The organism is Burkholderia sp. PAMC 26561 (assembly GCF_001557535.2).
Classification (GTDB): domain Bacteria; phylum Pseudomonadota; class Gammaproteobacteria; order Burkholderiales; family Burkholderiaceae; genus Caballeronia.
On the sequence record NZ_CP014306.1, the window covers coordinates 170,420 to 227,532 of the forward strand.

A 57,113-nucleotide genomic window follows, 5' to 3' on the forward strand; every position below is an offset into this window, starting at 1 on the left:
CCGGTGTGCACGCCCATCGGGTCCAGGTTTTCGATCGAGCAGACAATGATGCAGTTGTCCTTGGTATCGCGGACGACTTCCATCTCGAACTCTTTCCAGCCGAGCAGCGACTCTTCGATCAACAATTCGCGCGTGGGCGACAGGTCCAGTCCGCGACGGCAAATCTCCTCGAACTCTTCCTTGTTGTAGGCAATGCCGCCGCCCGATCCGCCCAGTGTGAACGAAGGACGGATCACCGTAGGGTAGCCGCCGCTGCCCGTCTGCGCAGCGATCTCCGCCTGCACCTGCAGCGCCTCTTCCATGGAATGCGCAATGCCCGACTTGGCCGAACCCAGGCCAATCTTCGTCATCGCTTCCTTGAACTTCTGCCGGTCTTCGGCTTTGTCGATGGCTTCCGGCGACGCGCCGATCAACTCGACCTTGTACTTTTCCAGCACGCCGTGATGGAACAGATCCAGCGCGCAATTCAGCGCGGTTTGTCCGCCCATGGTCGGGAGGATGGCGTCGGGGCGTTCTTTATCGATGATGCGCTCGACCACTTCCCACGTGATCGGCTCGATATACGTCACGTCGGCCGTATTCGGGTCGGTCATGATCGTCGCGGGATTGCTGTTGACGAGAATGACCTTGTAGCCTTCCTCGCGCAGCGCCTTGCACGCCTGCGCGCCCGAATAATCGAACTCGCACGCCTGGCCGATGATGATCGGTCCCGCGCCGATGATGAGGATGCTCTTGATGTCTGTCCGCTTCGGCATAACTGCTCTCAATGATTGTGTTGCGTGTTTTGTTTTGTCGCTGCGTCAACCCAACTGCGTCGATTCAAATGCGTCAATCAAGCCGCGACTTTCTGCGCTTCCATCAGGCCGACAAAGCGGTCGAACAAGTACGCAATATCGTTCGGTCCCGGCGATGCCTCCGGATGTCCCTGGAAGCAGAACGCGGGTTTGTCGGTGAGCGCGAAGCCCTGCAGCGTGCCGTCGAACAGCGACGTGTGCGTGACTTTTGCGTTGGCGGGGAGCGTGGATGCATCGACTGCAAAACCGTGGTTCTGCGACGTGATCACCACGCGGCCGTTTTCGAGGTCCTTCACCGGATGATTCGCGCCGTGATGGCCCGTCTTCATCTTCATGGTCCTGGCGCCTACGGCAAGACCCATGATCTGATGACCCAGGCAAATGCCGAACGTAGGAATGCCGCGCTCGATGAATTCACGGGTTGCGCGAATCGCGTAGTCGCACGGCTCCGGATCGCCGGGGCCGTTCGAGAGGAAGATGCCGTCGGGGTTCAGCGCGAGCGCGTCGGCGGCGGTGGCTTCAGCCGGCAGCACGGTGACGTGGCAACCACGCTCCGCGAGCATGCGCAGGATGTTGTACTTCACGCCGTAGTCGAACGCGACCACTCGGTATTGCGGCGCTTTCTGCTCGCCGTAACCGCTTTCCAGTTTCCATTCGGATTGCGTCCACTCGTACTTCTCTTTCGTGGAGACGACTTTTGCGAGATCCATGCCCGACAAACCCGGAAACGAGCGCGCGAGTTCGAGCGCCTTGACTTCGTCGTCACCAGCAAGAATGCAACCGTTCTGCGCGCCCTTGTCACGCAAGATGCGCGTGAGCTTGCGAGTATCGATATTGGAAATCGCGACGACGTTTTCGGCTTTCAGATAATCGGCAAGCGATTGTTCGGAACGAAAATTCGATGCGAGCACCGGCAGATCGCGGATGATCAAACCGGCGGCATGGACTTTGGTGGATTCGACATCTTCAGCGTTCACGCCGACATTGCCGATATGCGGGTACGTCAGCGTGACGATTTGCTGGGCGTAGCTCGGATCAGTCAGGATTTCCTGATAGCCGGTGATAGCGGTGTTGAACACCACTTCGCCGATCGTGTGACCGGACGCGCCGATCGAGTGACCACGAAAGACCGTGCCGTCGGCGAGTGCGAGGATTGCGGGAGAGAATGACGGCAACACGGGAGGCTCCTTGGGAACACCCTGTTGCCGACCTGTCATCCGACCGTGGGATCGCGCGCGGCCTTGTACGTGGCGCGTGCAGACCCGCATCGCGTTTCAAGGCGTTGGCGCATCACTCGCCTTTTTTTGCCGATGCACCTTCAGTCTGAAGAAGGGCGGATCGTGCGTCAGGCGGGTTGCGCGCATCGGGCCTTGAGCGCGGCGGATGAACGATGAGTGGGAGGTAGGCGCTAGGGTGTAGGTTGATTTGCTCAAACCTTCGAATTATAGCCCGAAATAGCCCTTTCCTCCAAATTTGAGACGTGCCGCACGCAAGACGCGTTCCAGGCTTGGAGCTGCAAACCACACCCGGCGGCCTTCTCCGACTCAGGAGACCACGCCCCCGCGCTTTTCAAGAACGCTGCTTGGCAGCACGTACCAGATCGCGCTTGCGATCTGCATCGCGATCAACCCGCCCCATGCGCTCAAGTGCGCGGCGACCGGATAGTGACCCGCTTGCACAGGCCAGTGCGAGAGCATCGCGCCAATGCCCACTTGCAGGCCGAAGATCAGGATGAACAGGACCAGCGTCAGCGTGCTGTGCGCGCGGCCGATCATGTGTGTCGGGAAATATTCAGCCATCACGGCGTAGCTCAGGATGCCCGTGCCGCCGAAAATGCCATAACACGCAATCAGCAACGCGGGAGGGATTGGCGCGCGCATGAACATCAGTACCTGGACAAGTACGAACAGTCCCATGCCGAAGCCGCAAAACGCGTAAACCGTGATGCCGCGCCTTGCCAGACTCCGCGCCGCCGCGCCGAAACTGACGCAGCCGATCATCATCGCAATACCGAGCACCGATACCAGCACAGCCGCATGGTGGGCGCTGAGGCCCATGACATCGAGCAGATAAGGCCGGATCCAGAGCGACTGCATGGCGTAGAAAACGCCCTGCGTCACCACCGAAAACGATGCGATCTTCCAGAACGCGCCGCTGCGCAAGATATGCCACGTGCCCTTGAACTGGGTGAGCATGTCCGCTTTTCGATGCCCGTCATCACGGTGTTCAGGTGCAAACAGGAAGATCGCTGCGGCCACGGCGAGCGTCATCACGACGAGGCCAAAGCAGATGTGACGCCAGTCGGTCACGCCCAGCGTCCATGCGAGCGGCGAGCCGACCACCACGCCGCCAAGACCGCCGACTGCCATGACAAAGCCGTTGACCATCGGCAATTGCGCAACGGGAAGTATCTGGGCGAGCGCCTTGAACGCCGCGCTCATGCACACGGACACGCCCACGCCGATCAACAGGCGCCCAAGCATCATCCCGCCGATACCCCGCGCCGCGCCAAACACACCGATCCCGAGAGCCGCGAACAGCAGCATGCCGGCGGTGACACGGCGCGGCCCAAACCGGTCGAGCAACATGCCCACGGGAATCTGCGCGGCCGCGAAGCCGAGAAAATACAGCGATGTCAGCAAGCCGAGATCGGCGCCCGACAGCCCCAGATCGTGCGTGATATACGGCGCGAAGCCCAGGTTCACGCCGCGGAACACGTACGAGACGAAGTAACCGGCCGAGAACAGGAAAAACACGCGAAGACGAACGGATGACGTCATGTGCAGCGCAGGGCTTTTTTGGAATTGAAGCGGAAGTTTAACTTGCCGGCCCAAATGGAAACGCCGTCACCTTGGTGACGGCGTGGATTCTTGACCGCGTGGACAACGAATTATTTCTTCTTTTTCTCGACGGTCTTCGTACTTTTCGATACTGCCACTGCCGGCCTGCCTTTCGCAGGCGCGCTGGCTTTCTCGGCGACACGCGTTACCTTGACCGGCGCCGCGCTTGCCTTGCCGTTGCGCGCGCTGACGCCCTTCGACTGCGGCGCGTGCGTGCCGATCTTCGACACACCGCCCCTCGTCCGGCTTGTCGCGCTCACCGTTTCCACGCGAACCGGACCGGGCTCAGCCGGCACCGCACGGCCGACCGGCACATGCAGCACGATCAACTGGCCCGGCAGGACCGTATCGCGATGCGTCCGGTTCCAGCCCTTCAGTTGACCGACCGACACGTTGTATCGATCAGCGAACGTGGACATGGACTGCGCGCGGCGAACGCGAATCAGCATCTTGCGGGTATCGGGGACGTCGGGTTCGACGGCGAGCATCGCGCTTTCGGCGACGTCGGCGCTGATGTCCTCGTCGTCGTCATCGCCGCGCGGCACCACGATGGTCGATCCCGCCTTCAGCCGCATGCCAGCCGGAATGCGGTTCACGGACATCAGCGTATCGGGGTCCACACCGATCTTTTGCGCGATCATTGCAGGCGTCGCGCGTTCGCTCACCGTATAAGTGGTCCACGACGACAACGCGCCTGAATACGTCTTCAGGTTTTTCTGGAAGGTGTTGGCGTTATCGAACGGAAGCAGGATTTGCGGGTTGGTCGCGCCCAGGATCACCGGCTTCGCAAACGACGGATTCAGCGAACGGAACTCTTCCACGGTCATGCCGGCGAGCCGGGCGGCCATGGTCACATCGATATCGCGCGCCGTGGTCACGGTCACGAAATACGGATGGTTCGGGATATCAGGCAACGTGAGCCCGTACATCTGCGGATTCGCGATGATGTTCTTCACGGCCTGCAGCTTCGGCACGTAGTTCCGCGTCTCGTTCGGCATGCGCAGGCTTTGATAGTCCGTCGGCAAGCCGAGCGCTTCGTTCTTCGCAATCGCGCGCTGGACACTGCCCTCGCCCCAGTTGTACGCGGCGAGCGCCAGATGCCAGTCGCCGAACATGTCGTGGAGCCGTGACAAATAGTCGAGCGCTGCACTGGTGGATGCCAGCACGTCGCGCCGTTCATCCTGAAACATGTTCTGCTTCAGGTTGTAGTCGCGGCCGGTGCCCGGCACGAACTGCCACATGCCGGCGGCTTTTGCCACGGAAAGCGCCTGCGGGTTATAAGCCGATTCGATGAACGGCAGCAACGCGAGCTCGGTCGGCATGTGCCGCTGCTCGAGTTCCTCGACGATGTGATACAGATATTTCTGTGACCGCCCGGTCATGCGCTCGACGTAATCGGGGCGCTGCGCGTACCAGTTCACCTGCATGTCGACCAGGTCGCTTTGCAGATCGGGAATCTGGAAACCACGGCGGATACGGCCCCACAAGTCACCGTCAGGTCCGGAAAGCGAATCGACGGACGTCTTGTCGACGTTGATCGTTTCCTTGGCGGCAGAGGTCTTGCGGATGGTGTCAGCTACGGCTTGCTGCTTCTCGGCGGAAGGGAGTGAAGATAGGGAGTTGGTCGCTGTCGGCCCCTGGCTGGCACATGCAGCCAAAGTCAGGACGAGTAGCGCACTAAAAATCAATCGCATGAACGTCTCGGATTCCAAAAAATGTGCTTGGAAATTTGGACCCGATAGTACGGAACCGCACGCATCACGTCAATATAAATGCAAAAAACGCAGCAAAATCCGGGACCTGCAAAGCATTTCAACGTTTCAGATGAAGATAACCGCAGCGGATTGCGGGTTAGCGAAATTTGTCTTTCCAGCCGCGCATGAGCGTGAAGGCATCGAGGCGGTCGCGCACCGGACGCTCGAACTGGGCGGCGAGCGCGGCCTGGACGTCTTCATTGTCGACACGCAGGAACGGATTGGCCTTGCGTTCGTGCGAAAGCGTGGTGGGAATGGTCGGCTCATTGCGCGTGCGCAGGCTGTGCGCGTCCTTGTCCCACGCCACAAGTGCCGCATTGTCAGGGTCCGCCGCGCGTGCAAAACGGATGTTCGACAGCGTATATTCGTGCGCGCAGTGAACGAGCGTTGCGTCTGGAAGTGCGGCAAGGGCGTCGAGGGAAGCCAGCATCTGCTGCGGCGTGCCCTCGAAAAGGCGGCCGCAACCGCTTGCAAAAAGTGTGTCGCCGCAAAAGAGATGCGGCGTGTCTTGCGGGTCTGCCGCCTGGAAATAAGCGATGTGGCCGGCGGTGTGGCCGGGCACGTCGATAACCGAGCATTCCAGCGCCGGACTCGCGATACTTACAATATCGCCCTGCTTCACGCGCCGCGTCAGATGGTCGATCGCCTCGCTGGCCGGGCCGATCACGGGGATTTCACCATCGGCCGATCGGCTAACGAGCAATTTTGCGACGCCGCCGACGTGGTCGTGATGATGGTGCGTGAGTAAAATAGCAGTCAGCCGCCAACCGCGTTTCGTCAGATAGGCTTCAACAGGCGCGGCTTCGCCCGGATCGACAACGACGGCATCTTGTCCGTCGGAAATCACCCAGATGTAGTTGTCTTCAAACGCCGGAACCGGCACGTACTCAAGCGTTTTCATAAGGCGACTCACCCGAACATGTCAGAGCGAACGATTATAGACTGGCCCGCCTGGACCGTTTCTGCGCCCGGCCGCTACGTGCTCGACTGGGAGCAGGCGCAGCTCGACCGCGTGGTATCGGATATTTTCGGCTATCACGCCCTGCAACTGGGCCTGCCCGGGCTCGACGCGCTGCGGGAGAATCGCATGCCGTATCGCGGCCTCGTGCTCGATACCGCCAGCGCCGCGAGCGCGCCTTTCACACTGCCGCCCGCCATTTCCGCCGATGCACGGCCGGGCGTGACCGCGCTGCCATCGGCGAGCCGCGGTTTGCACGCGCCCTCGGGCCGCAGCGCCGTATGGTGCGACCTGCTGGACTTGCCGTTCGAGGCGCAGAGCGTGGATCTGCTCGTGATGCCGCATACGCTTGAATTCACGAGTGATCCGCACAGGCTGTTGCGCGAGGCCGAACGCGTGCTGATGCCCGAGGGCCAGTTGATCATTCTCGGCTTCAATTCGCTCAGTTTGTGGGGCGCGCGGCAATCGCTCGGCAAGGTCGCCGGCAGGCCGTTCGTGCCGTCGGCGCATGAAATGATCGCGTTCACGCGGATCAAGGACTGGATCAAGTTGCTTGGATTCGATCTTGAACGCGGGCGCTTCGGCTGCTATCGTCCGCCGCTGCTGACTGATCAGTGGCTTGCGCGCTATCAGTTCATGGAAGCCGCAGGAGACCGCTGGTGGCCCATATTTGGCGCGGCCTACATGATCACCGCCATCAAGCGCGTGCGCGGCATGCGCCTGATCGGGCCTCGCAAGCTGAAAAAACCCGCCCTCGCACCGGGCCTGGCCCCGGTCGCCACGCCGCACACACGCAACGAGCATTGATGACCTTGAATTCCACAGACAAAGTAATCGATATCTACACGGACGGTGCCTGCAAGGGCAATCCCGGCCCGGGCGGCTGGGGCGCGCTGTTGCGCTTCGGCGACCAGGAAAAGGAGTTGTTCGGCGGCGAGACGCCGACGACCAACAACCGCATGGAGCTGATGGGCGTGATTTCCGCGCTCGAGGCACTGAAGCGTCCGTGCCGGGTCGTGATCCACACCGATTCGCAATATGTGCAGAAAGGCATCAGCGAATGGATCCATGGCTGGAAAAAGAAGAACTGGATGACGGCAGCGAAAACGCCCGTCAAGAACGCGGATCTCTGGAAACGGCTCGATGCACTCGTGGTCCAGCACCAGATCGAATGGCGCTGGGTGAAAGGCCACGCCGGCCATCCGGAAAATGAACGTGCCGATGCGCTCGCAAATCGCGGCGTGACTTCACTCGCCGAAGGCTAACTTTCTATCTCCATGCGCCAACTCGTACTCGACACCGAAACAACCGGCCTCAACGCCCGCACGGGCGACCGTATTATTGAAATTGGCTGCGTCGAGCTTGTGAATCGACGGCTGACCGGTAACAACCTGCACTTCTACGTGAATCCGGGGCGCGACAGCGATCCGGGCGCGCTCGCGGTGCACGGCCTCACTACGGAATTTCTCAGCGATAAACCCAAGTTCGCGGACATCGCGCATGAGCTGCGCGACTTCGTGGCAGGCGCCGAGCTGATCATCCATAACGCACCGTTCGACGTTGGTTTCATGGACGTCGAGTTCGCCCTTCTCGGCATGCCTTGCGTGAAGGAAGTCTGCGGCGGCGTGATCGACACACTGGTGAACGCGAAGCAGATGTTCCCCGGCAAGCGCAATTCGCTCGATGCATTGTGCGACCGGTTTGGCATCAGCAACGCGCACCGGACGCTGCATGGCGCCCTGCTCGACTCGGAGTTGCTCGCGGAAGTTTATCTGGCGATGACGCGCGGTCAGGAAAGCCTCGTCATCGACATGCTTGGCGAAATGCCGACGTCCGGGCCGGGTCATGCGCCGCGTATCGCGCTGGATGATCTGCAGTTGCCGGTGCTGCTCGCATCGGAGGAAGAACTGAGTGCGCATCTCGCCGCACTCGATGACCTGGACAAAGCAGTCAAAGGGACCAGCGTTTGGAGAATCGAAACGGTTGTTGGTGTCGAGGTTTCGGCGGCGCCTTGAAACGGGACCCGAATTATTGAAGCGCCGGAAGATTCTCTTTACGAAACGGCGAAGCTCTGACATAATCCAAAGCTCTTCGGGTGGTTAGCTCAGCGGTAGAGCACTGCCTTCACACGGCAGGGGTCACAGGTTCAATCCCTGTACCACCCACCAGGATTTCGCGGTTGAATTTGCATCGCGTAGAAAAGGCCCTCAGGCGAAAGCTTGAGGGCCTTTTTTTATTCGCGCACCTGCTTTGCATCGCTCACGCCGCATCACGCTGATGCCATCCCCACAATCAGACTTCGATGCCGGCCCGCCATTCATTGACCGATCTCAAAGTGCGGCTCGGAATTGTCCCATCGCGTTTCAGATTGCGCCGATATCCACCCTACCTTATTAAATTTACACTCGCTGATTCAATTTGATTTCGAAAATTAACGCGGCTCGCGTCGCAGATAAAGCATTTTTTTAAAAACGCCAGATTGAATCAGGTTAATAAAACAATTGTTCATCAAACTGGACAAACTAACTCGATGAGGTTTCAAGTGGACTCCAACGACTCAGTCAACAAATTCATGGGCGGCCTGTTCTTTGGTGCTCTCGTAACCACCGTCATAGCGTTGGCAATAGGATTTCTCGTCGATTCGTTTTCAATTCTCGCCCGATTACACTCGCTGCATCAAATCCTTGTTTCGGCAGTCATCGCCGCACTTACGCTGATAACACGTCCCGTGTTATTAAAAACCGTCTGGAGCAGCCGACGCGACCCGTTTCTCCTCGACCAAGACGTCACCGCGATTATTCAAGGAAGAGCCTTGGGAATTGTTTTCGGAATTATTATGGCAATCCTTATCCAAAACTATGTTATTGGCTGAAAATCACATATTCAAATCGAGTTGAATACTGACTGGTTCCTTGCCGACTTGAAGATGTCCGCTCCCCGGAGCATGTAAGAGGCCATTATCGAGTGCAAGTTGCTGTTGCAAGGCCGTAGCGATCTGCGTCAGCACCTCGTCCCAGTCGCCCTTCTGCCGCTGGTTGAACAGACGCACGGTGGGATACCACGGGCTGTCATCCCGATTACGCAACCAGCGCCAGCAACCGGCAAAACGGTTAAGCAGCCATACCGGCTTGCCCATCGCTGCGGCCAGATGCGCCACTGACGTATCGACGGCAATCACCAAGTCGAGATTCTCGATCAAGGCAGCGGTGTCCGCAAAGTCTGTGATGTCATCCATCCAGTCGATCAGCCTCGCCTTGCTGGCGACGTCTGCGCGCTTCGAAGGGTTATCGGATTTTTGCAGGCTGACCCAGCGGATGCCGGGCATTGCGAGCAGCGGCGCGAATTGGGCAGGTGCCAAGCTGCGCCATTTATCTTCGATCATGCCCGAATGGCCGCCTGCCCAGACCACACCGACGCGCGGCAATCCGGGCTCAGGTAACGCAGCGAGCCTGGCACTCCATGAAGCCGCGCGTGCGGGATCGGCAAAGAGATAAGGTATGTCGGCCGGGATGTTGTCGAGACAGGTGCCGAACGCCATCGGCAATGACATCATGGGGCTGTATAAGTCCCAGTGGTCGAGGTCGGGAAGCCCATAGTCAAGCATGACAAGGCCCGGCCAGCGCGGACAGAGCGACTCTTCAAACACGCGGCGCAAGGCGGGAGGGCAAATGAAGCCGACCTGCGAAAAGCGCTCCAGCGCCAAAGGCAGGTAGCGGACAAACTGCAGACTATCGCCGTTACCTTGCTCCGGAACGACCAGCAGACGTACTCCGCGTTCGGGGGAATGTTCTGCGTGAAAGCCCAGCTCCGGACGTTCACCCCGCCATTGCGGGAGTGAAACTCGCGGGCGTGCGTCTGTCGACAGGCTTCCATCCGCCTGGACGAAATTAGCCCAGCGATCTTCGTAATGGCGCCACCCTTCGTCGTAACGTCCGGTTGCCAACAGGACCGTTGCAAGATGACCGCGCGCACTGAGAAAATCCGGTGCCAGCTCGATGGCCCGCCGGAAAAGCCGCTCGGCGTCCTCCAAGGCGTCCAGATCCGCTGAAACAAGGGCAAGGTTGGCGAGCACCTGCACGTTGTCCGGTTCGAGCGCGAGCAGCTTGCGATAGCTGATGGCCGCGTCGTCGACAAACCCTTGCAGGAACAGTGCTCCCGCTTCGCAGAAGCGCATCTCGATCGAGTCGGGCTGGAGAGCGAGACCTTGCTTGGCTGTTTGCAGCGCACTGGCGTAAGCCCTCGAGTCGAGTTGAATGTCGCACAGCGTGGTGTAGAAATCCGGATGAGGATTGATTTCCAACGCGCGCTCGATCCACCTTTGCGCTGCTTCTAACTGGTCGGAATCGCGCGCCAGCAGCCCGCGCAAATAAAGGGCGCCGGCACGCCCTGAATCCTGCTCGAGGATTCTATCGACGGCAGCTTGCGCCTTGGCGATATCACCGCTTCGGCGCGCTTCGGCGGCCTGGTCATACAATGTTTCAATCTCGTCCAGTGGCATGCGCGAGAGGACGGGGGTGTTGCAAGAAGTGGTATGCATTCTCGGATAAGTCGGCTGCGCGCGCCTGCTGGACAACCGCAGCGTACGGCGGGTTTTTTTGATACGGTGTCCTGATTGTCAGAGGTGGTTCGCTCGGTTCTGGCAGACGCCGAGAATTCCAGATGATTTCACCACAGCAGTCACGCTGCCGACCTCAGCGCGGTCATATTTCGACGCATGGCTACCATGGGCTGAATCTTCCAGGCCAAGAGTCAGGGATTTTCGATCGAAAGGTCGATGTAGTCGGCGATCGAGCCAAGGATGACAGCCGGACTAAACACAGCCTGCAAGTGTATCGGCTTCTTCAGGCAATAAAACGCCAAAACACGTGACTTTGTGTCGCAAAGAATCTGCCGAATCGGGATAAAACTCATCGTCCGCGCGATAGCTGAGCTTCAGGCACATCGGATATGGCGCGTACGCAACCTACCCCGCCCAAATCCCTCGCGCCATTCCCGTTGCCGCGATCACCATCACGATGATCAAGCCACCTTCGGCGTCGCTTATCGCGGCGAACCTGCGTGCCTTCACGAGATCGATTGGCGTGCCACGGCCGACGGCCAAGCGCCATTTGATCAATGCGATCATTGGCGAGATTTCAATCAGAAGGATCAGTACGAGCGCCGTCATCTTCAGGTGGAAAAGCGGCTCGTGCAAATAATAAGCACTGCCTTTTTCGAAACCGCCGAACGCGCGCGCGGCGCCCGTCACCAGCAGGATGAGCGCAGTGATGCCCCAGATGTTATCGGCGCGGAAAACCTGTTTGAGGCGCGTGGAATTGGCGCCGGTTGAACTAGCGGGATCGAGCTGGCGTAACGCTCTTGCCCGGCCGAAGACCGCCGCGAGCGCGAATCCAAACGCCAGCAAATGAATGGCTGCGAGACACCAGCGAGCGAGCATGCGGTCCCCTCCGAGTAGGTACGGCCAGAGAGCTCACGTCAAGCTCGCTAGCCGAGGCTTTGACCCAACTGACCCAGCAACGCTTCGAGCGCCCGCGCCGCTTTCCGGTCACCTTCGCTGCCGAGCGGCGTGCGGAACACGGTCTTGCGATTATGTCCGGCTGCTGCGGGCGAATTCCACAGCAATTCCATCTTGGCGCGGGCTCTGCGTCCAAACAAACCGCGCTTGGCCGGAGCCGCGGCGGCCACGGTCTCGGATGTCCTGAAACTCTCGGGCCACTTCACCGATAACTCCCGCGCATCGTACTGGCCGAGCTTGCGACTTTCCGCCCAGACCACGGCGGTGCGGGTGGTGTTATCGATGGAAATAGCGTACCGGCCAATTGCAAAGCGCCGCGCCGCGAAGTTCGAACGCCAGAGCGCGCGCGGGCGGCAAATCCACAGCACCACGGCATAAAGCGCGGGCGCGACGAGCAGCCAGCCGTTGGTCTCCGCGAGGGCGTGGACAGCGTTCTTCCAGCCGGCAGTCCACGTAAAAAAGCCGACCGACCAGACCGCAAATACGAAACTCAGCAGCGCAAGAAAACGCAATGCCTGCCGCAACCATTGCGGCAACGGATGCAGCGGCCGTTCAGCACGCGCGCGTGCGCCCGGGAGAAAAAGCAACAGAAATAACAACACGAGGTTGATGCACGCCCAGGGCGATGAAGTCATCGCGCGCATGGATGAGAAATAACCCATCTGCGACATGGAGAACATCCAGCGCGCAACGAGAACGAGCCCGATCGCCCGCAGCGCGAACACGGTGCCGGCGCCGGCGATAGTCACGGCGGGTGCCCCCCTCGCGCTACTCTGCTTCGTTCTCACCAAAACTTCGCTCCTGTTCACGACTGTCCTCGTCCGCACGTTTCATTTGTTCTGCCAGCGCGCGATTTGATCCTTGCTGGAACTCCACGTTCAACTATCCAGATCCGCCAATTGCGTCTCTTTTTGGCGAATTCAGCACATTATATGGAGAATGTCGAAGCCACCATGAGGCTTGCCCCTCCAAGCCGCCGATAACCCTTCCCAGCTTGGCCTTGCAGTGTGTCAAAACAACAACGCCCCGTGCGCCTGACGGCGCACGGGGCGTTGTTGGGTGACGCGTAAAAGCGCGTTTTAGCTGGCGTTGACTTCGCGCAGTACCGTGCGGCGCTTCGAGCGCAACAGCTCTTCGTACGTCTGGACGTAACGCGCGGCCATCACTTTCGAGGAGAAACGCGTTTCAAACGCCTGACGCACCTTGGCGCGCGGCAGCGTATGGAGACGCTTCACGGCGGCGATCGCGCTGAGTTCGTCTTCCACCACAAAACCCGATACGCCGTTTTCGATCACTTCCGGCACCGACCCGCGATTGAACGCAATCACCGGCGTCCCGCACGCCATCGCTTCGATCATCACCAAGCCAAACGGCTCCGGCCAATCGATCGGGAACAGCAGCGCGTGGGCGTTGCCGAGAAATTCGGTCTTTTGCTGCTCGTTGATTTCACCGATGTATTCGACGTGCGGCAGCGCGAAAAGCGGCTTGATCTGCTCTTCGTAATAAGCACGGTCGGCGTTATCGATTTTTGCAGCGATCTTGATCTTCATGCCCGCTGCGCCGGCAATCCGAATCGCCCGGTCAACGCGCTTTTCCGGCGAGATACGGCCGAGGAACGCAAGATAGCCCGGCTCCACGTTGGGGACCGGCGTCAGCAGGTTTTCCGGCAGCCCGTGATACACCGTCGAGAGCCAGTTGGCTTGCGGCAACGGCTGGCGCTGGTTGTCCGAGATCGAGACGACCGGCGCTTCATTGAACGTACTGAAGATCGGCTGCAGTTCCGGCAAGTCGAGACGGCCGTGCATGGTCGTCAGGAAAGGCACCGGCTGGCGCGAGAACAGCGAGAACGGGTAATAGTCGATGTGAAAATGCAGCACATCGAATTCATCAGCACGGCGGCGCACTTCTTCCAGCAGCAGCATGTGCGGCGCCATCGTGTCGCGGATGGTCGGGTCGAGGCGCAGCGCCTGCGGCCAGAACGCTTCGAGCTTTGCCGACGTTTGCGAATCACCGCTCGCGAACAGCGTGACGTCGTGACCGGCTTCAACGAGGGCTTCGGTCAGATAGGACACCACGCGCTCCGTGCCGCCATAAAACTTCGGGGGGACGGCTTCGTGGAGAGGCGCGATTTGAGCGATTCGCATGTCGAAAACTCCTAATAATGTCAGGCAAATTGATGCGCTTGGCATCGGTCATGTTGATCAAGCGAATCGCCCACCCGGGCTCGGCGCGGTGCTGGTTCTCCAGCGGAATGGCCGAAAGCACGAGAAAAAATCGCGATGCTTCGCTGTTGCTTGGGTGTTTCGGGCTTGAGCCCTCCCGCCCTGTTGCTGCGAACGTCTGTTTCGGAGGATGACCCAAAAAAGCAAGATCAGGTCCATCTCGTAAATCTGGCGCACCTAGCGATAAACGCACGACCTGCGGGGCCGTTGACCGGAACCTACAACTACCTGTCAAAAAATCCTAGGGCAAACCCGCACGAAGTATCGCGGTTTTTGCACAGCTTTCAAGTCGACATTTCAACTTATTTAGGTTGTTACAGCGTCGATACACTTTGCAAACCCTTGTTTTCCAAGGCTGTTCTACATTGTACGAACACGCCGCAGTACCCTTTGGAGCGAGACCCAAAAGCAGACCGTTGCGGTGCGATCAAACCCGTGACGCCGACGCGGCCGGCCATGAACTCCTTCAATGGATTCTCAAAGCGTTTTCGCCCACAGCGGGTCCGCAACGTGCTCCAACCCTCCGCAGGAAGTTGCAGGAAGTAACTGGCTGAAGCAGCAGTCATTCGCCCGATGTATGGCAAACGGCAGCAAGTCATTTGCGCGGCGATCCAGGGTGTGGGGCCGCCTATCGGCAGGCATAGAAATCCGTCAAGGCGGACCGCTTTCGCTGAAATTGCTTCAGTTCTGATGGATAAGTGCCACGGAAAGGACTACGCGAGGGGATTTGGCTCGTTACACTGGCTACAATTCAATAATCGTCGCGGCCCGGCGTTTGTCTGGATTGCTGCATTGGACGCCCGGAGGACTGCCCGACGCGCCTTGCTTGTGACCACGGCAAGGCACCGCGCTCAACCGCTCTACTCGACCTAAAACGACCAATTGGACCAACTCACCGTTTCTCAGCGTAACGTACACAACGCCAAGCTAGCGAGCTATGCGCATCGCCCGCTCGCGTTCCTGTTTCGTTACATCCGCCGGCACCCTGTCGCTCACACCATCGTACTGGTCAGCGTGCTGGCCGCTGTCGGCTGCGCGCTCGCCTCGCAGTACGCGATCAAGCATCTGATCGATGTGCTCGGCCAGGGCCGCGGTCATCCCGGCCCGCTCTGGGCGGCCTTCATGATCCTGGTCGGCCTGATCGCCGCCGACAACCTTCTGTGGCGGGTCGGCGGCTGGGTCGGCGCGCACGCATTCGTCATTGTCACGGGCGACTTGAGGCGCGATCTGTTCTCCTACCTGAGCGGTCACTCCCCCACCTATTTCTCCGAGAAACAGCCCGGCATGCTCGCGAGCCGTATCACGGCGACATCGAACGCGATCTATACCGCCGAAAACACCATGGCGTGGAACGTGTTGCCGCCTTGCATTGCGGTGATCGGCGCCATTTTCATGATCATCGCCGTGAATCCGTTGATGGCCGGCGGCCTGATGCTCGCGTCCGCCATTCTCGCGTTCGTGCTGTATCGGCTGGCCGGGCGCGGCTCGGCCCGGCATCACACATTTGCATCGAAAGCGGCGTCGGTCGACGGCGAACTCGTGGATGTCATCGGCAACATGGCGCTCGTGCGTGCGTTCGGCATGACGTTTCGCGAACAAAAGCGCTTCGGTTCGACGGTCAAGGCCGAAATGGTCGCGCGCCAGCAAAGCTTGCTGTACCTGGAGAAGTTGCGCCTTTTCCACGCGGTCGTAACGGCGATCCTGTCCGCCGGACTGCTTGGCTGGGCATTGTGGCTGTGGTCGAAAGGCCAGGCGACGTCCGGTGACATCGTGCTGGTCAGCTCGCTCGGCTTCACCATTCTTCACGGCACGCGAGACCTGGCCGTGGCGCTGGTGGACGTGACGCAGCACGTCGCGCGCCTTTCCGAAGCAGTTCAAACGCTGCTCGAGCCGCACGGCATGCCCGACCGGTCGGACGCGGCTGAACTCGTGCCGCAAGGCGGACGTGTCGACTTTGAGGAAGTGACGTTCGCATATCCGCGCCGCCGTCCTATCCTCGATAAATTCAATCTTCACATTGAACCGGGTCAGCGCGTCGGGCTAATCGGCAAGTCGGGTGCGGGTAAATCGACGGTGCTCGCCCTGCTGCAGCGCTTCTACGAAGCGCAAGGCGGCGCGATCAAGGTCGACGGACAAGATATCTCACTGATCACCCAGGACAGTCTGCGCATGTCGATTGCGCTCGTACCGCAGGATATTTCGCTGTTCCACCGCACCGTGTATGAAAACCTGGCATATGGGCGGCCCGATGCAACGCGCGAGGAAGTGCTTGCGGCTGCTCGTGAAGCGCGCTGCACCGATTTCATCGAAGCGATGCCTGAAGGGTTCGATACCATCGTTGGCGATCGTGGCGTGAAGTTGTCGGGCGGCCAGCGCCAACGGATCGCCATCGCGCGCGCGATCCTGAAGAACGCACCCATTCTTCTGCTCGATGAAGCCACGTCCGCGCTCGACAGCTCATCGGAAGAAGCGATTCAGCAGGCGCTCGACCGGCTGATGGTCGGCCGCACGGTGATCGCGATTGCGCACCGTTTGTCGACGCTGCAGGGCTTCGACCGGATTATCGTGATGAGCGCGGGCAAGGTGATCGATGACGGTTCGCCGCAGCAATTGCGGGATCGTCCGGGTTTGTATCGGGAATTGTTGTCCAAGCAGCATGGGAAGTTGCCGCCGACCACCATGCCGTCGCAGCAGATCGCGGCGAAGGCCGAACAGACGTAATCAGCCGTTCAGCCAGTTGAAAAGCCGCTTCGGTGCCAATACCGAAGCGGCTTTTTTGCACCTCAAGCCTGCAGGTCGCGCATGAAGTTGTCGCGCCAGACGGAGACGTTGTTCTCGCGGAGCTGCGTGAACATCTCGGCGTGACGGGCCCTGCGTTCGGCCAGCGGCATGGCGAGCGCTGCGGCCAATGCGTCGGCCATGCCGGCGATATCGAGCGGATTCACAATGAGCGCGCCGTTCAATTCCTGCGCCGCGCCGGCAAACTGCGACAACACCAGCACGCCGGGATCGTCCGGGTCCTGCGCCGCCACGTATTCCTTCGCCACCAGATTCATGCCGTCGCGTAAAGGCGTGACGAACCCGACGTGCGACGCATGAAACAGCGCAGCGAGTACAGGCCGCTCATATTGCCGATGGATATACCGGATCGGCGTCCAGTCCAGTTCGGCGTACCGGCCGTTGATGCGCCCCGATTCCGCTTCGAGCTGCAGGCGGATGTCCTTGTACGTGTCCATGTCGGCACGTGTAGGCGGTGCGATCTGTACGAACGACACGTTGTTGCGCTGCGCAGGCTCGCGTTCCAGCAATTTCTCGAACGCACGAAACCGCTCGACGAGACCCTTCGAATAATCCAGCCGGTCCACGCTCATGATCAGCTTGCGGTCACGCAGCGTGGTCTTCACCGTCTGCACTTCGCGCCCGCTTTCGCCGTCCTTGGCGAGCGAGGCGATCTCATCGGGATATACGCCGATCGGGTAAGCACCCGCCCGCAGCGTCTTGCCGAACGCGCTCACCGCGTTCGGCTCGCCCGCGATGCGCGTGACCGTGCCGTTCGCCTCCGTTTCGATGTAATCGCAAAACGCGCGCAGATCCGGCGCGGTCTGGAAACCGAGAAGGTCGTAGGAACACAATGCTTCCGCCAGGACACGATGACGCGGCACGCTCAGCAACACCTGCGCCGCCGGAAACGGGATGTGCAAGAAGAACCCGATGCGGTTTGTCACGCCCTCGTCGCGCAATGCCTGCGCAAACGGAATCAGGTGATAGTCGTGGACCCAGATGACGTCGTCGGGTCTCAGCAGCGGCGCGAGTTGCTTCGCAAGCCACCGGTTCACGCGGCAATAGCCGTCGAATTCATCGCGATCGAACTGGATCAGATCCGGCCGGTAATGAAACGCCGGCCACAGCGTCGCGTTCGAAAACCCGCGGTAGTACTGGTCGTAATCGCGCTGCGCCAGTCCGATGGTCGCAAACGTCACGCGCCCGCGCTCCTCCAGCTTGATGCCTTCGGGTGGTTCAGCCACCACGTCGCCGCTCCAGCCGAACCACATGCCGCCGGTTTCCTTCAACGCGTCGTAGACGCCGACGGCAAGCCCCCCCGCCGCCGGTCCGCCTTCCGAGATCGGCGCAACGCGGTTCGAAACAATGATCAGGCGACTCACGAGCGCAAGCCCTGAATACCGGCTATGTTTTGCAGCCAATCAATCAAAGCACTGACCGAATCGACGCGCGCATGCGCGAGCGTATCGCCGGCGCCGACCTTGATCGACAGACCGTCGCGCTCGTTCACGACCGCAAAGCCCTTCTCGTCCGTCAGGTCGTCGCCGATAAACACCGGCCGGCGTCCCGTGAACGGCGGTTCATCGAGGAAAGCGCGCACCGCGCGGCCTTTATCGACGTCCTTCGGCTTGATCTCGTAGACCATCTTGCCGGGCTGCAATACGTAAGCGTCGGCGTATTGCGCGACAAGTTGTTCCGTCGCCTCGCGCGCCGCCGGGCCGCGCTCCGGCGCGTTGCGATAATGCAGCGCGAGCGCCGCGCCCTTGATCTCCAGCAGCATGCCGGGATTCGCCTTCATCACGCCTTCGAGCACGTGTTCCATGCGCATCAGGCGTTCGTCGTTGAAACCCACGCGATGCACATCCGCATTCGAGTCCCGGCGCTCCGCGCCATGAAGACCGGCGACGGGGATGTCAGGCATCTTCAAAAACGAGTCGATGCTGTCGATACCACGCCCCGACACGATCGCCACCGCGCCGTTGGTCGCGCGGCGCAGCGCGGTCAGGATCGGCGCCACTGCTGGCGACACGACGACGCCGTCAGGCGTGGAAGCCAGTTCGACGAGCGTGCCGTCGAAATCGAAGAAAAAAGCAGTCTCGGCGAGTGGAAGTTTTTCAGGAAGGTTTTGCATCGATATCTGCCTTTTTAGCCGGGAACGGCCGGGAAAGTGTGCGCATGTCAAAGCGCTTGTCGGCCTGTTCGGTACGCCCAAAACGGGAACGCCCTTGGGAGAAAGCGGCATGGATGCACTGCATAACGAACGAACACCCGATACCGTGCACTCGAATCTTGCAAATTGCTTCGATAAACCCGCGCGCCACGATCCCATGATGTGCGGCAAATCGCCACGAAAGCGTGCGTGGAATCACAGTCTCGCGGCGAAGGCCTCTATTCTGAGATAAAGTCGGCCCCGCATGGCGTCACGAAACATCTTGTGACGAATCAAACGCGGGTTGTCCTGCGTTGTTCGTACATCGGCCGTACGTGGCTGATCTGCCGCCTTGATGTTCCACTTTGTCCGAGTCGCAAAATGCTTTCCTGGTTCCGGTTTCATCGCGCAGGCCGCGTATCCGCCCTGCTTGCCGCGCTGGTTTTCAGCGCATCCCTCACCGCGTGCTCGCATCACGACGCGGCGCCCTGGAAGCTCGCCGATGTCACCGGCCATCTCCCCGACCTTGACTTCAATCTCACCGACGATACGGGCAAACCCGCCACCGGGCAGTCGTTCGCTGGGAAAACGACGCTGGTTTATTTCGGCTACACGCACTGCCCGGACGTTTGTCCGGAGACCATGGCGCGGCTGATGCAGGTCCTGCAGCAACTCGGCCCCGACGCCAGGAACACGCGTATTGCGTTCATCACCGTCGATCCGGCCCGTGATACCGCCGCCGCGCTGCACGAGTACGTGCGTGCGTTCGACGCGGAACATGCGATCGGCCTGACGGGCACGGATGGGGCAATCGAAGGGCTTGCGAAGCGGTATCGCGTGGCTTACCAGATGGAGAAGCGCGATCCGTCGGGCGCATACGACGTGACGCACAGCTCGGCTGTCTATATCTTCGATACCCACGGCCACGCGCGCCTGCTCGCGACCGAGACCGATCCCATCGAAAACATCACGGCCGATGTACGGCGCGTGATCGATTCGACATCCTAGCGTCTTGACATTACACGACGCATCCAGATATGCGGGATGTCGTCGTCGAGATGGATATCCGAGATGGGCTCGAAGCCGAAGCTTCCGTAGAAGCGCTGCAGATGAGCTTGCGCGTGCAGACGGGTTGCGTGCCCGGGCCATTGCGCTTCGATATGCGTAAGCGTGCGTTCGAGCATCGCCTGACCGAGTCCGATACCGCGAAACGGCGCCCGCGTGAGGACACGGCCGATGCGCACGTCGGCATTCGCCGCGACGCCGGGTTCATCCGGCGGCAGAACGCGCAGATAACCGGCCAGTTCAGGGTTGGCCTTCTGGCTATGGACAAGCAGATGCCATGCATCGGGATCCTGACCGTCCATATCCGCATACAAGCACTGCTGCTCGATCACGAACACCTCGCTGCGGGCAGCGAGCATGGTGTAGACATCGCGTGCGCCAAGCTCACTGAATGCAGCCCACTGCCATTTGAATTCCGGATTGAGGTCGGTCATGGATACACCTGAATAAGTTTCGATGCCGAATGAGCCATGTATAGCAAATGCCAAAAGAAAAAGCCCCGACCAAGTCAGGGCTTTTTTCTTTTGAATCCTGGAGGCGCGAGCCGGAGTCGAACCGGCCTAAACGGCTTTGCAGGCCGCTGCATAACCGCTTTGCTATCGCGCCAGAAGCGGGAGCTACATGAAACGTACCGTGCCTGGCAAACCCATCCGAGCAGTACATTGATCCGGGCCACCAAACAAAAAGGGAAGCTTTGCTTCCCCTTTTAATGGAGCGGGAGACGAGGCTCGAACTCGCGACCTCAACCTTGGCAAGGTTGCGCTCTACCAGCTGAGCTACTCCCGCATCTTGCCTTGCAATCTACTGCCAGTCGTCGACTTACCATTGCCGACGACCTCTGAATCTGGAGCGGGAGACGAGGCTCGAACTCGCGACCTCAACCTTGGCAAGGTTGCGCTCTACCAGCTGAGCTACTCCCGCATCTTGCCGACTTCTTCTGCCAAATTACTGCTTTTGTACTTCATCAGACGCTGCGTTGCGATGTCTTGTTTCGCGTGCATCCGACAGAAACGAGATTATGGAGAACCCCAACTTTGGTGTCAAGAGCTTTGTATGCGCCCCATCACTTTTAACTGCAATCAACCATCTCGTACACAGGTTAAAGCATGCCGCCGCGCTCGCGTATTTGCGGCCAGGCGAGCTTCATGTAATAGAGCATCGACCATACGGTGAGGAATGCAGCAACATAGATCAGCCAGAGACCCCACATGCGTGTATCGATAACGATAGGCGTACCCGATATCTTCAGCGGCCCATAGAAGAGCAGCATGGGGATCGCGACCATCTGGCAAACGGTCTTGAACTTGCCCAGCGAATTCACGGCAACGCTCTTCGACGCCCCGATCTGCGCCATCCATTCACGCAACGCGGAAATGGTGATCTCACGCCCCACGATCACCAGCGCAATCACCGCGTTCAGCCGCATCAGTTGCACGAGGATCAGCAGCGCGGCCGTGACCATGAGCTTGTCGGCGACGGGGTCGAGAAACGCGCCGAACGCCGATGTCTGGTTGAGCTTGCGCGCCAGATAGCCGTCGAACCAGTCGGTCAGCGCGGCGAGCACGAAGATCACCATGCCGACCAGGTTGCGATGGTCCGGGCTCATCATCACGTCCGGCAAATAGAAGACGCCCACGACGAGCGGAATCAGCACGATTCGCAGCCACGTCAGGAAGATCGGGAAATTGAACGGCATGGGCGTGACTCTTATTGAGAGGTGCCATTGTGCCGCGTCGACTTATATGTCACAAGCCGACGGGCCGGACGGCCGGACGTTGCGCTCAATGCAACTGCCGGTAGATCTGCTCGGCCAGCGCCTGCGAGATCCCTTCCACACTCGCAAGATCCTCCACGCTCGCCGCCTGCACGCCGCGCAATCCGCCAAAGCGCGACAGCAACCGCTGACGCCGTTTTGCGCCAATGCCCTCGAGCTCCTCGAGCCGCGACGTCTGCCGCGTCTTCGCGCGTTTCGCGCGCATGCCGGTGATCGCAAAGCGGTGCGCCTCATCGCGGATCTGTGCGACCAGCATCAGCGCAGCGCTTTCCTTGCCGAGCTCGAGCGGCGTGCGGGTATCGGCGAAAATCAGCGTTTCGAGGCCCACCTTACGCCCTTCTCCTTTCGCGACGCCAACCAGCATGCCGTGGTCGAGCCCCAGTTCGGCGAACACTTGCCGCGCGATCTCGACCTGTCCCTTGCCGCCATCGATCAACACGATGTTCGGCAAACGCCCGCCCGAAGGCGTGGGTTCGGCAACGTCCGGCTCATCCGATTGCGGTGCTTCAGACGGGTCCGGGACCACCGGCTCTTCAGCCGCCCGCGCCGCGGCTTGCGCGACCATCTTCTCGTAGCGGCGGGTCAGGACCTGGCGCATCGCGGCGTAATCGTCGCCGGGCGTGATGCCGGTGATGTTGTAGCGCCGGTATTCCGCCGTCTGCATCTTGTGATGGTGATAGACCACGCACGATGCCTGCGTCGCTTCGCCCATCGTGTGGCTGATATCGAAACATTCGATGCGCAATTGCGCGAGGTCATCCATTTCCAGACTCAACGTGTCCGCGAGCGATCGCGTGCGGGCCTGTTGCGAGCCCTGCTCGGAGAGCAGACGCGCGAGGGCGAGCTTCGCGTTGGACTCGGCCATGGACAACCACACGCGCTTTTGTCCCTGCGGCTGGCGCAACAGCGTGACCTTGTGGCCAGCCTGTTCGATCAGCAGATCGACGAGTTCGCGATTCGCCGGCGCGTGACTGACAACCAGCACCGGCGGAACACGATTGCCGATGTAATGCTGCGCGATAAACGCCTCCAGCACCTCAGCCTCGAGCGCGCCCTGACGCTGCGACTCGGTGGCAAGTTCGGATTCTTCGACCGCGCCGGTTTCGGCGATCTCCTCCTGCATTTCGCCGGTCGTGGCATGCGCCTCGAAGTCCTGCTCGATCGACGCAAGCGTGCCCGCCGGCAACGCGATTTCACTGGCGTTTGCTTCGACTTGCTCGATGACGATATCGCCGATGTCTTCCGCAGTGCAGTCATCGGCCAGTTCCTCTGGCATTGCATCTTCAATCGCCAGCGCGGCTTCGACATGCGTCGGGAAGTACGCTTTGTCGCCGAGATGCCGGCCGCCGCGCACCATCGCGAGGTTCACGCAGACCTTGCCGCCGAGCGCGACGACCGCAAGGATATCGACGTCGTTGTCGCCGCCCACTTCGATAGCCTGCTGATGCAGCACGGTGGACAGGGAACTCATCTGGTTGCGCACGGCGGCGGCCTGCTCGAACTTGAGGTCGGCCGCGAACGCATGCATCTTCTGCTCGAGTTCCTTCATCACTTCGCCCTGCCGTCCGAGCAGGAAACGCGATGCATTCGACACATCGCGCGCGTAATCTTCTTCATCGATCAAACCGACGCACGGTCCCGTGCATCGTCCAATCTGATGCAGCAGGCACGGCCGCGTGCGGTTGGTGAAGACGGAATCCTCGCACGTGCGCAACTGGAACACGCGCTGCAAAATCTGGATACTCTCGCGTACGGCCCACGCGCTCGGGAACGGACCGAAATACTGGTTCTTCTTGTCGACGCTGCCGCGGTAATACGCCATGCGCGGAAACTTGTGGCCAGTCAGCTTGAGATACGGATAAGACTTGTCGTCGCGAAACAGGATGTTGTATCGCGGCGTGAGCGCCTTGATCAGATTATTCTCAAGCAACAGCGCTTCGGCTTCGGATCGCGTGACGGTCGTTTCTATCTTGCGAATGCGCGTGACCATCATCGCGATGCGCGGCGAAAGCAGCGTCTTCGTAAAATAGCTCGATACGCGCTTTTTCAGGTCGCGCGCTTTCCCGACGTACAGCACGTTGCCGTTCTCGTCGTAGTAGCGGTACACGCCCGGCAGGTGCGGCAACTGGGCCAGGTTCTTTTTAGGGTCGAAAACGTCGGGTTCGGTCATGCAGGGTGTCGTGCGGAGTTCGCGTTGAGGTCATATTGAAGCCGCCTGGCGGCTTTGAAGCCGGAGCGCGCGAATCGTCATCTTCAAAAATGCCAGTTTAGTGCAAACCACACTCGGGCTCTCGTTCACCATCGATCAAGCGGTTCGTCGCCGCTTCAGCACTTATGCCTGCTTCAATGGAAAATTCCCCGGCGGTGGCCGGTCATGCAGATGCCGAAATCGCGTGCGATATTTTTTGCGAAGTCATCGACAACTTCGGCGACATCGGCGTCTGCTGGCGCCTCGCGCGCCAGCTCAAGGCGGAGCACGGCTGGCAAGTGCGCCTTTTCGTCGATGAACTCAAGGCTTTCCACGCGCTCTGCCCCGCCGTCGATGCGACGCTCGCGCGCCAGGAGGCCGGGGGCGTCGTGATCGAGCACTGGCACGCGCCGACACACGCCGGCGACACGCTGCAGATCGCCGATGTCGTGATCGAAGCGTTCGGCTGCGAGCTGCCCGCCATCTACGTCACCGCGATGGCGCGCCGCGATCGCAAACCCGTGTGGTTCAACCTGGAATATCTGAGCGCCGAGGACTGGGTCGCGGATTTCCACCTGCGGCCGTCGCCGCATCCGCGCCATGCGATCAACAAGACCTTCTTCTTCCCGGGCCTCGGTGCGGGCACGGGCGGCGTCCTGAAGGAACGGACGTTAGACGCGCAACGCGAAGCGTTCCAGCGCGACGCGTGGTGGCAGGAACGGGTCGGCATCGCAGCGCCTTCGTCCGAGACAACGGTGATCTCCCTGTTCGCGTACGAGAATCCGGCCATCGATACATTGCTCGAACAATGGCGCGATTCACCCACGCCCATTGCATTGCTGGTGCCCGAAGGACGCATTTCAGGCGCTATTGCACGCTTTTTTGGGCTATCGGGGTTTGCGGCGGGATCGAAGGCTGAAAGCGGTTCGTTGAAGGCCTACGCGCTGGGTTTTGTGGAACAGCCGCTTTTCGACGCCTTGCTCTGGGCCGCCGATATCAATTTCGTGCGCGGCGAAGATTCGTTCGTTCGAGCGCAATGGGCGCAAAAACCGTTCGTGTGGCAAATCTATCCGCAAGCAGACGACGCCCATCTGCCCAAGCTCGATGCCGCCCTCGCCCACTACGCAAACAACTTGCCGGAGCCCGCGCGGGCTGCGCTGGAGCGGTTCTGGCATGCCTGGAACGGCGTAGGCGCGCCGGATTGGTCCGGTTTCTGGCGGTATCGAAAGCATCTGGAGCAGCGCGCGGCCGATTGGGCCGTGGAACTTGCGAGTATTGGCGATCTGGCTGGAAATCTGGCGGATTTCGCAAAATCTCAGTTAAAATAAGCGGTTATCCAACGGCTTGCAGTCCGGAACAGACGCAACGAGACCCAACGCGTACGTTTTCGGGCGGATTCCACGGTGGACGGGTGAAGCATTCAAGCAAGCACCCAGGCGAGCACCCAGGCGCGCGGCATGGCGTGGGACGGAACAGGCAGGGTAGCTGCAACACATCCAATTTCGAGTCAGCCGCCATCACCGCAGCGAACAGGCTCACATTTTCGTACAGGACAGTTTTTTAATTATGAAGACCGCACAAGAACTCCGCGTCGGCAACGTCGTGATGATCGGCAGCGATGCCATGGTCGTGTTGAAGGCCGAATACAACAAATCCGGCCGCAATTCCGCGGTCGTGAAGATGAAGTTCCGCAACCTGCTGGCAAGCGGCAACATGGAATCGGTGTACAAGGCGGACGACAAATTCGACGTCGTCCAGCTCGACCGCAAGGAAGTGACGTACTCGTACTTCGCCGACCCTATGTACGTGTTCATGGACGCTGACTACAACCAGTTCGAAGTCGAAGCCGACATGATGGGCGACGCCCTTAACTACCTTGCAGACGGCATGCCGTGCGAAGTGGTGTTCTACAACGAGAAAGCCATCTCGGTAGAACTGCCGACCTCGCTGGTCCGCGAGATCATCTACACGGAACCGGCCGTCAAGGGCGATACGTCGTCGGGCAAGGTCCTGAAGACGGCCAAGCTCGCAACGGGCTTCGAACTGCAAGTGCCGCTCTTCTGCAACATCGGCGACAAGATCGAAATCGATACCCGCACGAACGAATACCGCAGCCGCGCTTAAAGCCAGCGTCGCTTCGGAAGTCACGAAAAGCGCCCTTCGGGGCGCTTTTTCTTTTTGCTGAACATTATTGCCAATTCAGGCAAACTTTACCGGTTCATACTTCGAAATTACGTTTGAAACGTGTCATTCGGTGCAAGGCGCGCAGCTAACTACCTGATTCGTCTACTTCAAGCCGATGGCACGAAACCTGCTCCAGTAGTCGTGACTGCGCAATGAACGCGCGGAATCTTTCAACTTTCATCACAAGAAAAAATGACGACTACAAAAACCGCTTTCGCACGCCTCGTAATTGCCGCTGTTTGTGCCGTTCCCGCAATCGCCATCACTGCCGGTTGTTCGTCGACGCCCACACATGAGTCGGCTGGCGAATACACCACAGACTCTGCCATCACTACCAAAGTGAAGACGGCCTTGCTGGAAGACCCGGGCCTGAAGTCCTTGTCAGTGAGCGTCAAGACGTATCGGAGCGAAGTGCTGTTGTCGGGCTTCGTGGATTCTCCGAGCCAGATTCAAAAGGCGGTTTCGGTTGCTCGTGGCGTGGAAGGCGTGCAGTCCGTCAAGAACGACTTGCACGTGAAGCCGCAGTAAGCGCTTTCAGGTTCGGCTTGCTCCAAGTTGTTCGACCGCAAGCAAGCCGTGCCAGCGCAGAGATCAGTATTGAGCAAGCGCAGGACGAAGACCCGGCGATGAACAGCGATAACTGGAACGCAATGATGAGCTGACATGATGTCAGCCACAAGGCGGGCCGGCGTCTTCATTGCCCGGTACCGACGCGTTCGCCGCCGAGCGTCGCCAGATGGCGGCCGGCCCGGAACGCCATTCAGACCCACTTATTACGCCGTGTCCGCCATGCCACACGCTTTGATTGTCGAAGACGATCCGAACAGCCTTTCTGGCCTGTCCGCCATTCTCGCGGCCGACGGCTTTTCCGTCGATACCGCAACCACCCTCGCCGAGGCGCGGTCCGCCCTGACGCGCTTCATTCCGGACGTCGTGCTCGTCGACCTGAACTTGCCGGATGGCAGCGGTCTCGACCTGCTGCACAACCTTCCTGCGCAGCCGCCAGGCGGCGCCCTGCCGGTTATCGTGATGACCGGGAACGCGACTGTGGAAAGCGCGATTGAAGGCCTGCGGCAGGGCATCTGGGATTACCTGCTGAAGCCGGTGAACATTCCGCGCCTGCGCAGTTTGCTCGCACGCATTCCACGCCCGTACGAACTGACCGAGGAAGTCGGCGCGTTGCGCAGCACGCTGCGCGAACTCGGCCATTTCGGCAGCATGCTGGGACGCAGCGCCGCGATCCAGCATGTCTACGACCTGATCGAACATACCGCGCCGACTGAAGCCGCCGTACTGATCTGCGGGGAAGCCGGCACGGGCAAGAAGGTCGCCGCACGTACCCTGCATGAGATGAGCCGGCGCCGCAAAGGTCCATTTGTTTCGTTCGATTGCGCGGCAGCCACGGACAGCAACGCACGTTCGATGGAAAGCCTGATGTTCGGTCACGAGCGCGGCGCATTCGCCGGCGCGGAGAACCGCGAGCCGGGCTTGCTCGAACAGGCCGGTGGCGGCACGTTGTTCCTCGATCAGATCGATGCATTGCCGATCGCCCAGCAAGAAGCCCTGCTGCGCGCACTCGACTCGCAGACGTTCATGCGCGTGGGCGGCAGCAACAAGATCGTGACGGATTTCCGGCTGCTGGCATCGACCAGAGTGCCGCCCAAAGACGCCGTCGCCGAGGGCAAATTGCGCGAGGATCTGTTCCAGCGCCTGAATGCATCGTCGATTGCGTTGCCACCGCTGCGCGATCGCGGCGATGACATTGCGCTCCTCGCCGAGCATTTCGTCTATGAGCTGAATCGCGAAAATCATGTGAGCGGCATCACGAGCGGCGCGCCCAAACGTGTGAGCCCGGATTTCATCCGCGAGTGCCTTGCAGCCGAATGGCCGGGCAACGTGCGTGAGTTGCGCGACCGGGTTCGTCGTGCGTACCACGCGTCCGGCGACGTGATCGAAACCCTTCGCGCCGATGAACATACGAGCGCAGGCGGACGTGGGCTGAACGGCACCAGCGTCCAGGTGACGGTCGGCACGGCACTCGCCGACGTGGAAGACATGCTGATTCGCGCGACGCTCGAAGCGGTTGGCGGCACGCGGCATCGGGCGGCGACGCTGCTTGGCATCAGCCCGAAGACGCTCTACAACAAGCTGCAGCGCATGAAGCTGGAGTAAATGCGTTTGAGTTTGAAAAAAAGCCGGAGGTTTCTTTCGAAGAAACTTCCGGCTTTTTGCATTCAGCCCAGCGCGCTCTTGATCAGCGCCAGCGCCTGCTGATATTCCACCTGCGACATCAGCTTGTTCCAGCGCCACGCGTGCCCTCTGGGACGCATGCGCTTCAACCGCGTCAGCGACGCCTTCGTCTGCTGGAACGTCAGCCTGTCGAGGACCTTCTCCGCCTCTTCCGGCTGGTTGCAGATCAGCACCATGTCACAGCCGGCGGTCAGCGCCGCGGCCGCGGCTTCGGTCAGCGTGCCGCCGGCGCGGGCGGCTTCCATCGAAAGATCGTCGCTGAAGATCGCGCCATTGAAACCCAGCTTGCCCCGCAAGATGTCCTGCAGCCAGACGCGCGAGAAGCCGGCAGGTTTTTCATCGACTTGCGGGTAGATCACGTGCGCCGGAATCACCGACGCCAGCGACATCCCCAGCCAGTCGTACGGCTTGGTATCGGCGGCGAGGATGTCTTCGAGCGAGCGGTCGTCCACCGGCATGGCGACATGCGAATCCGCCGATGCAAACCCGTGTCCCGGAAAATGCTTGCCGCAATTGGCCATGCCCGCGAGCGCCAAGCCGTGGTTCAGGCTCTTCGCAAGCAGGGTCACCACGCGCGGGTCGCTGTGCAACGCGCGATCGCCGATCACCTTCGAATGCCCGTAGTCGAGATCGAGTACGGGCGTGAAACTCATGTCGATACCGCACGCCCGCAACTCCGCCGCGAGCACGTAGCCAAAGGCCGTCGCGGTCTTGGTAGCGAGCAATACGTCGCGATCCCACAACGCGCCGAGCTTGCCCGGCGCGGGCAGGACCGTGAAGCCATCGGTACGGAAACGCTGCACGCGGCCACCTTCGTGATCCACGGCGATCAGGATATCGTCACGCACCGCGCGAATCGCGTCGGTCAGTGCAACGAGCTGCGCCCGATCCTGGAAATGCCGCGTGAAGAGGATGATGCCGCCGGTCATCGGATGGTCGATACGGCGAATGTCGGCGTCGGAGAGCGTGGTGCCGGCCACGTCGAGCATGACCGGACCGGGAGTGCGTTTTAACGAGTTCAAATTGGATGCGGAAAAGTCAGGGGTTAGTAGTCTTGCACATTCGTTTCTGCGATCACGAACGACACCGCGTAGTCGCGTTCATCGGTGATGGTGACTTGCGCCGTGATGCCACGGGCCTCGAGCCACTCGGCGAGTTCGCCCGATGCCACCACCTTCGGCTTGCCGCTCGGCTCGTTGAGCGTCTGGACCGCGCGCCAGGTCATGGGCCAGTGCATGCCGAGGCCGATCGCCTTCGAAAACGCTTCCTTCGCCGAGAAACGCGTTGCGAGGAACGCCAGGCCGCGTACTTCGGAGCGCGCCTTGCGTGCGTGATAGACGCGCAGTTCGTCCGCGCCGAGCACCTTCTCGGCGAAGCGCCCTTTCGTGCGCTCCATCACGCCGGCAATGCGGCTTACCTGAACCAGGTCCGTACCGATTCCGTAGATCGCCATGGTTTATAGCGACGATGTGGCGGCAAGACGCGACGCCACCATGATCGCCTTCATCTCGCGCACGGCGTTGTCCCAGCCGGCGAAGATCGCGTGCGCGACGATCGCATGCCCGATGTTCAGCTCCACGATGCCTTCAAGCGCTGCGATCGGCTGCACGTTCGTGTAGTGCAGACCGTGTCCCGCGTTCACCTTCAGGCCGAGCGAATTGCCGAAATCGACGCTTCGCGCCACGCGCTCGAATTCCTTTTGCTGCGTGGCCTCGTCGTGTGCTTCGGCGTAGCAGCCCGTATGCAGTTCGATAACCGGCGCGCCCGCTTCATGCGCGGCGCGAATCTGGGTTTCATCGGCATCGATGAAAAGCGAAACCCGCGCGCCCGCCTGCTTCAACTGCTCGCACGCGGCTTTGACGGCGTTGAACTGGCCGGCGACGTCAAGGCCGCCTTCGGTCGTCAGTTCCTGGCGCTTTTCCGGCACAAGACACACGTCATGCGGACGCACGCCGCACGCGATGTCGAGCATTTCCTGCGTCACCGCGCATTCAAGGTTCATCCGCGTTTTGAGCAGAGGACGCAGCGCGTGCACGTCGGCATCGAGAATGTGACGGCGATCTTCCCGCAAATGCAGCGTGATGGCGTCGGCGCCGGCTTCTTCAGCTTGCAGCGCGGCGCGGATCGGGTCGGGGTACTGCGTGCCACGCGCGTTGCGCAGCGTTGCGACGTGATCGATGTTGACGCCCAGATCGATCACATTCGCGGGCGACGAAAGAAAGAAGCTCATAGATTTTGCAGGTCGATCAGGATTTGACGGGTGGCGAGCGGCGTGCCGCCAAGATACACGTTCAGCAGAAAGCGCATCAGCGTTTTGCTCTGCGCGGCCGTCTGCGGGCGGCTGTATTCGTCCTTCTCCATGTCGAGAAGGGTTTGCCCCGCGATCACGGGCCATTGCGACGGGACATCGTCCGATGCTTCACGCACGCCGCGTTCGGGATCGAACACGTACTTCTGCCCGGCGACAACCGGCTGGCGCGTGATGGTCTTGTTCAGCGCCATTGCGTAACCGGTCTCGCGCAGCAACACGCGCTCGAACGATCGCAACGCGTACAGCGCCGGCTCGCCGTGCGCGAGACGCGACAACGTCAGCACGTAATGATTGAACAGCGCGGGATGCGCGTCTTCGCGTGCGCAGAACTTGACGAGCAATTCGTTGACGTAGAAACCGCACAGCAACGCGTCGCCGGCGAGCGGCAACATGCCGCCGACCCATTCTGCCTGCGTCAGGGTGCGTACTTCGCCCTTCCCCGTCCACGACAAACCCAGTGGCTGGAATGTCTGCAGTACGCCGCGCAGCGCCGAATGCGGCCGTTTTGCGCCCTTGGCGACGAGCGCAACGCGGCCGTGATCGCGGGAAAATACATCGAGGATCAGGCTTGTTTCACGATACGGATAGCTGTGCAGTACGAACGACGGCTGCTCCGCGATACGGAAATCCGAACGCGGCGCAGCGCGAGGCGGCCTGGGTTCTTTCGGTGCAGCGGATTTGGCGGAAGCTTTGGTCGAAGCGGCGCGCGTCCCGCGCTTTTTCGGCGCGGGCGTCGGCGGCTCGTCGACACTGAAGTTATCGTCGGCGAGCGGATCGGAGTCGGCGTTGGAAGACTGGGTCATCCACGCGTCATTCGTACCCATAGGCGCGCAATCCCGCTTCGTTATCGGCCCAGCCGCTCTTCACCTTGATGAAGGTTTCAAGGTACACGGGGCCATCGAAAAGCTTTTCCATGTCGAGACGAGCTTCAGTGCTGATCTGCTTCAGCTTCGCCCCTTTGTGACCGATGATCATCGCCTTGTGGGTATCGCGTTCAACCAGGATGGTCGCGAAAATCCGGCGCAGGCGGCCTTCGGTCTCCCATTTGTCGATCATCACCGTGCTCGTGTACGGCAACTCGTCGCCAGTCCAGCGGAACACTTTCTCGCGCAGGATTTCAGCGGCGAGAAAACGCTCGCTGCGGTCCGTCAGGTCGTCTTCGCCGTAGATGGGCGTTCCTTCCGGGAGATACGGCTTCACCACCGCCATCAGACGCGTGATGTCGTCGGGATGCTTCGCGGTCATCGGCACGATTTCCTTGAAGTCGTGCAAAGCGCTCATCTTCTGCATGAACGGGAACAGCGTCTCCTTGTCGTTCACGTGATCCAGCTTGTTTGCGATCAAAAGGCACGGCGTGTCGTTCGGGATCAGGTCGAGCACTTTTTGGTCGTCCGGCCCGAAACGGCCAGCTTCGATCACGAACAGGATGGCATCGACCGCTGTCAGCGTGGAAGTTACAGCACGGTTCAGCGAGCGGTTCAGTGCGCCGCTGTGCTTGGTCTGGAAGCCGGGGGTATCGACAAAGATGTACTGTGCGTCGTCCAACGTACGAATGCCGGTGATCCGATGCCGCGTGGTCTGCGCCTTGCGCGATGTGATGCTGACTTTCTGCCCGACGAGCGCGTTCATCAAGGTCGACTTGCCGACGTTCGGCCGGCCGACGATCGCGACCATGCCGCAGCGGAAATCAGAGGGAGTGGGAGCGTTCATAGATGTTTGCAGCTACAGATTCGTTGGGACGCGTGGCGTCGGGCGTTGCGTTTGTTCAGTGGCGCGGCCGCTTCGGCGGCGGCGCTCAGCGCTCAGCACTTGCTTGAGGAATAGCCTTGATGCACGTTAGCGCACTTTAATGACCGGCATCGGCCGAGCGTGCGACGGTTTCGTCGACGCTCGCGTCCGCGTGCGCCTCGACGCTTTCCTCGGCTTTCGCCGGCGCTTCGTCGCGCGACCGTGCAGGGGACGCGGATTTGTCGATGACCACGGATTCCGCGACCGGCTTGCTTGCCGCCTTGACGATGCCCTTCTCCACCGGGTTATGCACAGCGTTATCCACCGGTTTATCAGCGCTCTCGCTGCGCGCCGTAGACGCCTCGGGTGCGCCCTTCTCCGCGCGTTCCGCCCGATGAATCGTCGAACGCTCGACCTTCTCCGCCGATGGTTCCACGTGCGATGCACGAATCACCGCCAGCGGCGCCGTCGCCGGACGTTCGGGATCGTTATGGGCATTGCCGTTGGCCGCGCTCGCCCGCGCGCGTTCACGCCGATCGGGAGCACGCAGATCCAGTGCAGCCTGAACGCCCGTTACGCCGGGGACGATTTCCTGTTCCGCGAGTTTGGCAGCACGGGAACCCTTGCGCTTGGGCTTGGCGGTCAGCACGGGCGTGGCCGACGCCAGTTCGTCCAGCGCCTTTTTCGCCGCAGCCTGTTCGGCCGCACGGCGGCTCGCGCCGGAACCCGACACCTTCACGTCGAGCTTCGGCACCGTGCATTCCACCTCGAACTGCTGGTTGTGCGCGGCCCCGTGCGTTGCGACAACGGTATAAGTCGGCAACGCGATCTTGTGCCCCTGCAGATACTCTTGCAGCAGCGTCTTCGCGTCCTTGCCGATGGTGCGTGGATCGATGTGATCGAGAATTGGCGTGTAGAGGCGCTTGATGACTTCCAGCGCCGCGTCGAAACCGCCGTCGAGGAAGACAGCGCCGAAAATGGCTTCCAGTGTGTCAGCCAAGATGGACGGCCGACGAAACCCGCCACTGCGCAGCTCCCCTTCGCCCAGGCGCAAGGCTTCCGAGACGTTCAGCGCCTGCGCAATCTCATAAAGCGACTGCTGCTTGACCAGGTTGGCGCGGACGCGAGAAAGATCGCCTTCGTCGAGTTTTGCGAATCGTTGGAACAAAAGCGCAGCCACCACGCAATTTAGAACGGAATCTCCGAGAAATTCGAGTCGTTCATTGTGCGTGGCACTGTGACTGCGATGGGTCATCGCCTGGCGCAGCAATTCCGCATTGCGAAATTCGTACTGAAGCCGGCTTTCCAACGGGGTTGAGGGCATGGGCAGAGTATAACGCGGGCGCCGGGACCGGCGATTCCAGCTGGAAAACGGCAAACCGAAAATAAAATCCAATACGACACTTGCACGTTAGCCGCTTTTCTTCGTGCTGTTTCTAGGCGGCCCGTGCAACGTGTCCATGCGAGGTGCTTATTAACGACTACGCCGCGTTATCCCGCGGCGTAATGTCGAACCATTTATACAAGCATGGCGTGTTTCAATGGAATGAACCAATGCGCTTCAAACTGCTGAAGTTCATCCAGATAAAGAATGCTCGACCAACGATATTTGCATCAGGTACAAAACCCCAATAACGGCTGTCCGCGCTGTTGTCGCGATTGTCGCCCATCATGAAGTAGCTGCCCGGGGGCACCTTGCAGATCACACCTTGCGCGTTGTAATTGCAGTTGTCGCGATTCGGGAAATCATCGGCGCCAATCACAAACGGCGGTACTTGTGCATTGTTCAGAATGGCGTTCTTGCGGCCGTCGAGATCTTCTTCGAACTGCTTTGCATAACCAATGCGTTCGTCATCGAAGAAATCGGGCAACGACGTTTCAGGAACCGGCTTGCCATTGATGGTGAGCTTCTTGTCCTGATACGCAACCGTGTCGCCGGGAAGTCCGATTGCGCGCTTGATGTAATCGACGGATTCGTCTTTTGGATAACGGAACACGACCACGTCGCCGCGTTTAAGCGGCGTGCCGCTTGTCAGCTTCGTATTGCTGATAGGCAGGCGCAAACCGTATTCGAATTTATTGACCAGAATGAAGTCACCGACCAGCAGCGTCGGCACCATCGATCCGGACGGAATCTTGAAGGGCTCGACAACGAACGAACGCACGACAAAAACCACGAGGATGACCGGAAAGAAGCTTGCCGAATATTCCAGATACCAGGGCTGGCGGAGCTTTTCATCGCGCAGACGAGCACGTGTTTGCGGTGCGTGCTCGTCGGCGAAGCGCGGTTCCAGACGTGCCTGCTGCTGGTCGAACTCCGCTACCGCTGCATCTGCCGCGCGCCGCCGTTGCGGCTCGAATACCAGTTTATCGAACACCCACGCGATACCCGTCAGGACGACGAGCACCAAAAGAATCAACGCAAAATTCATCAATCGTTTCCGGTTGTTTTATTAATCTTCGACGCGAAGAATCGCGAGGAAAGCTTCTTGCGGAATCTCGACCGAACCGACCTGCTTCATGCGCTTCTTGCCGGCCTTCTGCTTTTCCAGGAGCTTTTTCTTTCGGGAGATATCGCCGCCGTAGCACTTTGCCAGAACGTTCTTACGCAATGCTTTAATGTTCTCGCGCGCAATGATGTTCGCGCCGATAGTCGCCTGGATCGCCACGTCGTACATCTGCCGCGGAATCAGTTCGCGCATCTTCGACGCCACTTCGCGCCCGCGATGCTGGCTCTGCGACCGGTGCGTGATGACTGACAGCGCATCGACTTTATCGCCGTTGATCAGCATGTCGACCTTCACCACGTCAGACGCACGATATTCCTTGAACTCGTAGTCCATGGACGCATAACCGCGCGACGTGGACTTCAGCCGATCGAAGAAATCGAGCACGATTTCCGCCATGGGGATTTCGTACGTGAGCTGGACCTGACGGCCGTGATACTGCATGTTGATCTGCTGGCCGCGCTTGCCCGTGCACAGCGTGATCACCGCGCCCACATACTCCTGCGGCATGTACAGGTTCACGGTCACGATCGGCTCGCGCACTTCTTCAATGTACGAAGGCTCCGGCATCTTGGCCGGATTCTCGACCTGGATCAGTTCGCCGTCGCGCTTCACGACTTCGTACACCACGGTCGGCGCCGTGGTGATGAGGTCCATGTCGAACTCGCGCTCAAGGCGTTCCTGCACGATCTCCATGTGCAGAAGACCGAGAAAGCCGCATCGGAAACCAAAACCGAGCGCCTGCGACACTTCCGGCTCGTATTGCAGCGACGCGTCGTTGAGCTTCAGCTTTTCCAGCGATTCACGCAATGCGTCGTACTGATTCGCTTCGACCGGATACAAACCGGCGAACACTTGCGGCTTCACTTCCTTGAAGCCGGGCAACGGCGTTTCGGCCGGACGGGCGACGGTGGTGACCGTATCGCCGACCTTCGCAGCCTGCAGCTCCTTGATGCCCGCGATAATGAAGCCCACCTGCCCCGCCGACAGCGACGCCAGGTTCGTGGCCTTCGGCGCGAACACGCCGAGGTGCTCGACCGGATACACCGCGCCGGACGCCATCATCTTGACCTTGTCTTTCGGGCGCAGCGTGCCGTTCTTGATGCGCACGAGCATGACCACGCCCACGTAGTTATCGAACCACGAGTCGATGATCAGCGCCTGCAGCGGCGCGTCCGGATCGCCCTTCGGCGGCGGCACCTTCGCGATCAGCGCTTCGAGTACGTCGGTGACGCCCAGGCCCGTCTTGGCGCTGCAATGCGTCGCATCGGTTGCATCGATACCGATCACGTCTTCGATTTCCGCAATCGCGTTCTCGGGGTCGGCGGCCGGCAAGTCGATCTTGTTCAGCACCGGCACGACTTCCACGCCGAGTTCGATCGCCATGTAGCAGTTGGCGACCGTCTGCGCTTCCACGCCCTGGCTCGCGTCCACGACCAGCAGCGCGCCTTCGCACGCGGAAAGCGAACGGCTGACTTCATAAGAAAAGTCGACGTGTCCGGGGGTGTCGATGAGATTCAGGTTGTAGACCTGACCGTCGCGCGCCTTGTAGCTCAGGGCCGCGGTTTGCGCCTTGATCGTGATGCCGCGCTCACGCTCGAGATCCATGGAATCGAGCACCTGCGCGTCCATTTCGCGGTCGGACAAGCCGCCGCAAAGCTGGATGATGCGGTCGGCCAGCGTCGATTTGCCGTGGTCGATGTGCGCAATGATCGAGAAGTTACGAATATGATTCATTCAGTGCCGATCAAGCAAAAAGGCGCGCCCAGACAAACGCGGAGCACGCCTTGAAAATGGGGTAAAAAACCTTTCGATTTTAGCCGAAAAGGAGGGGGGACGGGAATTTACGTTCACACGCGGGCGTTTGCAGCCCCGCTCAGGCGATTCTGGCGAGCGCCTGTCTCACGCGGGATTCGTCCAGCCGGTAGTGGCACAACTGGACGCCATCGAACAGCAAAACGGGCACGAGTTCGTCATACAGCGCTTCGAGCGCTGGATCGGTATCGATATCGATCCATTCGACCGGCACGCCGAACTCCGCCGCGATCGGCTCGAGTCCGGCGCGCAAATCCTCGCAGAGATGGCACCAAGCGCGCCCGTAGAGCTTGAGCGCGGGCATTGCAGCCTACTTCTGCGACCGCGGACGCAGCGGCACGAATTGCGTGTTGTCGCCACGGCGCACGAGAACCGCGACCATCTTGCTCGGATCGACGTTCTGCGCGACGGCATCGAACTGCTTGGCGCTCGTGATATCCGTGTCGCCGATACGCAGGATGATGTCGCCCTTCTGGAACCCTGCACGCGATGCCGGCCCTTCGACCGCTTCCACCTGCACGCCATTGGGGATTTTCAGCGACTTCTTCTGGTCGGCCGGGATGTCGCTCACCGCGATACCCAGCGCGTTGCTCGGCGAACGCTCCTTCGGCGGGGTCGGCTTCTTGGGTTCGGCCTTGGTGACCTTGTCCGGCTGCATTTCCGCGATGGTGATCGGCAGGTCACGCGACTGACCCTTGCGCCAGACGGTGATGGTCGCCTTCGTGCCAGGCTTCGTGTCTCCAACCATACGCGGCAGATCGGTCGCCGTGGAGACGTCGTGGCCGTTGTATTTCAGGATGATGTCGCCCGGCTGGATGCCGGCTTTATCGGCGGGACCGCCCGGTTCCACGCTGCTCACCAGCGCCCCTTGCGCTTTCGGCAATCCGAGCGAATCGGCCACTTCCTTGGTCACTTCGCCAATCGCCACCGCGATACGGCCACGCACCACCTTGCCGCCCGTCTTCAGTTGATCGGCGACGCGCATGGCTTCGTCGATAGGAATTGCGAACGAAATCCCCATGAAACCGCCGGTGCGGCTGTAGATCTGCGAATTGATGCCAATGACTTCACCAGCCATGTTGATCAGCGGTCCGCCCGAATTGCCCGGATTCACCGCGACGTCCGTCTGGATGAACGGCAGGTAGTCGCCAGTATCGCGCCCCTTGGCGCTGACGATACCCGCGGTCACCGTGTTGTCGAGACCGAAAGGCGAACCGATTGCGAGCACCCATTCGCCCACGCGCACCTTGTTCGAGTCGCCCATGGTGATGGCCGGCAAGCTCGTTGCCTGGATCTTGACCACTGCGACGTCCGTGCGTTCGTCGACGCCAACCAGCCTCGCCTTGAACTCGCGTTTGTCGGTGAGCGTGACGTAGATGGTGTCAGCGTCATCGACCACGTGAGCGTTGGTCATCACGTAACCATCGGCCGACATGATGAAGCCCGAGCCTACACCGCTGCTCTGCTCGGAATTGTCCTGGCTGTCGGGGCTGTCTTGCGGCGCGCTGCGGTTTCCGCGGCCACTGCCGCCGCCGCTGTCACCACCCTGATCGCCACCGCCACCGCCACCACCGCCGTTCCCGCCGTGAGGTGAACCTTGCGAACCGGGTGTTCCGGGCATCGGGATGCCGAAGAAACGCCGGAAGAACTCCGACATGTCCCCGTTATCCATGCCCGGTGGCAAGCCGCGAAGGTCGCTGCTGCTGCTCACGCGCGTGGTCGTGCGGATATTCACCACTGACGGCCCCACCCTGTCCACGAGCGTGGTGAAGTCAGGCAGATTCACGATTGGCACTGCGCCAGTCGATGCAACCGGCGCGACTGCCGGCGCCGAGGCGCCCGATGCAGCCGTTGCCGCGGAGGTCGCAAGCGGCAGGCATGCAGCAAGCGCCGCGGCCGTGAGGAAGGTGCGCAGCGAGAGGTTGCTCATATCTTGGTGGGCCGAGGAATTACTTGGAAGGCTTGTATTCTATGGCAGAAGCAAATTGCTGCAACGTGGCCTGGGGCACTTCACCTAACAAGGTAATCCAGAAATCCCCTTGCCGCTTGACTAGTACGTGTGTCGCGCCACTATTGCCGGCGCCTTCCTTACGGGAATTCTTTTCCACCGGCTCGACAAAAACCGAGATTGCCGCGAGGCCGTCGGAGAAAACGGCTTGATCGACGGGAATGGGCGCTTGGCCCTCCTCACGCGACGCCATAGGCCGGCGCAACTCGCGGATCTCACGGAAACCGGGGACATTAGGCGCGATTTTCCAGCCTTGCGCCTGCATGTCGACCGGCTGAACCGGCGGCCGCACGACCGTCCATCCGTTGATGTTCTTGATCCCGCTCGCAATTGCCGCACGATCGACTGTGCCGCCTATTGTCACTTGCGAAAATGAAAGCTGCTCGAGCACCTGGCCGTCGGGGCCGAGCGTCTGGGCACGCAGCAAGAGACCGGTCTTCGTATCGGACCAAAGCTTGTAGGCAAAGCGCCAGGCGTCTTTCGGATCGAGCTCGATGACCTGGGAGTCGATACCCGCGACACGATCCGCGCCGAGCATCTTCGGCTCATAGACGGACAAGACCTGTTCGCCGCCGGTAGCAAGCAGCGCCGGGAACGAATCCTTGTTCTGACGTTTTTCGACGACCAGCAGATGACGTTCGGGCACGAACGTGTACATGTCGTCGTCGTGGCGGAGCATCTTGCGGGGCTTGCCATCGAGACTTTCCAGCGACTCGTACTCGCCGTCGCTGCGCGCTGCCGAGTGTGTAATTCGCGACGACTGCACCGTTGTCCCACGCTGATAGACGAAGGTGCCTTCGTAGTTCTGCTGCTGTGCGGCTTCGTGAATCCGGTTGAGCAGGTCCGCAGCGGACTTGCGCGAGGCGGCAGAAACACCGCCCTGCGGTAAGCCGCCCTGCGCGTAAGCGCCCGATGCTGCGGATACCAACGCGGCTGCACAGAACAACAAAACCGGCAGCCGGCCCCAAAGAGTCGTTTTCTTCAACCGCACAAGTTGCATCAGTTATTGACCCTGGCTCGTAGCCGCAGTGCGGATCAAAGGCGTCGAGCCCGGCATGACGGGCTGTTGCGAGAATTGCTGATGCGCTTCCAGATACTGGTCGAGACTTGCATCACGGATGATGTTCGCTTCGACAACCGGCGAACGCAGCGTGGCAGCCGGCACCGAGGCCATCGCGACGCGTTGCACATGATCCGACGACGATACGCTCGCCATTTGCACGCCGCTGTGGTTGTCGACGCCCTGCAACTGCGGCACGACGATCCACGTGAGCGTTGCCGCAGCGGCCGCGACAGCGAAAGCCGGAACTACGCGACGGCGGAACATGCCTGAACGCGCACGTTCAGCCGATGCCGCCGGAATGGCCGCAGGCGCAAATACATGCGCTTCGGCTTCAAAACGCGCTGAAAATGCGTTCATGAACGCACTGTTGGCTGCGGGACTGGCCGCGAGATCGTCGGAACGCAGTGCGTCGCCGATCAGGTGATAGTCCGACCACGCCGCGCGGTCTTTTTGCGTAAATCCGGAAAGAAATTGGCTCAAATCCCCCGAATCGTCGAAGGATTCCCCATCGACAAAAGCGGAAAGACGCTCGCCTCGCGTACCAGCTTGCGATTGCACCGAAACCGACCCCATGATGCTCCCCATCTTGACTGCCCCTAGTGACACTACCTGACCCAGATACCGCGTCCCTGCCCCGCGCAGCCTCGCTGCTACCAGCGTTTGCCTTCGGGAGTGTCCAGCAATGGACGCAATTTTGCCGCAATGGCTTCGCGAGCACGAAAAATTCTCGATCTGACGGTCCCGATAGGGCAATTCATCATCTCGGCGATTTCTTCGTAGCTCAGACCTTCAATTTCACGAAGAGTTATGGCGGTGCGCAGTTCTTCCGGTAAAACCGCCATCGCAGCATTGACCGTCTGTGCGATCTGCTTGCTCATCAACATCGACTCGGGCGTGTTGATATCCCTTAGTTGGTCTGCGTCGGAGAAAGTTTCCGCTTCTTCTGCATCAGCTTCGGTAGAAGTTGGAGCACGCCGGCTTTGAGTGGCAAGATAGTTCTTTGCCGTGTTCACCGCAATCCGGTAAAGCCACGTGTAAAACGCCGATTCTCCGCGAAATTGCGGCAACGCGCGATAAGCCTTGATAAAGGCGTCTTGCGCGACGTCCTCTACTTCGGCGGGGTCGCGGACGAGCCGCGAAATGAGCCGGATAATCTTGCGCTGATATTTGGCGACCAGAAGCTCGAACGCTGCCTTATCGCCCTTCTGCACGCGTTCGACCAGTACCTGATCGATTTCTTTTTCGCTCACCTGGGAAATCCGTTAACTTTGGGGGTGCTACGCGGAGGGCTATTGTAGCGTTACGCCGCCGGGACGCGCCGGATGCTGATGGGCGGTTACAAGCGTTACAGGTGTTCCTGGGCGCAGCGCCGGGCGCGAACAGCCAGTTCACGAAACACGCCGGCACTGGCGAGCGCGTCCGCAGGAACGAGCAAGGGCTCGGAACGCCCCTCGGCAGAAACCAGGATCAGTGCAAGCAGGCGATCGCTCCACTGGGCGCAACCCGATATTTGCCGATATTGCGAACGGCCCTCACGGTCCCAGGTCGTCAACCCATCCTGACCGATCTCGAATGCCACTGGCCGGCGACGTTCGCGCCTGAACGCAATGCCGCCAAGCCCGACCGTGACTACGAGCGCCGCGACGCAGGCATCGAATAATCCGCTGTACGCCGCAACCGACTCGAATACGGCGCCGGCCGCGACCGCCATGAACGCCAGCGTGGCAGCCCATAACAAGCGCGACCGGATGATTTTCTGACGGCGGGAAAAACCGGCGATACCATCCACCGATGCTTCCCGCTGCAATACACGCTCCGACTTACGCACATTCGCAACCACTGGGCGGCGTGCTCAGCAAGCTTCAGTGACGCTTGAAAACGAGCGTACCGTTCGTGCCGCCGAAGCCGAACGAATTTTTCAGTGCCACGTCGATCTTCATTTCCCGCGCTTCGTTCGCGCAGTAGTCCAGGTCGCACTGCGGGTCCTGATTGAAGATGTTGATGGTCGGCGGCGACACCTGGTGATGCAGCGCCAGCACCGTGAACACCGACTCCAGACCGCCGGCGCCGCCGAGCAGGTGCCCGGTCATCGACTTGGTGGAGTTCACGACGATTTTCTTGGCGTGATCGCCGAACATGTTCTTGATGCCGACGGTTTCCGCCAGATCGCCGAGCGGCGTGGAGGTGCCGTGCGCATTCAGGTAATGCACTTCGTCGGGGTTGATCTGGGCGTTTTTCAGCGCATTGCGCATGCTGCGGCGCGCGCCGTCGCCATCTTCCGGCGGAGCGGTCATGTGATACGCGTCACCGCTCATGCCGTAGCCGCTGACTTCTGCGTAGATCTTCGCGCCACGGGCCTTCGCGTGCTCGTACTCTTCGAGCACCATCACGCCTGCGCCCTCACCCAGGACAAAACCGTCGCGATCCTTGTCCCACGGACGGCTTGCCGTTGCCGGATCGTCGTTGCGCTGCGACAGCGCACGCGCCGCCGCAAAGCCGCCGATACCCAGCGGCGAAACGGTCGCCTCGGAGCCGCCGCAGATCATCACGTCGGCGTCGCCGTACTCGATCAGGCGCGAGCCTTCCCCGATACAGTGCAACCCCGTGGTACAGGCGGTCACGATCGCGAGATTCGGCCCTTTCAAACCAAAACGGATGGAAAGATGCCCGGAGATCATGTTGATGATCGAAGCCGGCACGAAAAACGGCGAAACGCGGCGCGGGCCGCGGTTCAGCAACTCTGTTTGCGTGGCTTCGATCATTGGCAAGCCGCCGATTCCCGAGCCCACCACAACACCTACGCGCTCAGAGTTTTCATCGGTGATCTCAAGCCCGCTGTCCTGCATGGCCTGAACCCCGGCTGCAATGCCGTAATGGATAAAGGTATCCATGTGGCGCGCTTCCTTGGCCGGCATGTAGTCTTCGACATTGAAGCCTTTGACTTCACCGGCAAAGCGCGTGGAGAAGTTCGTTGCGTCGAACTTCGTGATCTCGCCAATGCCTGACTTGCCGGCGACCAGATTGGCCCAGCCGTCGGCAACGGTATTGCCGACAGGCGATATCAGCCCAAGGCCTGTAACAACAACACGACGACGGCTCACGGTGACCCCTTATCCATAGATGACAAAAAGCAAAAAGCCACAAGATTCACAGGAAATGTCCTGTGAGCCCTGTGGCTGTTAAATCGGTTCGAAGCGCGGTTCGAAGCGCAACAGAGCGTCAACCCCGAATATCGTAGCAGCGGCTGCGCGTGGCGCTTAAGCCTTGACGTTCGCGCGAGCGTAATCGATCGCTTGCTGAACCGTCGTGATCTTTTCTGCTTCTTCGTCCGGAATTTCCATGCCGAATTCGTCTTCGAGAGCCATCACGAGTTCGACGGTGTCGAGCGAGTCAGCGCCCAGATCGTTGACGAACGAAGCTTCGTTCTTGATTTCGGCTTCGGCGACGCCCAGTTGTTCGGCGACGATCTTCTTCACGCGCTGTTCGATATTGTCCATGCAGCCCTCCGAGGGAAATGTAGTTCAAAAACACAAGTGCGCGCATTTTATCAGGTTTGCACCCGTAATAACCCACGCACGAATCAGGTTTGCTTCACGCGTGACGGGCTTCTGAAACACGTCACACACTTTCGACGACACCTACTAATCACAGCGCATTTCGCGTCCCGCGCAGCGTGCTTTCAATTAGCATTTTGCGCACCCGCCAAGGCGCGGATATTAACCAAATGCCTGTCACATGTACATGCCGCCGTTCACATGCAGCGTCGTTCCCGTAATGTAGCCTGCGTGCGGGGAGGCCAGGAAAGCCACAGCATGAGCGATATCCTCGGGGCTGCCCAGTCGGCCAAGTGGTATCTGTGCTGTGAGTGCCGTGCGCTGCGCTTCGGGCAAGACCTTGGTCATGTCGGTATCGATGAAACCCGGCGCAATGCAGTTCACCGTGATCCCGCGGCTGCCGATTTCGCGCGCCAACGCGCGCGTCATGCCTGCCACGCCGGCCTTCGCGGCGGCGTAATTCGCCTGACCCGGATTGCCCGACGACGCCACCACCGACGTGATGTTGATGATTCGTCCGCCGCGCGCTTTCATCATCGGGCGCAGGACCGCGCGCGACAGGCGGAAAACGGCGCGCAGGTTCGTGTCGATAACGGCATCGAACTCTTCGTCTTTCATGCGCATCGCCAGTTGATCTTTCGTGATCCCGGCGTTGTTCACCAGCACATTCAGGCCGCCGAATTCCTTCACCACGCCATCGATGAACGCCTCGCTCGCCGCAGCGTCAGTCACGTTGAGCACCGCGCCGCGGCCCTGCACGCCGGCTTCTTTCAGCGCTGCCGAGATTGCATCGGCGCCGCTTTCGCTCGTCGCCGTGCCAATCACCGTCGCGCCCTGACGCGCGAGTTCGAGCGCGATCGAACGGCCGATCCCGCGCGATGCGCCCGTTACAACCACAATCTGCTTGTCCAGAATCATGTTTTATCCGTTCCTTGTCGTGTTCAGCCGGCGAGCAGCTTGCGCGCTTCGTCGAGCGAAGCGGGATCGAAGATGGATGCGCCGACCAGCGTGCCGTCAATACGCTTCGTCAAGCCATTCAGCACCTTGCCCGGGCCGCATTCGATCACGTGCGTGACGCCTTCATGTGCAATCTTTTGCACGCTCTCGACCCAGCGCACGGGACCCGCAGCCTGGCGCACGAGCGCGTCCTTAATGGAGGCAGGCTCGGAAACAATGGCGACATCGATGTTATTAATCAGCGGAATGTGCGGCACGCCAATCTCGACGCCCGCCAGATATTCGCGCAACTGATCCGACGCGGGCTTCAGCAGCGACGAGTGGAACGGCGCCGAAACCGGCAGCGGCAACGCGCGCTTCGCGCCCTTTGCTTTTGCCAGTTCGCAGGCCCTGTCGACACCGGCTTTCGCGCCCGCGATCACCACTTGCGACGGTGCATTGAAATTGACCGCTTCCACGATCCCTGCCGCCGAAGCTTCCACGCAGACGGCGCGCACGGCGTCATCGTCGAGACCGAGGATCGCGGCCATGCCGCCTTCGCCCACAGGCACCGCGCTTTGCATGGCCTGCGCGCGAAAACGCACGAGCGGCACGGCATCGGAGAATTTCAGGGCGCCGGCGGCAACTAGCGCCGTATATTCGCCAAGACTGTGTCCAGCCACCAGCGCCGGTTTCATACCCGTTTCCTTCTCCCACACACGATAAATCGCATAGGCCGCGGTCAACATCACGGGCTGCGTGTTGGTCGTGAGGCCCAGGTCTTCTGCCGGACCTTCGGCAATCAGTTTGCCGAGATCCTGGCCGAGTGCATCGGATGCCTGCTGCACGGTTTCGCGCACCACGGCGTGATCGGCAAATGCGTTGAGCATGCCGACCGACTGGGAGCCTTGTCCCGGAAAAACGAACGCGAATTTCATGACGTCCTTACTCGATTGAATGGGTCGGAATGGCTGATACGGCTGGCAACGCTGGCTACGTTCAGTATCGGATGACCGACGCGCCCCACGTGAAGCCGCCGCCGACGCCTTCTATCAGCACATGCTGGCCGCGCTTGATGCGGCCGTCGCGCACGGCGACGTCGAACGCGAGCGGAATCGATGCCGCCGACGTATTGCCATGTTCGCCAACGGTCACGACCATGCGCTCGAGCGGCACATGCAACTTCTTCGCCGTGCTTTCCATGATGCGGATGTTGGCTTGATGGGGAATGAGCCAGTCGATGTCGCCGGCCGTCAGTTGCGCCTTCTCCAGCGCCTCGACGGCTACTTTCTCGAGCACTTTCACAGCAAGCTTGAAGACCGCCTGGCCGTCCATGTGGAGGAACGCGCTGCCTTCGATCACGCCCTTGTTCACATTGCCCGGTGTGCAGAGAATGCTCGAATGGCTGCCGTCGGCGTGAAGCGCGCTCGAAAGCACACCCGGTTCGTCCGATGCCTGCAGGATGACCGCCCCCGCGCCGTCGCCAAACAGCACACATGTGGTGCGGTCGTTGAAGTCGAGGATGCGCGAGAAGGTTTCAGCGCCGACTACCAGCGCCGTGCGATTCATGCCGCCACGGATAAAGCTGTCCGCCGTGGCGACGGCGTACGCAAACCCGGAGCAGACGGCCTGGATATCGAACGCGGCGCCGCCATTCTTGATGCCGAGCTTGTTCTGCAGCAGGCAAGCCGTGCTGGGGAAAACGAAATCGGGGGTGGAGGTCGCCACGATGATCAGGTCGATCGACTCAGGATCGATACCCGCCGCTTCAATCGCGTTGCGCGATGCGTGCAGTGCGAGTTCGCTGGTTGTCTCGTCGGCCGCGGCAAAATGACGGGCATGGATGCCAGTGCGGGCAACGATCCATTCGTCGCTCGTTTCAACACCCTGTTTGGCCAGCCGGTCGGCCAGATCCTGATTCGTGACACGATCGGCCGGCAGGTAGCTGCCCGTTCCGATCACACGGGAATAGAGATTCGATTGAGCCATTATGCCTTCGAGGGTAGCGCGGCGCCCGGTGCGCCCGGCTGCACGAGCGGGCCTGGGACGGTCGTGTCCTCGCCCGGGGCGGCCGATGCGGCCGGGTCCGCGATCACGGCGCCGGATGCGTCAGCGGAAGTGCCCAGCGCCACTTGTTGCACAGGAGCAGCATTATCTTCCATGGCGCGCACCAGTCGTTCCAGCACGCCATTTTTGACCGCATCATACCCGCGTTTGATAGCCCACTCAAACCCGTAGGCTTCTGCGGAACCGTGGCTTTTAATGACGAGTCCGCGCAATCCGAGGAGCGCGGCGCCGTTGTATTGAGCAGGATCGACGCGCCGTTTGAAGCGCTTGAGAACAGGCAGTGCGACGAGCGCCATCAGCTTGGTCGCAAGCGACCGGCTGAATTCCTCGCGGATCATGTCGGTGAGCATTTGCGCAAGACCTTCCGATGTCTTCAGCGCTACATTGCCGACAAACCCGTCGCAGACGACGACGTCCGTCGTGCCTTTATAGATGTCGTTGCCTTCCACGTTGCCGTAGAAGTTGAGCGTGCTCGCGCGCAGCAGTTCGCCGGCGCGTTTGATGGTTTCGTTGCCCTTGATGACTTCTTCGCCGATGTTGAGAAGCCCGATGGTCGGCCGCTCCTTGTTACCGATGGCAGCAACGAGCGCGTGCCCCATCTCGGCGAATTGCAACAGGTGCTGCGGCTCGCAATCCACGTTCGCGCCGAGGTCGAGCACGGTGGTGAAGCCTTTCTGGCTCGGCATGGCAAACGCGATAGCCGGCCGTTCGATGCCGGGCAGCGTCTTCAGCACATAGCGGGACACGGCCATCAATGCGCCGGTGTTGCCCGCCGAGATGCAGGTTTGTGCCTGCCCCTCCTTGACGAGATTGAGCGCCACGCGCATCGACGAATCTTTTTTCCGGCGCAGGGCGACTTCCACCGGATCGTCCATCTCGACCACTTCCGTGGCGGGGACGACCGTCAACCGGGTTTCGTCGACGGCCTTGCATTTCTTCAACTGCGCACGGATAGCCGACTCGATGCCGACGAGCAGCAGATGCGCATCGGGATGCGAACGCACGAAACTGACAGCGGCGGGAACGGTCACGGACGGGCCGTAATCGCCTCCCATGCAGTCGATGGTGATCTTTACGGTCATGGAGTGCGACGAATTTCAGGCACAAAAAAGCGGCAGTGAAATGCCGCCTTCTTGTTGCACCAGGAAGATGTCAAACGCGAGCGACCGTAGCTCAATTCATGTGTCAGACCATGAGTCAAGACGGCGACGCGAGACGCACCGAGCGTCGCGGACGCACTACGCGCCGTACGCTTAGTCGTTCTTCGTCTTGATGACTTTCTTGCCACGATAGTAGCCATTCGGGCTCACGTGGTGACGCAGATGGACTTCACCCGTGCCCGGCTCGACAGCCAGCGCCGGCGCCGTGAGGAAGTCGTGCGAACGATGCATGCCGCGCTTGGACGGCGATTTCTTGTTTTGCTGAACTGCCATGATGACTCCAGAAAAATTTTGCGAATTCTAACACAGCTCGACACACCGGCGCCCCTGACCTGAGGCCAGTGAGTCGATCCGGACGCATCGCGCCAATTGACGGATACCGATACTCTTCAATGCGTGTCGTTGCCGGAACCGCCCTGCTTGAGCTTGCCGAGCGCGGCGAACGGATTGGGTCTTCCAGAGCCGCCATCCTGCTGCGGTTCTGCTTCGCCATTCAGACCACCTTCGTCCAGCTCGCCCTCGGCGCTGTAGAGACCTGTATTCAGGCTCTCATGCACTTCGGGACACACGTCGTGCTTGGGCACGAGCGGCAAGGACAACAACAATTCATCCTCGATCAAGTCGATGAGATCGAACTGGCGCGAGCCTACGATCACCTCGACTTCATCGTTGTCCAGCGGAAATTCGTCCGCCTCCTCTTCCGTCAACACTATGCGATACGTTGCGTCGACATCGAGATGCTGCGAGTACGGCGACAAGCACCGCTGACATTCGATCCAGACCGAACCGTGCACGGCGAGCCGCAAATAGGGCTGCGGCGCTTCCGTGCCGTCGTCCTGCAATTCCGGCTGCATGGAGCCTTCGGCCTGCCATGAAAACACCGTGTCGCGATCGGGCGCGTCCGCCGGTACTTCATTAAGCAGACGCGGCAACTGCGAAACCCGTACGCCGCCTGCTGCCTGCCGGCGGCTTTGCGCAAAGTCGAACAGGTCAAGCGCGCGCAAGTCCGCGGGACATGCAGGTTTGCCAGGATTTTGTGTCATGTGCGCTCCTGCAAATGGTCAGTACCGCGACCGGGCCCAACGAAGTCCGGGTAGCACGGCAGGGATGGAAGCTGCAGTATGCACCGCACTGATCCCGTCCGGCTGGTGTGGTTTATCCCGAGTTGCCGGGCCGGGCGCGGCGGACGACCTACGCTTTTAGTCCGCTTCCGGCCCTCAAAACCACGACACATCTCGGTACACTTCCGGTCACCGCGCTTGTTGCACGAGTTTGCTGCACGAGTTTATTGCATGCTTCATTGCTTTCTTTGATGCGTGTTCATCAGAGTGCGCGGAAACACCTTCGCATACCGATGAAAAGCCCAAAACTATAGCGGCTTTGTCTTTTCGAGTCAAACACTTATCCTTCGGGTTGCGGCCCGGCCGCTCGAATCCATCACTTTCTTGTTTATAGCCGACTTTTTCATGCCCGATGTCTCAAACAAGCCGCGCCTCGTCCTTGCGTCGAGTTCGCGCTACCGCCGGGAATTGCTCGAACGCCTGCGCATTCCGTTCGATGTGATTTCGCCCGATATCGACGAAACGCCGCTGCAGGGAGAAACGCCCGAAGCCACGGCCCTGCGGCTTTCGGTGGCAAAAGCGCAGGCCGCTGCGGCGCGCGTGACGCATGCATGCGGCGCGCTCGTGATCGGCTCGGACCAGGTCGCGACCTGCGACGGCCAGCAGATCGGCAAGCCCGGCACGCACGAAAACGCCCGCGCGCAACTCCGGTCGATGCGCGGCAAGAACGTCGATTTCCACAGCGCGCTCTGCCTCTTCGACAGCCGCACAGGCCACGTCCAATCCGCCGATATCGTCACCCGCGTGCTTTTTCGCGACCTGCCGGACGAGGAAATCGAAGCGTATCTCCTGGCCGAAACGCCTTATGACGTGGCGGGAAGCGCGAAAGCGGAGGGATTGGGCATCACGCTCGTCGATGCCATTCATTCCGACGATCCCACCGCGCTCATCGGTTTGCCGTTGATTACGTTGTCGAAGATGCTGCGCGCCGCCGGATTTCCTTATGCGGGGGCAGCATGAGCGGTGTTCTGTATCTGATTCCCAATACCCTCGGCGACGGCGACAGCGCCGCCTTGGCCGACGTCCTGCCTGAACCCGTGCGGGCGCGGGCGGCGGTGTTGCAGTATTACATTGGCGAAAACGCGAAAACCACGCGCGCCTTCCTGAAAAAAGTCGGCACTGAGCGCCCGATCCAGGAAATCGAGATTCGCGAACTGAACGTCAACACGCCACCAGGCGAAGTCGACAAATTGCTCAAGCCCATACTCGCCGGCACCGACGCGGGGCTGGTTTCCGAAGCCGGTTGCCCGGCGGTCGCCGATCCAGGCGCCCTGCTCGTGCGCCGCGCGCACGAACGCGGCGTGAAAGTCGTGCCCTTCGTAGGACCGAGTTCGATTTTGCTCGCATTGATGGCATCGGGCATGAACGGCCAGAGTTTCGCGTTCAATGGCTATCTTCCTGTCGATGCCGCCGAGCGCGGCAAACGCCTGCGCGAACTCGAAGTTTTGTCGAGAAAGGCGAACCAGACGCAGATATTTATCGAGACGCCGTACCGGAACCGGGCATTGCTGGATACGTTGCTCGCGATGTGCGCGCCTTCGACGCTGGTTTGCGTCGCAGTCGACCTGACGATGCCGGAGGAAACCATCATCACGCGCACGGTTTCCGAGTGGAAAAAGAAAGCCGCGCCAGAGTTGCACAAACGGCCGGCGATTTTCCTGCTGCTGGGCGCGTAAAAAGCATGAAAAAAACCGCTCGCCTGAATGTTCAGGGCGAGCGGTTTTTCCTTCTGCGCCGAAAACTACTTCAACTGCATCTTGCCGCCCATCATCAACGCGCTCATCGACGCATTTCCGACCGCCGCGCCAAACTTACGTGCAACGCGCTCGCCAATGCTCTCTTTTTGCGTGTAATCAACAAGATCCGGCTGTTTCACGATTTCACGTGCGACGTAATCCGCGTCGCCGAAACCATCGGCGAGACCGAGCTCGACGCTCTTCTGCCCCGTCCAGAACATGCCCGAGAACAGATCGGGATTGTCTTTCAGGCGCGCGCCGCGGCCTTTTTTGACGGCATCGATAAATTGCGCGTGGATCTGGTCCAGCATTTCCTGCGCGTGGGCATCCATTCCCGGCGTTTCCGGCGAGAACGGATCGAATGCGCCCTTGTTCGCACCCGATGTATGCAAGCGGCGCTCAACGCCAAGCTTGCTCATCAGGCCCGTAAAGCCGAAACCGTCCATCAGCACGCCGATCGAACCGACGATGCTCGCTTTATCGACGAAAATCTTGTCCGCCGCGGCGGCGGCGTAATAACCGCCCGATGCGCACATGTCGTTCACGACCACATATAGCGGCTTGGACGGATATTTCGTGCGCAAGCGCGTGATCTCACGATTGATGATGCCCGCCTGCACCGGACTGCCGCCCGGGCTATTGCAGCGAAGGATCACGGCCGCAGTGGCGTCGTCTTCGAACGCGCTATCGAGCGCGGCATTCACGTTGTCCGCGCTGGCGTCACTGTTGGCGGAAATTTCGCCCTCCAGCTCCACGAGCGCCGTGTGACGCGCTGTTTTCGATACCTTGTCGCCGGTGAAATCGAATAAACGCCAGACTGCGACGGCCAGGATGGCAAGGAAAACGAAACGGAAAAAGATGCGCCAGCGGCGCGCCGAGCGCTGTTCGCTAATGGCCGCGAGCGCGATGCGTTCGAGCGCGGCGCGCTCCCAGTTTTCGCCTTTTGGCACGACGGTAGACGCGGGACGCGCCGGGTCGGAAGGTTCGGTGCGAATGTGATCGGACATGCGTCGCCTGGTTGACAGATTAAAGATTGAATCGGGAGTTTGGGTTCAAGCGGGACGCAGATCGGGGTCGGGAAGCCAGAAAACGGCGCGGCCGTCCGGCGTGTCGCGCTCCTCGGTTTCGACCTTCCGCAAACGCGCGCCGCGGCACGGGCCGCCGACGCACTTCCCCGTATCCGGCTCATAGATCGCGCCGTGGGTGGCGCACATCAAGTATAAGCCGGAGCTCTCGAAGAACTTGCCTTCGGACCAGTCCAGCTCCATGGGCACGTGCGCGCACTGGTTGAGGTAGCCGAAGGGCTTGCCGTCGTAGCGGACGAAAAACACAGTCGCTTCGCCGCTTTTACCAACCGCGTTGCGACGAACGCCGTCGCCGCCATCGACCAGTTCGTCCGATGCACACACGCGCACAGCTTCGGCCGCCGCTCCGGTCATGCGTTTTCCCGCAGCCAGTCGCCGAGCGCGGTCACGTTTTCGGCCACGAACAGGGGCTCGAGCGCATGCAGCGACTTGGCCGGATGCGCGCCATACGTCACGCCGACCGATGCCGCACCCGCGTTCTTCGCCATCTGCAGGTCGTGCGTGGTGTCGCCGATCATCACCGTGCGGTTCACGTCCTGGCCGAGTTCACGGGTCAGCTCGTGCAGCATCGCGGGATGGGGCTTGGAGAAGGTTTCATCGGCGCAGCGGGTGCCATCGAAAAGGCTCGTCAGGCGCGACTGGTCGAGCGCCCGGTTCAATCCCACACGGCTTTTGCCCGTGGCGACCGCCAGCAGATAGCCTTCATCGCGCAGGTTTTGCAGCATCTGCCGCACGCCCGCGAAGAGCTCGGTCTGCTCGCCCTTGATCAGGTAATGAAAGCGATACCGCTCAGCCAGCTTCGGATAATCGACGGGATCGAGCGTGGGCGCCGCGATCTGCAACGCGTCGCGCAGGCCGAGACCGATCACGTAGCTGGCGGCTTCATCGGCGGGAACGGGCAGGCCCAGGTCGCGGCATGCGGCCTGGATGCTGCGCGTGATGTGCGCCGTGGAGTCCATCAGGGTGCCGTCCCAGTCGAAGACAATCAGGTCGAATTGCTGACGCGCCATTTACTGTGTCTCTCTGGAAGATTGTTTGAGTTGTTCGATAAACCGTTTGCATTCGGCCGGCAGCGGCGCCTCGACCTGCAATGTCTCGCCCGTCGACGGATGCACGAGTTTCAGCCGGAAAGCGTGCAGGAACATGCGTTTGAGCGACGGATCGGCGTTCGGGCGGACGAGATTCTTGTTCAGCGCAAAGTCGCCGTATTTGGCGTCGCCGGCGATCGGCAAGCCGATGTGCGCCATGTGCACCCGGATCTGGTGCGTGCGGCCGGTTTTCAGTTCGGCCTCGACCCACGCGTATTCGTCAAAACGTTCGATCAGGTTGAAAACCGTGTGCGATGCCAGTCCGTCGTCCTGAACCCGCACGCGGCGCTCGCCCTCGGGCGTCAGATATTTGTGCAAGGATTCTTTCACGATCCTTCGACGTCCCCAGCCCGCCAGCCAGTCGCCGTGACCGACGGCCTGATAGCGTTTGTCGATCTTGTTTTCGCGCATCTGTTCGTGCAGGTTCACGAGCGCCGAGCGCTTCTTCGCGAGCATCAGCACGCCGGACGTCTCGCGATCCAGCCGATGCACCAGCTCAAGGAACTTTGCCTGCGGACGCGCGTTGCGCAATTGTTCGATCACACCGAAGGCTACGCCGCTGCCACCGTGAACAGCGACACCGGCGGGTTTGTCGATGACGATCAGATGATCGTCTTCAAACAGTATGGGGAATTCGGCCGCGGGCGCATTGGAAGAAACGGGTGTCTCGTCCATTTGAGCGGTCCGGATAGGCGGCACGCGCACCAGGTCGCCCATTTCCAGCCGATATGCCGCGTCGATGCGCCCTTTGTTCACACGAACTTCACCGCTACGCAAAATCCGGTAAATGTGACTTTTCGGCACGCCTTTGCAGACGCGAAGTAGAAAATTATCGATGCGCTGACCCGCCGCATTTTCGTCGATCTCGATCATCGAGACCTGTTCGCTTGCGACCTTTTTATGGGATGTTTTGCCTAACTCATTCATTCTGAATATAATTTGCGGACAGTCTGGAAAAAGCCACTAAGCTGGCCGGATGTCTCAGACTGTACAGGTGCAAGCGGATAACCGTTATTTTACTTGCGCCCAGGGCCAGTTGCTCACCCGGAAAACGGAGTAACGAGTTGCACGCACGGCGATATCGCGCGGCAGGGACGGTGCCCACAGGCGCGTTCGGTCGAGTCGATCGCCGACACGGTAACGGATTTTTGGCGATCAAGAATTTTATCGGCGTGAGTTGATGAAGGCCGATTTTTATTCGGCTTATTTCCGGATTCGACCCCGGGTATCAGGCAGGTATCGAGACGATATTGGGCGGGTACCAGGTATTGGGTGAACGGAACATCGGCTCTTTGCCGTAGCGAAGAAAACAAGGGTCTGCTGCAAGCTGCGCTGAAACGGGCGAAGCGTGGCGGACATTGTCATAAGGTGAGACACCCAACGCGGTTATCGGGCGCTTCGAGCGCCTGAGAAGCCACAACGGCAGTCTGCCGCAGTTTTGAAGAAAGCCTGGCGGTTTTGCTGGATTGCGCTGCTTGTACATTTTGTTGCGCAGAAAACGCCGGCTGGGAAAAGACTGCTGCAGGATGCATCCGGCTGCTGCTGGCTGCGCTGCCGGCTCCTCGATTCGTTTGAAGGACGTCGAGCCGCAGTGCTGTGCCGCTTAAGCCGACAGCCGTCGAATCACGGCGTGTCAAACCTGTTCGCATGTGCCCAGGGCTTTCTGCCTGTCGCGACGCATCTCGTCGCACATTGGTGGCAAAGCCCGCTCCAGGCAATTCTCCGAGCCAGAACTCCCGCTCCAGCGTGCTTTGTGACAACAAACACATAAGCGCGGCGCGCCCGCCCTCCTGCTTCACGCGACTGACAAACGCGCGAATTCGCTCGACGGGGGCCGGCAGAGCCGCTCTGGAGCCGTCCAATGAAACGCATGCTGTTTAACGCGACGCAGCAAGAAGAATTGCGCGTCGCTATCGTCGATGGGCAAAAACTCATCGACATCGACATTGAAACCGCCGGGCGCGAACAGCGCAAAGGCAACATCTACAAGGGAGTCGTCACCCGCATCGAGCCGTCGCTCGAAGCCTGTTTTGTGAACTACGGCGAAGACCGCCATGGTTTCCTGCCGTTCAAGGAAGTTGCCCGCCAGTACTTCAAGGACGGCGTGGACATGCGCTCCGCGCGCATCCAGGACGCGCTGCGCGAAGGCCAGGAACTGATCGTCCAGGTCGAGAAGGAAGAGCGCGGCAACAAGGGCGCGGCCCTGACCACGTTCATTTCGCTCGCCGGACGTTACCTTGTCCTGATGCCGAACAACCCGCGTGGCGGTGGTGTATCGCGCCGGATCGAGGGCGACGAACGCCAGGAATTGCGCGAAACGATGGCCCAGCTCGACTTGCCGGAAGGCATGAGCATCATCGCGCGTACGGCAGGGATCGGCCGCTCGGCTGAAGAACTGCAGTGGGACCTGAACTACCTGATGCAATTGTGGCGCGCGGTGGAAGCGGCGTCGCAAAGCGGCGTAGCCGGCAAACCGATGCTGATTTATCTCGAATCCAGCCTCGTGATCCGCGCGATCCGCGATTACTTCCAGCCGGATATCGGCGAAATCCTGATCGATACCACCGAGATCCATGACCAGGCCAGCGCCTTCATGGACATCGTGATGCCGGATAACTTGAGCAAAGTTAAACGCTATCACGACGACGTACCCCTCTTCTCCCGTTTCCAGATCGAACACCAGATCGAGACCGCGTATTCGCGCACGGTGCCGTTGCCTTCGGGCGGCGCGATCGTGATCGACCACACGGAAGCGCTGGTTGCCATCGACGTGAACTCGGCTCGCTCGACCAAGGGCGCGGACATCGAGGAAACGGCGACACGCACGAACCTCGAAGCTGCCGACGAAGTCGCGCGCCAGTTGCGCCTGCGCGATCTGGGCGGCTTGATCGTGATCGACTTTATCGATATGGAGTCGGCCAAGAGCCAGCGCGAAGTCGAGCAGCGCCTGAAAGACGCGTTGAAGCACGATCGTGCGCGCGTACAAATGGGCAAGATTTCCCGCTTCGGTTTGATGGAACTGTCGCGTCAGCGCCTGCGTCCGGCGTTGTCCGAAGGCAGCCACGTGACCTGCCCGCGTTGTAACGGCACGGGCCATATCCGTGACACCGAATCGTCCGCGCTGCAAGTGCTGCGGATCATTCAGGAAGAAGCAATGAAGGAAAACACCGCGGCAATTCATTGCCAGGTGCCGGTGGAAGTCACCGCTTTCCTGCTGAACGAAAAGCGTTCGGAAATCAACAAGATCGAGTCGCGTTTCAAGGTCAACGTCGTGTTGATCCCGAACAAGCATCTCGAAACGCCGCACTACAAGCTGGAACGCCTGCGTCACGACGATACACGTCTGGACGAGCCGCGTGCATCGTGGAAGATGGCCGAGGAAGCCGCGCACGAACTGGAATCCGAAACGGGTTACAGCAAGCGCACCGAGGAAGTGAAGCCCAAGCAGGAAGCGATGGTCAAGGGCATCACGCCAGCTTCTCCCGCGCCTAGCGCGCCGGTGAAGGTCGCGGCGGCTCCGGTCGCGGCACCCGCGCCGGTGGCGGCATCGACTGGCGGGTTCATCGGCTGGTTGAAGAACCTGTTTGGCGTGCAGCCGGAAGTGAAGCCGGCGCCGGCGCCAGTCGTCACGCCCGCGCCGGTACGTCCGGCCCGCGGCGATCGGCCGGAACGGTCGGGACAAGGGGGTGACCGGAACCGCAATCGCCGGGGTGGCACCGGATCGCGTGACAGCGCAGCGGCTGTTGCAGGTACGGCAGCAGCCACGCCAGGTACGGCGGGCGGCCGTCAAAACCCGCGCCGCGAGGAACGGGAACCGAAGGAAGCACGCGAACCGCGTGAACCACGTGAAGGCCGTGAGGGTCGCGAACCGCGCGAGCCAAGGGAACCGCGTGGTGGCCGTGAAGGCCGCGAGCCGCGTGAGGCACGCGAAGGCCGCGAGCCGCGCGAACAGCGTGAGCCACGCGAGCCGCGCGAATCGCGCGACAACCGCGAACGTACGGAAGCCGCCGATCGAGGTGAGCGTCGTGACCGTGGCGATCGTCCGGAGCGCGGTGAACGCAAGAAGCCTCAGCCGGAAGCTGCTGTCGAAGCATTGACGCAAGGCGAAACGGTCGTGTCGGAGTTGACGGAAAACACGCAAGCAGGCCAGGAATCCCAGCAAAACGGCAACGCCGACGCATTGCAGGCCGATCAGGCGAGCGCAGCGCGTGAAGGTGAAGAGCGCCGCCGTCGCCGTCGTGGCCGTCGTGGTGGACGCCGCGATCGTGAAGAAGAAGGCGTGACGGTGAATCAGGCTGCGGATATCGCGGAAGGCGAAGGCACGGCTGAAAGCACCGATCCGGAACGCGCTCAAGCCGGCGTATTCGATACCGATGGCGACGACACGCGCGAGTTCGCGCCTGCCGCAGCCACACCGGTTCAAGCAACCCCGGCGGCTGTCACGGTCGAGCCGGTTGCCG

General features: G+C 60.5%; 54 protein-coding genes and 4 tRNA genes (2 of these 58 running past the window's edge). 14 read left to right on the plus strand and 44 right to left on the minus strand.

The window, feature by feature from the left end; all coding sequences use genetic code 11:
- The 5 genes from carB to gloB all read right to left on the minus strand — a co-directional run.
- Positions 1–755, minus strand: the 5' portion of a protein-coding gene (gene carB, locus AXG89_RS00860) for a carbamoyl-phosphate synthase large subunit (RefSeq protein ID WP_062167198.1). The gene continues 2,500 nt to the left of window position 1, outside the view; the window shows 755 of its 3,255 coding nt (coding positions 1–755); its start codon is at positions 753–755; the stop codon falls past the left edge of the window.
- A 77-nt stretch (positions 756–832) separates the two neighbouring features.
- The gene (gene carA / locus AXG89_RS00865) at positions 833–1,972 is read right to left on the minus strand and encodes a glutamine-hydrolyzing carbamoyl-phosphate synthase small subunit (RefSeq protein WP_061999917.1); all 1,140 of its coding nucleotides are present in this window, start codon (positions 1,970–1,972) and stop codon (positions 833–835) included.
- Positions 1,973–2,338: 366 nt separating this feature from the next.
- Positions 2,339–3,574 carry an MFS transporter gene (locus tag AXG89_RS00870; protein WP_062167200.1) on the minus strand — a complete coding sequence of 412 codons (1,236 nt, stop codon included), beginning with the start codon at positions 3,572–3,574 and terminating at the stop codon, positions 2,339–2,341.
- Positions 3,575–3,684: 110 nt separating this feature from the next.
- Entirely contained in the window at positions 3,685–5,328 is a 1,644-nt protein-coding gene (locus AXG89_RS00875; RefSeq protein ID WP_062167202.1) for a transglycosylase SLT domain-containing protein, read from the minus strand.
- 157 nt (positions 5,329–5,485) lie between these two features.
- Complete coding sequence (gene gloB, locus AXG89_RS00880; RefSeq protein WP_062167204.1) at positions 5,486–6,289, minus strand: hydroxyacylglutathione hydrolase; 804 nt, start codon at positions 6,287–6,289, stop codon at positions 5,486–5,488.
- Between the two features lie 18 nt (positions 6,290–6,307).
- On the opposite strand from gloB, the gene AXG89_RS00885 reads away from it, so the two are divergent.
- The 5 genes from AXG89_RS00885 to AXG89_RS00905 all read left to right on the plus strand — a co-directional run bounded on the left by AXG89_RS00885 (position 6,308) and on the right by AXG89_RS00905 (position 9,218).
- Positions 6,308–7,153 (plus strand): class I SAM-dependent methyltransferase, encoded by an 846-nt coding sequence (locus AXG89_RS00885; protein ID WP_056354262.1) that lies wholly within the window; start codon positions 6,308–6,310, stop codon positions 7,151–7,153.
- Complete coding sequence (rnhA, locus tag AXG89_RS00890) at positions 7,153–7,611, plus strand: ribonuclease HI (RefSeq protein ID WP_062167206.1); 459 nt, start codon at positions 7,153–7,155, stop codon at positions 7,609–7,611. The genes AXG89_RS00885 and rnhA overlap by 1 nt, the downstream gene beginning before the upstream one ends.
- 12 nt (positions 7,612–7,623) lie before the next feature.
- The gene (gene dnaQ, locus AXG89_RS00895) at positions 7,624–8,361 is read left to right on the plus strand and encodes a DNA polymerase III subunit epsilon (RefSeq protein WP_062167208.1); all 738 of its coding nucleotides are present in this window, start codon (positions 7,624–7,626) and stop codon (positions 8,359–8,361) included.
- Positions 8,362–8,439: 78 nt separating this feature from the next.
- Positions 8,440–8,514, plus strand: a tRNA-Val gene (locus AXG89_RS00900).
- Positions 8,515–8,888: 374 nt separating this feature from the next.
- Entirely contained in the window at positions 8,889–9,218 is a 330-nt protein-coding gene (locus AXG89_RS00905; RefSeq protein WP_162915987.1) for a hypothetical protein, read from the plus strand.
- A gap of 3 nt (positions 9,219–9,221) precedes the next feature.
- Here AXG89_RS00905 and AXG89_RS00910 read toward each other — a convergent pair whose 3' ends face one another.
- From AXG89_RS00910 to AXG89_RS00925, 4 genes are all read right to left on the minus strand, one after another.
- Positions 9,222–10,844: a tetratricopeptide repeat protein gene (locus tag AXG89_RS00910; protein ID WP_069638332.1), complete on the minus strand. Its 1,623-nt coding sequence runs from the start codon at positions 10,842–10,844 to the stop codon at positions 9,222–9,224.
- 465 nt (positions 10,845–11,309) lie between these two features.
- Positions 11,310–11,783, minus strand: a complete 474-nt coding sequence (locus AXG89_RS00915; RefSeq protein ID WP_062167212.1) for a DUF2214 family protein — start codon at positions 11,781–11,783, stop codon at positions 11,310–11,312.
- Between the two features lie 47 nt (positions 11,784–11,830).
- Positions 11,831–12,652, minus strand: coding sequence for a hypothetical protein (locus AXG89_RS00920; RefSeq protein ID WP_062167214.1), 822 nt, complete (start codon positions 12,650–12,652; stop codon positions 11,831–11,833).
- A gap of 288 nt (positions 12,653–12,940) precedes the next feature.
- Positions 12,941–14,005 carry a glycosyltransferase family 4 protein gene (locus AXG89_RS00925; protein ID WP_062167216.1) on the minus strand — a complete coding sequence of 355 codons (1,065 nt, stop codon included), beginning with the start codon at positions 14,003–14,005 and terminating at the stop codon, positions 12,941–12,943.
- Positions 14,006–14,965: 960 nt separating this feature from the next.
- Here AXG89_RS00925 and AXG89_RS00930 point away from each other — a divergent pair.
- On the plus strand, positions 14,966–16,804 hold the full coding sequence (locus tag AXG89_RS00930) for an ABC transporter ATP-binding protein (protein WP_061999927.1): 1,839 nt from the start codon (positions 14,966–14,968) through the stop codon (positions 16,802–16,804).
- Between the two features lie 62 nt (positions 16,805–16,866).
- Here AXG89_RS00930 and otsA read toward each other — a convergent pair whose 3' ends face one another.
- Positions 16,867–18,246: an alpha,alpha-trehalose-phosphate synthase (UDP-forming) gene (gene otsA, locus AXG89_RS00935; protein ID WP_062167217.1), complete on the minus strand. Its 1,380-nt coding sequence runs from the start codon at positions 18,244–18,246 to the stop codon at positions 16,867–16,869.
- Entirely contained in the window at positions 18,243–18,995 is a 753-nt protein-coding gene (otsB, locus tag AXG89_RS00940; RefSeq protein WP_062167218.1) for a trehalose-phosphatase, read from the minus strand. Before otsB ends, otsA begins: the two co-directional genes overlap by 4 nt.
- Before the next feature lie 399 nt (positions 18,996–19,394).
- On the opposite strand from otsB, the gene AXG89_RS00945 reads away from it, so the two are divergent.
- The gene (locus AXG89_RS00945) at positions 19,395–20,021 is read left to right on the plus strand and encodes an SCO family protein (RefSeq protein ID WP_062170172.1); all 627 of its coding nucleotides are present in this window, start codon (positions 19,395–19,397) and stop codon (positions 20,019–20,021) included.
- Here AXG89_RS00945 and AXG89_RS00950 read toward each other — a convergent pair.
- The 6 genes from AXG89_RS00950 to uvrC all read right to left on the minus strand — a co-directional run bounded on the left by AXG89_RS00950 (position 20,018) and on the right by uvrC (position 24,022).
- Complete coding sequence (locus AXG89_RS00950) at positions 20,018–20,512, minus strand: GNAT family N-acetyltransferase (protein ID WP_062167220.1); 495 nt, start codon at positions 20,510–20,512, stop codon at positions 20,018–20,020. The two genes, AXG89_RS00945 and AXG89_RS00950, sit on opposite strands and share 4 nt — an antisense overlap.
- A gap of 98 nt (positions 20,513–20,610) precedes the next feature.
- Positions 20,611–20,684 (minus strand) — tRNA-Cys (locus AXG89_RS00955).
- Positions 20,685–20,788: 104 nt separating this feature from the next.
- Positions 20,789–20,864 (minus strand) — tRNA-Gly (locus tag AXG89_RS00960).
- 59 nt (positions 20,865–20,923) lie between these two features.
- Positions 20,924–20,999 (minus strand) — tRNA-Gly (locus AXG89_RS00965).
- 178 nt (positions 21,000–21,177) lie between these two features.
- Complete coding sequence (gene pgsA / locus AXG89_RS00970; protein ID WP_061999931.1) at positions 21,178–21,774, minus strand: CDP-diacylglycerol--glycerol-3-phosphate 3-phosphatidyltransferase; 597 nt, start codon at positions 21,772–21,774, stop codon at positions 21,178–21,180.
- 85 nt (positions 21,775–21,859) lie between these two features.
- Positions 21,860–24,022 carry an excinuclease ABC subunit UvrC gene (gene uvrC / locus AXG89_RS00975; protein WP_062167221.1) on the minus strand — a complete coding sequence of 721 codons (2,163 nt, stop codon included), beginning with the start codon at positions 24,020–24,022 and terminating at the stop codon, positions 21,860–21,862.
- A 164-nt stretch (positions 24,023–24,186) separates the two neighbouring features.
- Between uvrC and earP the strand changes: the two genes are divergently transcribed.
- The 4 genes from earP to AXG89_RS00995 all read left to right on the plus strand — a co-directional run bounded on the left by earP (position 24,187) and on the right by AXG89_RS00995 (position 28,396).
- On the plus strand, positions 24,187–25,368 hold the full coding sequence (earP, locus tag AXG89_RS00980; RefSeq protein ID WP_442861740.1) for an elongation factor P maturation arginine rhamnosyltransferase EarP: 1,182 nt from the start codon (positions 24,187–24,189) through the stop codon (positions 25,366–25,368).
- A gap of 238 nt (positions 25,369–25,606) precedes the next feature.
- Complete coding sequence (gene efp / locus AXG89_RS00985; protein ID WP_061999934.1) at positions 25,607–26,164, plus strand: elongation factor P; 558 nt, start codon at positions 25,607–25,609, stop codon at positions 26,162–26,164.
- Between the two features lie 252 nt (positions 26,165–26,416).
- Positions 26,417–26,752: a BON domain-containing protein gene (locus tag AXG89_RS00990; protein ID WP_061999935.1), complete on the plus strand. Its 336-nt coding sequence runs from the start codon at positions 26,417–26,419 to the stop codon at positions 26,750–26,752.
- Between the two features lie 261 nt (positions 26,753–27,013).
- Positions 27,014–28,396, plus strand: coding sequence for a sigma-54-dependent transcriptional regulator (locus AXG89_RS00995; RefSeq protein WP_061999936.1), 1,383 nt, complete (start codon positions 27,014–27,016; stop codon positions 28,394–28,396).
- Between the two features lie 62 nt (positions 28,397–28,458).
- Here the strand turns inward: AXG89_RS00995 and nagZ are convergent, their stop codons facing one another.
- The 22 genes from nagZ to AXG89_RS01105 all read right to left on the minus strand — a co-directional run bounded on the left by nagZ (position 28,459) and on the right by AXG89_RS01105 (position 48,666).
- Complete coding sequence (gene nagZ / locus AXG89_RS01000; protein ID WP_062167222.1) at positions 28,459–29,463, minus strand: beta-N-acetylhexosaminidase; 1,005 nt, start codon at positions 29,461–29,463, stop codon at positions 28,459–28,461.
- 56 nt (positions 29,464–29,519) lie between these two features.
- Positions 29,520–29,927, minus strand: a complete 408-nt coding sequence (gene acpS, locus AXG89_RS01005) for a holo-ACP synthase (RefSeq protein WP_061999938.1) — start codon at positions 29,925–29,927, stop codon at positions 29,520–29,522.
- A gap of 3 nt (positions 29,928–29,930) precedes the next feature.
- On the minus strand, positions 29,931–30,704 hold the full coding sequence (pdxJ, locus tag AXG89_RS01010) for a pyridoxine 5'-phosphate synthase (protein WP_062167224.1): 774 nt from the start codon (positions 30,702–30,704) through the stop codon (positions 29,931–29,933).
- Positions 30,701–31,609: a DNA repair protein RecO gene (gene recO / locus AXG89_RS01015; protein ID WP_062167225.1), complete on the minus strand. Its 909-nt coding sequence runs from the start codon at positions 31,607–31,609 to the stop codon at positions 30,701–30,703. The genes pdxJ and recO overlap by 4 nt, the downstream gene beginning before the upstream one ends.
- Positions 31,596–32,495 (minus strand): GTPase Era, encoded by a 900-nt coding sequence (gene era / locus AXG89_RS01020; RefSeq protein WP_062167226.1) that lies wholly within the window; start codon positions 32,493–32,495, stop codon positions 31,596–31,598. The genes recO and era overlap by 14 nt, the downstream gene beginning before the upstream one ends.
- Positions 32,496–32,631: 136 nt before the next feature.
- Positions 32,632–33,837, minus strand: coding sequence for a ribonuclease III (rnc, locus tag AXG89_RS01025; RefSeq protein WP_062167228.1), 1,206 nt, complete (start codon positions 33,835–33,837; stop codon positions 32,632–32,634).
- Positions 33,838–34,051: 214 nt separating this feature from the next.
- Complete coding sequence (gene lepB, locus AXG89_RS01030) at positions 34,052–34,945, minus strand: signal peptidase I (protein ID WP_062167229.1); 894 nt, start codon at positions 34,943–34,945, stop codon at positions 34,052–34,054.
- 21 nt (positions 34,946–34,966) lie between these two features.
- Positions 34,967–36,757: a translation elongation factor 4 gene (lepA, locus tag AXG89_RS01035; protein ID WP_062167231.1), complete on the minus strand. Its 1,791-nt coding sequence runs from the start codon at positions 36,755–36,757 to the stop codon at positions 34,967–34,969.
- A 139-nt stretch (positions 36,758–36,896) separates the two neighbouring features.
- A complete protein-coding gene (locus AXG89_RS01040; RefSeq protein ID WP_062167233.1) occupies positions 36,897–37,139 on the minus strand; it encodes a glutaredoxin family protein in 243 nt (80 codons plus the stop codon).
- Positions 37,140–37,145: 6 nt separating this feature from the next.
- Complete coding sequence (locus tag AXG89_RS01045) at positions 37,146–38,765, minus strand: DegQ family serine endoprotease (RefSeq protein WP_062167235.1); 1,620 nt, start codon at positions 38,763–38,765, stop codon at positions 37,146–37,148.
- 19 nt (positions 38,766–38,784) lie between these two features.
- On the minus strand, positions 38,785–39,843 hold the full coding sequence (locus AXG89_RS01050; protein ID WP_062167237.1) for a MucB/RseB C-terminal domain-containing protein: 1,059 nt from the start codon (positions 39,841–39,843) through the stop codon (positions 38,785–38,787).
- A 3-nt stretch (positions 39,844–39,846) separates the two neighbouring features.
- The gene (locus AXG89_RS01055; protein WP_062167239.1) at positions 39,847–40,479 is read right to left on the minus strand and encodes a sigma-E factor negative regulatory protein; all 633 of its coding nucleotides are present in this window, start codon (positions 40,477–40,479) and stop codon (positions 39,847–39,849) included.
- Positions 40,480–40,556: 77 nt separating this feature from the next.
- A complete protein-coding gene (rpoE, locus tag AXG89_RS01060; protein ID WP_031363443.1) occupies positions 40,557–41,156 on the minus strand; it encodes an RNA polymerase sigma factor RpoE in 600 nt (199 codons plus the stop codon).
- Positions 41,157–41,251: 95 nt separating this feature from the next.
- Entirely contained in the window at positions 41,252–41,713 is a 462-nt protein-coding gene (locus tag AXG89_RS01065; protein ID WP_162915988.1) for a hypothetical protein, read from the minus strand.
- 55 nt (positions 41,714–41,768) lie between these two features.
- Complete coding sequence (fabF, locus tag AXG89_RS01070; RefSeq protein ID WP_061999949.1) at positions 41,769–43,007, minus strand: beta-ketoacyl-ACP synthase II; 1,239 nt, start codon at positions 43,005–43,007, stop codon at positions 41,769–41,771.
- Between the two features lie 156 nt (positions 43,008–43,163).
- Complete coding sequence (gene acpP / locus AXG89_RS01075; RefSeq protein ID WP_004197638.1) at positions 43,164–43,403, minus strand: acyl carrier protein; 240 nt, start codon at positions 43,401–43,403, stop codon at positions 43,164–43,166.
- Between the two features lie 234 nt (positions 43,404–43,637).
- Positions 43,638–44,378 carry a 3-oxoacyl-ACP reductase FabG gene (fabG, locus tag AXG89_RS01080; RefSeq protein ID WP_062167243.1) on the minus strand — a complete coding sequence of 247 codons (741 nt, stop codon included), beginning with the start codon at positions 44,376–44,378 and terminating at the stop codon, positions 43,638–43,640.
- Between the two features lie 23 nt (positions 44,379–44,401).
- Positions 44,402–45,334 (minus strand): ACP S-malonyltransferase, encoded by a 933-nt coding sequence (gene fabD / locus AXG89_RS01085; protein ID WP_062167245.1) that lies wholly within the window; start codon positions 45,332–45,334, stop codon positions 44,402–44,404.
- A gap of 61 nt (positions 45,335–45,395) precedes the next feature.
- Positions 45,396–46,385, minus strand: coding sequence for a beta-ketoacyl-ACP synthase III (locus AXG89_RS01090; RefSeq protein WP_061999952.1), 990 nt, complete (start codon positions 46,383–46,385; stop codon positions 45,396–45,398).
- Positions 46,385–47,545: a phosphate acyltransferase PlsX gene (plsX, locus tag AXG89_RS01095; protein ID WP_062167247.1), complete on the minus strand. Its 1,161-nt coding sequence runs from the start codon at positions 47,543–47,545 to the stop codon at positions 46,385–46,387. Before plsX ends, AXG89_RS01090 begins: the two co-directional genes overlap by 1 nt.
- Before the next feature lie 171 nt (positions 47,546–47,716).
- On the minus strand, positions 47,717–47,896 hold the full coding sequence (gene rpmF / locus AXG89_RS01100; protein ID WP_056354381.1) for a 50S ribosomal protein L32: 180 nt from the start codon (positions 47,894–47,896) through the stop codon (positions 47,717–47,719).
- A gap of 116 nt (positions 47,897–48,012) precedes the next feature.
- A complete protein-coding gene (locus AXG89_RS01105) occupies positions 48,013–48,666 on the minus strand; it encodes a YceD family protein (RefSeq protein ID WP_061999953.1) in 654 nt (217 codons plus the stop codon).
- Positions 48,667–49,089: 423 nt separating this feature from the next.
- Here AXG89_RS01105 and AXG89_RS01110 point away from each other — a divergent pair, with 423 nt between their 5' ends.
- Together AXG89_RS01110 and AXG89_RS01115 are read left to right on the plus strand one after the other, a co-directional pair.
- Entirely contained in the window at positions 49,090–49,704 is a 615-nt protein-coding gene (locus AXG89_RS01110; RefSeq protein WP_062167249.1) for a Maf-like protein, read from the plus strand.
- Complete coding sequence (locus AXG89_RS01115; protein ID WP_062167251.1) at positions 49,701–50,420, plus strand: SAM-dependent methyltransferase; 720 nt, start codon at positions 49,701–49,703, stop codon at positions 50,418–50,420. Before AXG89_RS01110 ends, AXG89_RS01115 begins: the two co-directional genes overlap by 4 nt.
- 65 nt (positions 50,421–50,485) lie before the next feature.
- On the opposite strand, the gene AXG89_RS01120 is transcribed toward AXG89_RS01115, so the two are convergent.
- The 5 genes from AXG89_RS01120 to AXG89_RS41935 form a co-directional block, all read right to left on the minus strand.
- The gene (locus AXG89_RS01120; protein WP_062167253.1) at positions 50,486–51,487 is read right to left on the minus strand and encodes a S49 family peptidase; all 1,002 of its coding nucleotides are present in this window, start codon (positions 51,485–51,487) and stop codon (positions 50,486–50,488) included.
- A 45-nt stretch (positions 51,488–51,532) separates the two neighbouring features.
- Entirely contained in the window at positions 51,533–51,919 is a 387-nt protein-coding gene (locus tag AXG89_RS01125) for a Rieske (2Fe-2S) protein (RefSeq protein ID WP_062167255.1), read from the minus strand.
- Complete coding sequence (locus tag AXG89_RS01130) at positions 51,916–52,575, minus strand: HAD-IIIA family hydrolase (RefSeq protein WP_062167257.1); 660 nt, start codon at positions 52,573–52,575, stop codon at positions 51,916–51,918. The genes AXG89_RS01125 and AXG89_RS01130 overlap by 4 nt, the downstream gene beginning before the upstream one ends.
- Positions 52,576–53,580 (minus strand): RluA family pseudouridine synthase, encoded by a 1,005-nt coding sequence (locus tag AXG89_RS01135; RefSeq protein ID WP_062167259.1) that lies wholly within the window; start codon positions 53,578–53,580, stop codon positions 52,576–52,578.
- 434 nt (positions 53,581–54,014) lie between these two features.
- Positions 54,015–54,515 (minus strand): hypothetical protein, encoded by a 501-nt coding sequence (locus AXG89_RS41935; RefSeq protein ID WP_162915989.1) that lies wholly within the window; start codon positions 54,513–54,515, stop codon positions 54,015–54,017.
- Here AXG89_RS41935 and AXG89_RS01140 point away from each other — a divergent pair.
- Positions 54,515–57,113, plus strand: partial view of an Rne/Rng family ribonuclease gene (locus AXG89_RS01140; protein ID WP_062167261.1) — the 5' portion only. It continues 764 nt past the right edge of the window; only the first 2,599 of its 3,363 coding nucleotides appear in the window; the start codon lies at positions 54,515–54,517; its stop codon lies beyond the right edge, outside the window. The genes AXG89_RS41935 and AXG89_RS01140 overlap by 1 nt on opposite strands.

What these genes read in the sequence shown, in the direction of transcription:
- AXG89_RS00870 (WP_062167200.1), bottom strand. Translation starts at nt 3,574, where the DNA reads ATGACGTCATCCGTTCGTCTTCGCGTGTTTTTCCTGTTCTCGGCCGGT.
- AXG89_RS00875 (WP_062167202.1), bottom strand. Translation starts at nt 5,328, where the DNA reads ATGCGATTGATTTTTAGTGCGCTACTCGTCCTGACTTTGGCTGCATGT.
- gloB (WP_062167204.1), bottom strand. Translation starts at nt 6,289, where the DNA reads ATGAAAACGCTTGAGTACGTGCCGGTTCCGGCGTTTGAAGACAACTAC.
- AXG89_RS00885 (WP_056354262.1), top strand. Translation starts at nt 6,308, where the DNA reads ATGTCAGAGCGAACGATTATAGACTGGCCCGCCTGGACCGTTTCTGCG.
- rnhA (WP_062167206.1), top strand. Translation starts at nt 7,153, where the DNA reads ATGACCTTGAATTCCACAGACAAAGTAATCGATATCTACACGGACGGT.
- dnaQ (WP_062167208.1), top strand. Translation starts at nt 7,624, where the DNA reads ATGCGCCAACTCGTACTCGACACCGAAACAACCGGCCTCAACGCCCGC.
- AXG89_RS00910 (WP_069638332.1), bottom strand. Translation starts at nt 10,844, where the DNA reads ATGCCACTGGACGAGATTGAAACATTGTATGACCAGGCCGCCGAAGCG.
- AXG89_RS00915 (WP_062167212.1), bottom strand. Translation starts at nt 11,783, where the DNA reads ATGCTCGCTCGCTGGTGTCTCGCAGCCATTCATTTGCTGGCGTTTGGA.
- AXG89_RS00925 (WP_062167216.1), bottom strand. Translation starts at nt 14,005, where the DNA reads ATGCGAATCGCTCAAATCGCGCCTCTCCACGAAGCCGTCCCCCCGAAG.
- otsB (WP_062167218.1), bottom strand. Translation starts at nt 18,995, where the DNA reads ATGCAAAACCTTCCTGAAAAACTTCCACTCGCCGAGACTGCTTTTTTC.
- AXG89_RS00945 (WP_062170172.1), top strand. Translation starts at nt 19,395, where the DNA reads ATGCTTTCCTGGTTCCGGTTTCATCGCGCAGGCCGCGTATCCGCCCTG.
- AXG89_RS00950 (WP_062167220.1), bottom strand. Translation starts at nt 20,512, where the DNA reads ATGACCGACCTCAATCCGGAATTCAAATGGCAGTGGGCTGCATTCAGT.
- pgsA (WP_061999931.1), bottom strand. Translation starts at nt 21,774, where the DNA reads ATGCCGTTCAATTTCCCGATCTTCCTGACGTGGCTGCGAATCGTGCTG.
- uvrC (WP_062167221.1), bottom strand. Translation starts at nt 24,022, where the DNA reads ATGACCGAACCCGACGTTTTCGACCCTAAAAAGAACCTGGCCCAGTTG.
- earP (WP_442861740.1), top strand. Translation starts at nt 24,187, where the DNA reads ATGCCTGCTTCAATGGAAAATTCCCCGGCGGTGGCCGGTCATGCAGAT.
- efp (WP_061999934.1), top strand. Translation starts at nt 25,607, where the DNA reads ATGAAGACCGCACAAGAACTCCGCGTCGGCAACGTCGTGATGATCGGC.
- AXG89_RS00990 (WP_061999935.1), top strand. Translation starts at nt 26,417, where the DNA reads ATGACGACTACAAAAACCGCTTTCGCACGCCTCGTAATTGCCGCTGTT.
- AXG89_RS00995 (WP_061999936.1), top strand. Translation starts at nt 27,014, where the DNA reads ATGCCACACGCTTTGATTGTCGAAGACGATCCGAACAGCCTTTCTGGC.
- nagZ (WP_062167222.1), bottom strand. Translation starts at nt 29,463, where the DNA reads ATGCTCGACGTGGCCGGCACCACGCTCTCCGACGCCGACATTCGCCGT.
- acpS (WP_061999938.1), bottom strand. Translation starts at nt 29,927, where the DNA reads ATGGCGATCTACGGAATCGGTACGGACCTGGTTCAGGTAAGCCGCATT.
- pdxJ (WP_062167224.1), bottom strand. Translation starts at nt 30,704, where the DNA reads ATGAGCTTCTTTCTTTCGTCGCCCGCGAATGTGATCGATCTGGGCGTC.
- recO (WP_062167225.1), bottom strand. Translation starts at nt 31,609, where the DNA reads ATGGGTACGAATGACGCGTGGATGACCCAGTCTTCCAACGCCGACTCC.
- era (WP_062167226.1), bottom strand. Translation starts at nt 32,495, where the DNA reads ATGAACGCTCCCACTCCCTCTGATTTCCGCTGCGGCATGGTCGCGATC.
- rnc (WP_062167228.1), bottom strand. Translation starts at nt 33,837, where the DNA reads ATGCCCTCAACCCCGTTGGAAAGCCGGCTTCAGTACGAATTTCGCAAT.
- lepB (WP_062167229.1), bottom strand. Translation starts at nt 34,945, where the DNA reads ATGAATTTTGCGTTGATTCTTTTGGTGCTCGTCGTCCTGACGGGTATC.
- lepA (WP_062167231.1), bottom strand. Translation starts at nt 36,757, where the DNA reads ATGAATCATATTCGTAACTTCTCGATCATTGCGCACATCGACCACGGC.
- AXG89_RS01040 (WP_062167233.1), bottom strand. Translation starts at nt 37,139, where the DNA reads ATGCCCGCGCTCAAGCTCTACGGGCGCGCTTGGTGCCATCTCTGCGAG.
- AXG89_RS01045 (WP_062167235.1), bottom strand. Translation starts at nt 38,765, where the DNA reads ATGAGCAACCTCTCGCTGCGCACCTTCCTCACGGCCGCGGCGCTTGCT.
- AXG89_RS01050 (WP_062167237.1), bottom strand. Translation starts at nt 39,843, where the DNA reads ATGCAACTTGTGCGGTTGAAGAAAACGACTCTTTGGGGCCGGCTGCCG.
- AXG89_RS01055 (WP_062167239.1), bottom strand. Translation starts at nt 40,479, where the DNA reads ATGGGGTCGGTTTCGGTGCAATCGCAAGCTGGTACGCGAGGCGAGCGT.
- acpP (WP_004197638.1), bottom strand. Translation starts at nt 43,403, where the DNA reads ATGGACAATATCGAACAGCGCGTGAAGAAGATCGTCGCCGAACAACTG.
- fabG (WP_062167243.1), bottom strand. Translation starts at nt 44,378, where the DNA reads ATGATTCTGGACAAGCAGATTGTGGTTGTAACGGGCGCATCGCGCGGG.
- fabD (WP_062167245.1), bottom strand. Translation starts at nt 45,334, where the DNA reads ATGAAATTCGCGTTCGTTTTTCCGGGACAAGGCTCCCAGTCGGTCGGC.
- AXG89_RS01090 (WP_061999952.1), bottom strand. Translation starts at nt 46,385, where the DNA reads ATGGCTCAATCGAATCTCTATTCCCGTGTGATCGGAACGGGCAGCTAC.
- plsX (WP_062167247.1), bottom strand. Translation starts at nt 47,545, where the DNA reads ATGACCGTAAAGATCACCATCGACTGCATGGGAGGCGATTACGGCCCG.
- rpmF (WP_056354381.1), bottom strand. Translation starts at nt 47,896, where the DNA reads ATGGCAGTTCAGCAAAACAAGAAATCGCCGTCCAAGCGCGGCATGCAT.
- AXG89_RS01105 (WP_061999953.1), bottom strand. Translation starts at nt 48,666, where the DNA reads ATGACACAAAATCCTGGCAAACCTGCATGTCCCGCGGACTTGCGCGCG.
- AXG89_RS01110 (WP_062167249.1), top strand. Translation starts at nt 49,090, where the DNA reads ATGCCCGATGTCTCAAACAAGCCGCGCCTCGTCCTTGCGTCGAGTTCG.
- AXG89_RS01115 (WP_062167251.1), top strand. Translation starts at nt 49,701, where the DNA reads ATGAGCGGTGTTCTGTATCTGATTCCCAATACCCTCGGCGACGGCGAC.
- AXG89_RS01120 (WP_062167253.1), bottom strand. Translation starts at nt 51,487, where the DNA reads ATGTCCGATCACATTCGCACCGAACCTTCCGACCCGGCGCGTCCCGCG.
- AXG89_RS01125 (WP_062167255.1), bottom strand. Translation starts at nt 51,919, where the DNA reads ATGACCGGAGCGGCGGCCGAAGCTGTGCGCGTGTGTGCATCGGACGAA.
- AXG89_RS01130 (WP_062167257.1), bottom strand. Translation starts at nt 52,575, where the DNA reads ATGGCGCGTCAGCAATTCGACCTGATTGTCTTCGACTGGGACGGCACC.
- AXG89_RS01135 (WP_062167259.1), bottom strand. Translation starts at nt 53,580, where the DNA reads ATGAATGAGTTAGGCAAAACATCCCATAAAAAGGTCGCAAGCGAACAG.